The sequence below is a fragment of the Paenibacillus sp. SAFN-054 genome, assembly GCF_051966755.1.
Classification (GTDB): Bacteria; Bacillota; Bacilli; order Paenibacillales; family Paenibacillaceae; genus Paenibacillus_AQ.
On record NZ_JBQCKS010000005.1, the window covers coordinates 279355 to 337025 of the forward strand.

Genomic DNA, 57671 nt, shown 5'->3' on the forward strand with positions numbered 1-57671 from the left:
ATCCGGCATGATGCGCGTCAGCTGTACGCCAGCTTCATTCAAGCCGTAGCCTACGGCGGCGGTCAGGACCACCGTCAGCAGGAAGCCTGACCAGCGCTTGCCGAGAATCGAGAACGGCACGATTACCTTCAGCATTCTGAGGTTGAGCAGCGTAATCACCAGGAAACAGAGTCCTGTCGCCGCGATAATGCCGTAGATGCCGAATAAAGGAGCAAGCAGGTAGCTTCCCGCCAGCTTCACTACGATGCCGACCATGACGTTGACCATCGACACCTTGGCCTTGTTCACGCCTAAAAGGATGGAGTTCGTGGTCATCATCGTGATCTGGAAGATCGTGCCGAACGTCAGCAGCATAATGAGCCAGCTGCCGTCCAAACTGCTGAACAAAAGGCCGTTAATCGAATAGGCCGCTGTACAGAGCGCGATAACGATCGGCATTCCCGTAAGCACGGATATGCGCAATGCCAGCGTCATTTGCTGCTGCAGGTGCTCCTGATCCTTGCGCGCAAATGCTGCGGAGATGACAGGAATCAGCGAAGTGCTGAGAGCAATAGCCAGAATCGGCGGAATGCCTGCGATGCTTTGGGCCCGTTGTCCCAGGATACCGAGCAGTTCTGTCGCCTTCGCCTCCCCGATCTGGCCGATCAGGAGCGGGTTCACGATTGATGAGTCGATAAAGTTGACTGCCGGAACAGTCAGCGACGACAACACGATCGGAATGGAAAGCGTAAAAATGTCCTTATAGATTCTCATCAGGGGCAGCTGTGTTCCAGCCCCTTCACGGAGCATCTCCGCCTTATCCTGTTTACGGATTTTGATCGTATAATAAAGCATAATGGCAAAGGCGCCGATGCTGCCGAGCACGCCGCCGAAGGAAGCGCCCGCTGCAACCCAGCTGCCGTCATAACCGGATTTAAGTAAAATGTAAGCCAGAATGATCGCCGTGCCGACACGGGCAAACTGCTCGACGATTTGCGAAATGCCGCCTGCCGCCATGTTGTGTCTTCCCTGGAAGTAGCCGCGCATCATGGCGATGGCCGGAAACAGAAGGAGCGCCGGCGCCAATGCACGGATGGACAATGCGGCTTCAGGCACTTTGGACACATATGTTGCATAATACGGAGCCAAGACATAGAGCAGTACGGTGATGATGACGCCTGCAAATACGGCGAACAGCAGCGCGGCGCGATAAACCTGCCTTGCCTCATCCGGCCGTTTTAATGCATAGCGCTCCGACACCATTTTGCTGAGCGTGCTCGGAATGCCAGCCGTGGCGACCGTAAGCAGCATCAAATATACGTTGTTGGCAATCGAGAATGAAGCTTTGCCGACATCATCAAACAAATGATCCAGGGGTACCCTCTGCACAAGACCGAGTACCCGTGCCACCAGTGCGGCGGCGGCCAATATTAGCGTGCCTTTAATAAACGATTCTTTTTTAGCCAAACTTTATTCCCTTCTTTCCCCCACCGAGCACATCCCATGGAGCATATGACTTTAAAAAACGGCAATCCATATAAAGAATACGATGATCATCACGATTTGCAAAATGATTTTCATGACCATGCTGCTGAACAATCCCACAAGCGTTCCGTATCCGACTTTAGCGGCTTTCGACATCGAAGAGCCAACGATCAGTTCACCGACGAAAGCCCCCAGAAACGGACCGATAACAAGTCCAAACGCCGGGATGACGAACGGCCCGATAATGACGCCGATCGTGCTTAGGATCACGGACAGCCTGGAACCGCCGAACTTCTTGGTCCCCCAAGCGCCGACGGCATAATCCGCCACGAACAGCACAATGATGATCAGGGCCTGGATAATCCAGAACCATACATTAAAATGACCGAACGTAAAAAACCAGCCGTACACGAAAAAAGCAACAAAAATCGCCACCGCGCCCGGCAGCACGGGGAACACGGCCCCGGCCAATCCCACGGCGAACAGGGCTATGATCAATATCCAACCAAGTACAGCCATAGCTTCGATCCCTTCTCATCATACAGATTGAGCCGGGAGGAACTCATCCCGGGACAACGCTATATGCATATAAATTTTTCTATCACTTCCGCGATTCCATCCTCGTCGTTGCTCGCGGTAACGAAATCCGCGGATTCCCTGACGACCTCCTGTGCATTCCCCATGGCTACGCCGAGGCCTGCTGCTTGAATGGCGGCAAGATCGTTCATGCTGTCGCCAACGGCAATGACCTCGCTCATATCAAGCCCGAGCAGACCGCACACCTTCTGAATTCCGGCTGCCTTGTTAATGCCCAGCGGGTTCACTTCGAGATTATGAGGCGATGAGTTCGTAATTTCAAGCCCTCCCATATCCTGCAGCTGCATCAGGATGCGGTGTCTCGCCTCGTTGTCCTCAGTATGAAAGCCGAACTTGAGCCACTCCTTGTTCTCAATGGCGCCTTCGATCCAATGATCCTTATTATAGACGCGTTCGATGGAATACGCCCAGAACCAGCAGTCCTCCGCCAGGGCAATCTCATTCATGGCCGAAATAAGCTTCGGATCCATCAGGGACCGCTCATACAGGTCATGCGGAGCCCGCCACACTTCACTGCCATTCACCGTAATCATCGGTGTGAGCAGTCCCAGCTCCTCACCGTACGGCAGCGCGCTCTCAAAGCTTCTTCCCGTCGAGAGACATACATGGACGCCTTTATCCTTGGCCTTCTGAATGTATTCAGAGGTACGCGGTGAAATCGTCTGGCTGCTCGTCAAAAGCGTACCGTCCATATCCAGTGCAAGCAATTTATATTCGTTTCTCATGCTGCTTCCCCCCCATATGTTCTCTTTTTCACGTTTCGTGCACACATACGGTCATTTTACCATAAGCCGGGGACAGCCACAAAAAAGGTTTTGCGCAGCTCATAATAAAATTTCCGGGGGCGGCCTCGTGCGCATTCTGTCAGACAAAAAAAGACCAGGGAAGCCTTCGCGATCACACCGAAGCCTTATCCCTGGTCTTTTCAATCCATGATAAAAAGGATGTCATGATTTCCAGTCGTTTAATTATTCTTATCTGTTCCGTCGGCATCCGTGTCCTTGCTGCCTTTAGGAACGCCATCCAGCCCATATACCTTGTCATAAGCGTCAAAAATCTTCCGTGCGATCGGGGCAGCGCTCTGCGAACCGAATCCGCCTTCCGGAATCATGACCGCAACGGCCAGCACCGGATTATCGCGCGGCGCATAGGCGATGAATACGCCGTTATCGACCAGCTGATGTCCGACCTGCTGCTGCGATGTACCCGTTTTCCGGGCGAACGCGTAAGGGAAGTTCTCGAATGCGGAAACCTCGCTTCGCATGCCGCGTCTGACTTCATTCCAGTACGCTTTCGGCAGATCCACCGTATTGAGCACTTCCGGTTTGAAGGTTTTTACGGTGTTGCCCTTCTCGTCGGTAATCTTGCTGACAAGCTGCGGCTTCATCCGCTTGCCTTCATTCGCGAGCATTGATACGTACTGCGCAAGCTGAAGCGTCGTGTATTTGCCCTGCTGACCAAAGGAAGCATAGGCAATTTTGGCCTGCACGCTCTCGTTGTCGTTCATGTACTCCTTGCGTCCCTTCCATTCGCCCGGAAGTCCGCTTCCCGTTAACACGCCAAGACCAAACTGAGTCATATAGCTATCCCACTTATCAATGGTCTTGCTCTTGTATTTGCTGAACAGCCTGTTGGCGATCATATCGACCATAAAGGCGTTGGAGGACTTTTCAAGGGCCCGTGCCGGATCCATGCCTCCATATACGTGGCCCGAAGAGTTTCGTACGCGCGTCTGGTGACCTTCTTTACCGAAGTACGCTGCCCCCTTGTCCTCGTAGTAGCTGTTGGTCGTAATAATGCCTTCTTTCAATCCAAGCAGTACGCTGAGCGGCTTCTGGGTCGAGCCGAGCAGTACGACGGATTCCGGGTGATCGCCCGATTTCCCTGGACTGAAGGAGCGGATCGTACCGTTCATGTAGATATTCTGAATCTTCTTCCAGTTATCCGGCGTTACGCTGCCGGTCTGCCAGATATTCGGATCGTAGTCCGGCATGCTGGCCATCGCTACGACATTTCCTGTTTTGACTTCCATCGCAACGGCGAATCCGGTTGTTGCATCACGATGCGTTCTTCCCGACACCGGATGGGTATGCAGCCAGCTCAGCTGATCCATAATGGCCTGCTCGGTCGTCACCTGAATCTCCTTGTTGATCGTCGAGTAGATGTTGTTGCCTTTCACCGGCGGAACGATTTCATCCACGCCTTCCGGCATATTACGCGGATTGATCGGCACCTTCTTGTAACCGTTCTTCCCGCGAAGCTCGTCCTGGTACATCAGTTCCAGGCCGTCAAAGCCGACGAATTCCGGCTCCGTATACACGACGCCCGGATCGGCGGTCACATCGCCTGAGCGCTGGGTCTCGTCAATTCCCTTATATTTGGTTAAGGTTTTTGAGCCCTTGAACGTCCGGATATAACCGATGGTTTGCACCGCAACCGTATCCGGATCATAATGGCGGATGCTTTCCTCTTCAATCGAGATCCCTGGAAAATCAGATTTGTGCTCGCTGAAATACGCGATTTCCTTATCCGACAGATCCATTTTGATGCGGCGCGGCGAGTAGCCTTCATACTGCTTGTAATCCAGATCCATCGCGTCGATGATATCCTGCTTCGTCATTTTGGGAATGTTCGGATCTCCGTATTTATCGAACACCTCCAGAAGCCGCTGCGCGATTTCCTCGGCTTCAGGTCGGTTTTTGCTTCCGTTCAGTTTGCTGTAATCCTTCATTAATGTAATGTAAAGCGATTGCGTCGGTGTGGAATACGCCAGCTTGGCGCCGGTCGAATCGAATATGGTTCCCCGAATCGGAGGAAGCGGCACGTCCTTGACGATGTTGCTGGACTCCTTCTCGGTCAAGGTCGGGCCCTCGACAAACTGAAGGATCGCGAGTCTGATAATAATGACGCAGAAGATCATAAACGTGCTGAAAAAGAACAGGTTGATCCTTAGATTAAAGTTGCCCTTCTTCTTCGTCTCTTCCTGCTCCGGATGGTCCGGTGTATAGTCGCTCACCGGCTCCCCCCCTCTCTACTAAAATAACATTGACTATTTTAGCATACATAGAGGGTGCTCGGCATCTTTCGCCAAGCTTCGACCCCGGGGGTTCCAATAAAAAAGCGGCAGGCCAGGCTGTTCCCCCCTGATCTGCCGCTTAATCCAGCCGATTATTGCTGTTTATTGGAAGCTTCCTTCGCCTTCTCTTCCGCTGCCTTTTGGTCCTGCACCTGCTTTTTCGGAACGCCGTCCAATCCGTATACCCTGTCATAGGCATCGAATATTTTGCGGGCTACAGGTGCGGCGCTGTTCGAGCCGAATCCGCCCTCGGGAATGATGACGGCGACCGCCAGCTTCGGATTGTTGCGCGGGGCGTAAGCGATAAACACGCCGTTGTCCCGGTTAATTCCGTTAACCTCCTGCTGCGAGGTACCGGTTTTGCGGGCAAAGTCGTACGGGAAGCCGGCAAAAGCCTCACTGACGTTCGTATTCATGCCTTTGCGCACCAGCTTCCAATACGACTTATCGAATGGAGCCTTGTTCAGCACCTCGCGCTTGCTCTGCATCACGACCTTGCCGCTCGCATCGGTAATCTTGCCGACGATTTGCGGCTTGATGCGTTCCCCTTCATTGGCCAGGGTCGCCGTATACTGCGCCAGCTGCAGTACCGTATATTTGCCCATCTGGCCGAAGGAGCCATATACCAGGGCGGACTGGGCACTTCCCACTTCTGGGGGCACTTTATCCACGGTGCCGGGTACCTTGTACTCTTTTTTTCCCAAGTATTCATTCGGAAGATCGATCCCGGTCGCAACGCCCAGTCCAAACTCCTCCATATATTTATCCCAGACCGGAATGCCTTTTTTGCCGTATTTGTTATACAGGGCATTGCCGACCATATCGACCATAAACACGTTGGAAGAATGCTCAATCGCTTCCGCGGGTGTCCGGAAATAACCGTAGGCATGGTTCTGCGAGTTGCGGACGGGCTTTTGCTCCTTGCCAAAGTAGGTTATCCCCGTGTCATTGTAAGGCGTCGTCGTTGTAAACAGCTTCTCCTTCAGTCCGATCAACACGCTCAGCGGCTTGATCGTCGATCCCAGCAGAACGGCCGATTCCAGCCCATGCTTCGACTTGCCGGAGCTCAGCGGCGTGATGGCCCCGTTCTGGTAATTGCCGTTCAGCTTATTGAAGTCCTCATTGGAAACCGAGCCCGCTTTCCAAATGTTCGTGTCATAATCCGGAATGCTGGCCATCGCCACGATGTTGCCTGTGTCCACTTCCATCGCTACCGCATAACCCGTAACGGCCTCCGGATGGGTCTTGCCGGACACCGGATGGGTATGCAGCCAGGCCAGCTGATCCTTGATCGCCTGTTCGGTCTGCAGCTGGACCTCTTTATGGATCGTCAGCCAGACGTCGTTCCCCTTGACCGGTGGAACAATATCCACCACTTCCTCTGGAATGTTGGCGGAACTGACGGAGGTCACCTTGTAGCCGTTCTGGCCTCGCAGTTCCTTCTGGAAGGAGGCCTCCACGCCGTCGACACCGACCAGCTCATCCTTCGTATAGATTTGGCCCGGATTCTCGTCGCTCGCGGTGTTCTCCCTTGCTTCATCATAAGCTTTCAGGCTTTCCGTCCGCTTGAAGGTCTTAATATATCCGACCGTCTGCACGGCCACCGTGTCCGGATCGTACTGGCGGACGGTTTCTTCCAGAATCTCAATACCCGGAAAATCCGACTTATGCTCCATAAAATACTGAATCTCTTTTTGGTTCAGGTCTGACTTGATGCGCCTTGGAATATATCCGTTATCCCGCTTGGATTCCAGATCCATAGCTTCGATAATTTCTTCCTTTGTTAGAGGCTTCTTGGGATCGCTCCCGAGCTTCTTGAAGACACCCGCCATTTGCGCAGCCATTTTTTCAACCTCAGGCCGGTTCTTCTTCCCTTTTTCCGTTGTCTTGTTGTAATCCTTCATCAGTGTAATGTAAAGGGATTCCACAGGCTGGGAATAGGCCAGCTTGACGCCGGCCGCATCGCGGATGTTGCCGCGGTCAGGAGGAAGCGGAATGTTCTTCGTATTCTGGTTCTCCTCTTTTTGCGTCAGGCTCGGCGCCTCGACAAACTGAATGACGGCAAGGCGGACGATCACCACGCAAAAAATGATGAATGTGCTGAAGAAAAACAAATTAATTCTTAGAGTCAAGCTGCCTCGATCATCGGCTTCTGTTTCATCAGGCGACCTTCCAGACGCGAACAGGCTCACGTTCCACTCCCCGTTTCTTTTGAATATCCGAATTTCATATCCACTGAGCTTTCATATAAATTTTAACATATAAACCCATTATAAGGAAAATAATTTCCCGGGCTATAACTTAACTCATGAATAAATCCGGGCGGTGTTCAGGAATTCGGGAATGGGAAGGGTGAGGAGAATGCGAAGGAACAGGAGAGAAAGCAGTGGGGGCAAAATAGCGGCACAGGCAGCCAAAGATGGGGGCCGGCATTTCAGCTGTTAAGCGTGTGGTGCTGGCCTGTTCTCTGGTAAGTTGATGCGGTAAAGTACTCGATGCGCCGCTGGTCATCCATACACCTCAAGCCATTTCATCAAATGACGTTTCATCATGGCACGATACGGAGCAGGTTCCATAATTTCTGCGTCACAACCATACTGGGAGAGCCAGCTCATAAATGCCGGTACTTCCGAAACTACCAGATCAACAATAAGGCTCCCGTCCGCTTGAACCGTTTCTGCCAGCGGCGTAATCCATTCCTTTTCTTTATACTGAGGAATAACGGAAGAGGAAAGCCGAATCTTAAAAGCTACCGAATCTTCTTCATGGCCGCGAAAATGCTGCCGCCATTCCTGCTGCATGGGCGTATGTACTTTAATAAAGACATCATCGAGCACGACAACACGCTCAAAATGGTTCAAGCGGTAAGTATATAAATCCCCGGTATTGTGATTTCTTCCTACCAGGTAAAAGCTCCGCTGCCAAGGGACCAGAAGGTATGGATCTATTTTGCCGCACAGCAGTTCATTGCGTTCGGGGGCATAATACTCGGCTTGAATGATTTGCTGGGTCAAGGTCGCGAATAAAATCGGGAGCAGAAACCTTGACTCTTCGCCCAGGGACAGACCGCTCGAGGTTTGTTCGGGCTGCTCGCTTTCGTGAAGCTCCGTGTCCATTCGATAGATCCGCTGCTTATGATGGGCTGCCAAAGCCTTTTCATACGCCCCTTCAAACGCCGGCGGCACCAGAGGCTTAACCTGATCCATCACCCCGGCAAGCGAACTGAAGGCATGAACTTCATCCTCGGTCCAGTCGAACGGATATAAAGCAAATTCACCGATAAACTGATAGCCCTTTCCGTAGCCTAAATGGGTTATGGGAATATGCATGGCGCTCAGGGCTTCCATATCACGATAAATGGTGCGCTCGCTGGTGCTGCATCTTTCCGCCAGCTCCCTTGCCAGTATCCCGGGTTTTGCTTGAACAAGCGTGATAATGCGCATTAATCGAATCAGTCTGTCAGTCATGTGGATTCTCCTAGCTCATATAGTAAATTAGACTCATATATAATTGCTTGATATAGTCCATTCGACTTGTAGCGAAGTGAATCCTTCCTAAAAAAACCAATCTTAACTTATCATCAAGACTTTTGTACCAGGTTGGTTTCTTCGAAGTTACGAAAAGAAGGGAGCGTCAATGAACTGAACATCGTTCAATTCGAAAGTTAACCGTTTTTGGCTTTCAGAATTTTGCGGCTCCGGTAGGTGCTTACATAATGTTCGCTGAGCTGATACAGCATGTCCGCCTCTTCGAGCAGCCGCCCGTCCGTAAAACGCGCCGCTTCGATTAAGAGCTCATCCCCTTTTCGCCGCAGCAGCCATTCTCCGTGCTCGAGGTGCCCATATTCAAACAAATGTATCGCTTCCTTCAGAACGCTCTGGGTTTCCAGAAGCTTCACATGCTTGCGAACATGAAAGTTCTCCGGCTGCTGCAGAAGTCCCGTATGGTACGTATAGTTCATATATAATTCCTTGACAGGAAGTTCCTTAATGCGTTCCTTGTTCTTCTCCTTGAATTTCCACTGCGCAGACAAAACTCCATGCATGCCGGCATTTTGAGGCTGAAGAGCAAGCTCGATGGCGATGAATTGCTTCACCCCGTCATATTGATGACCAAGCGGAATCATGACGGACTGCCCCAGATTCTTCATCACCTTCGCTCCATGAACACGGATCAAAGAAACTTGCGGTTCAAACCATAAATGCAGCTGCACATCTTGGGCGATCAGCTTGGGAGTGCTTCTTTTTCTGGATTGACGTAAGGATCCCCCGTACCACTCAACCAATAAAATCACTTGATTGGAGCCGCTTGCAAAGATATGGCTGCGGTTCCACGTAAAATTATCCTGAATACCTGACTGCATGGATTTCACCCCTTTTCTTGTCATCTCTATATCGTACCAATATAGGCTGACAGCATAGTGTCACGGAACATATGTTCCCATTCATTATTTCTCACATCTTATCATATTTACTGCCAACTATGGTCTAAAGATTTTTTTCAGCCATCCTCCCATCCACCATAAAATGCGCACAAAGACCTAATCAAACCTCATTCTAGTATATAAGAACTACATAAAAAGATATGTCGAATTTTGTAATGCCCTATGAAAAAACGTTTTAATCGAGTTAGGCGATGAGTTCAGGCTGCATGTTTCTCCCTTACGACAAAAAAACCCGTAATCCTGACGGATTGCGGGTTTTTATCGCCTGGTTATGATATTATGGTACAAAATCAGCTCATCGCAGCCGTTTCGGTGTCGGAACCGGCTGCTTCTGCCGTCAAGTCACTCGCCAGTACGGGTGCATACGTAATTCTGTCGATCCAGATTTCTTTGCCTACGGGTTCTCCATTTACGGTAATCAGCATTTTTTTGTATTGTTGTTCTTTTTCCATATTCGAACGATCTCCTTTTAACAATGCATAGCATGTGCTGCAGTCCATACGGTCTGAAGCCTAATCTATGTTATTTGTTCTGTTTATTTTATTTTATTCAGAAGAATTCCTGTTTTGCTGTCACGGGCTTGGATTCTTTGCGATCCGGTACGAACGGCTACTTAGTACTTATACCCTTCGGGAGCATTTATTAAACGTTGAATCTTTGGCGGAGATGGTCCGTATACCAATCCATCACAAACATTTGGGTAATGAAAGTTACCAGGCTTGTTCCATTCTATGCGGCAGGTGGTGAATATATGAAAAAACATTCGAAGAAGCTTTATAACTTTGGTTCGCTGCTGAAAATCGGCATGCTCCTATGCATCGTTGCCGGAAGCCTGCTGGTATCCGGTACTCCGGCCAGCGCGAATTATTTTGAAGATTTTTATAACGGAGTCGAGAAATTTTCGGACCTGCCGGGCCAGGTCAACCAACTGAAGGACAGCTATCAGGAGACGCTGGATGAGCTGGAACGGACGAAGGAAAACGCAAAGGCATTCCGGGAGCAAAACGCGCAATTGGTGGAGCAAAACCGCCAGCTGGCCGAAACGGTGAATCAATTAAAGGAAGTCAACGAGGCAAAGGATGCCAAAGCCCAAAAATTCAAAATCATGCTCATTACCGTCATTGTTCTCATAGCCGGTTATTTTATCGGAATCCGTCTGCTGCGGTTCATGATGCGGCGTTCCAACCGTAAGACACGGATATAGCATCCATATTATGACAGAAGGAAGGGAAACGGCTTGAACATCAGAATCCGGGAATCCGGTGGGGGAAACGGACAAGCAGTCGATTTCTCGCTCGGCGGCGGGGAAACGATGCATATTCTGCATCCCGAGCAGATCATTGCCTACAGGGGTCCTTCCGACGGACGCAGCGACCGCCTGATGAACATGAAGGGGATGTACCGCAAAAAAAGGCTGATTCAGGCGGATATGAGCGGCCCGTGCCAGTTTACGGCAGCAGTCCCTCCTGGATTCGCGATTAAGACCGTCGAACTGGAAGCGCACAGCGACCTGTTATATGATTTTCGGAACCTCTTTTTCTACAGCGCGGGGATCGAGATGCACTCCCGAATATTGAAGGTAAAAAATATGCTGATCACCAAGGATGCCGTGAAGATGAAATTTTCCGGTACGGGTACGATCGGGCTGCTGACCGAAGGCGCGGTCTATGAAACCGAGCTTCATCCTTCGGAGCCGCTGTATGTCGATGCAGCATGCCTGGTCGCCTATCCCGAAAACGCCAAGCTCGACCTGACCGTCTACGGAAATACACTCGCCAGCCAGCATATGAACTATCACTGGAAAATTACCGGAAAGGGGACGGTGCTGTTTCATGCCGGGCAGCAGTCCAGCCGCTTGCAGCAGGAGATGAATCCGGACGGGTTGTTCAAAAGGATTTTACGTGAAGTGATTCCGTTTGGCGGGGTCATTATCAAGTAAAGGGTATACGCATCCCCTTTTACTGACATATAATCTCCTTATCTATAAATTGAACTAAAGAAAGCAAACTTAAACTTTAGTTCATTTTATCTATATAAATTGAACTAAAGAAAGAAGAATCAAACTTTAGTTCATTTTATCTATATAAATTGAACAGGAGGTTTATATGTCCTTCCCTACCGTGAACAGCGCCGCACCGCAAAAGGACCGGAAGCCGCTTGCCGGTTCCGACGCGAGCGCCACCGTCTTTCGCATCCTGATCGCCATCAGTCTCGTACATCTGTTCAACGACTCGATTCAATCGGTCATTCCGGCCATCTTTCCGATACTGAGGTCGTCCATGCATCTCAGCTATACGCAAATCGGCTGGATATCCTTTGCCATAAACTTTACCTCCTCGATCATGCAGCCTGTCGTCGGGTGGTTCGCTGACCGCAAGCCGACGCCAGCCCTGCTGCCGATCGGAATGGGCTTTACCTTTACCGGAATGCTCCTGCTCGCTTTCGCCGATACATACTCGGCCGTACTGCTGGCGGTCATATTCGTCGGCCTTGGCTCCGCTGCGTTCCATCCGGAAGGCTCCCGTGTATCCCATATGGCTTCCGGCACGCGCAGAGGCTTGGCGCAGTCCATCTTCCAGGTCGGCGGGAATGCCGGCCAATCGCTGGCACCGATGCTGACCATGTGGATATTCATTCCGCTGGGGCTGTTCGGTGCCATCTGGTTCACGCTTGTTGCCGGCGCAGGCATCGCGGTCCAGATTTATGTGGCAAGGTGGTACGGCCGCAAGCTGCAAAGCGGCGCCCAGGTCAAAAAGAAAAAAGCAGCGCGGCAGCTGAAGCCCGAGGTACGCTCCAAGATCCGCTTCGCCATCGTAATGCTGATCGTGCTCGTCTTCGTGCGGTCCTGGTATAGCTCCTCGATCAGCACCTTTTTCCCTTTTTACCTGATCGACCATTACGGATTAAGCGTGAACGATGCGCAAATTTTCATTTTTCTTTTCCTGGGTGCAGGGGCGGTCGGAACCTTCTTCGGCGGTCCGCTTGCCGACCGCTTCGGCAAACGGAACATCATCTTCGGATCGATGGCCCTCGCCGCTCCGCTCGCTCTGCTGCTGCCGCATGTGGGTTTGTGGGGTGCTGGCGTTCTGCTGGCCCTCATCGGCCTTATCGTCTTTTCGAGCTTTTCGGTGACCGTGGTCTACGCCCAAATGCTGTTCCCCGGCAAAATCGGAACGGTCTCCGGGCTCATTACCGGTCTCGCCTTCGGTCTGGGCGGTCTGGGAGCGCTCGTGCTGGGCAAATGGATCGATCTGGCGGGTGTAAATACCGTGATGACCCTCTGCAGCTTTCTGCCGCTGCTCGGCATCCTCACCTTCCTGCTGCCTTCGGATAAGCTTCTGAACCGCTGGGCGAGCGATAACGGGGAATAAACGCACTTCATATGCTTAAAAGCCCTCCGGCCGCCCGCCGCTTTCGAATAGCGGCGAACGAGCCCGGAGGGCTTTTCGTGTGAGAATCATTTCAGCCTGGCAACAATTCTCCGTTTCCTGTACAGCATTCTTCCGGCTTCGGCCACATCCTCGATGGTTCCTTTATTGCTGATGGAGCCGAAAAACATGCCTGCCACCGGTACGAGCTGGAACAGCTTCTTCCAGCCGAAACTGTCGCGGTAAGTCTGCACGACCTCGCGCCAGCCCTGAATCTGCGAAAATACCTGCAGCGACTTGCCGTCCTCCTCGAACGCGGCCAATTCCTCCAGCACCGCCTTTTTGCCGACGATATCCGCCGACGCGAACTGAAGGCATTTGACGATGAATACCCGCTCTTGCTCCGACCGCGGGTCGTATCCATAACACAAGGCCATTTCCTGCAGCACCTTCAGCGACATGCCGAGGACCATCGGAATGTCGACGGCCAGCGTGAATACCCCGCCTACGCCCGTCGTTGCGCCCTGCGCTGCCGCAAACTTGACGCGGCGGCCGATCAGTTCGTCCGCGGTCCGGTCCATGATGTACAGGGGCAGATCCGCAGCTTTTTCCAGCGTGAAATCCTCATCTAAGCTTCCGGATTCGGCATCCTCCTGGCGGGCGGTTTCAGCCTCCTGCCGATTCTGCGAAGCCGCCTGCAGCAGCTTCAGCACGCTTTTTTGCTGTACAAGGTATTGGCCTCCCGTTTGCAGAAACCGCCCCACTTCCCCAAGCGCATCCCCCAGCTTATCCCGAATCAGCTTTGGCGTCAGCCGATCCAGGAGCATGAATGGGAGGCGGCTGAGCCTTTCCCAGAACCATGCCTGCTTCTGATCCTTCTCCCAAGCCTCGATCTTCTTCAATTCCTCCACTAAATACGCGGTTTCCTCTTTGGCAGCCATCAGCATACTCCTTTCCGTTCCCCGTTATAACCAGCGGCTCTTGAATTCAAGCCTTCGCGGGTAATGATCATCAGGACGGGAAATACTTTTCACAAAAGCCCCGTTGTCCTGCGGTCAAATCAGCAGCCCTTCTCTTTCCTTGAAACGTTTGATCAAAAATTCGCTATGAACGTTCGTAATGCCATTCAGCGTCCGAAGCCGTTGAAGGTAGCGCTGGACATGCTCCTGGTCATCCATCAGCGCATGCACATGCAGATGGGGACCGCCGCTCATTTGATATACGCTCGTAATTTCCTCGTCGGCGAGAAGCTGCTCCGCCACGGCTTCAAGCAAGCTCCATTCAACGTCGATATCAAAATATACGGACATGCTCTTGCCTGCTTTCAGCGGGTTCACGCTCACCGTGAATTTATCGATAATTCCCTGTTCCATCAGATTGTTAACCCTTTCTCTGACAGCAGCTCTCGTTAAATGAACGAGCCGGCCGAGTTCAGCATGGCTGAGCCGCCCGTTATCCAGCAAATGCTTGAGAATCAATTCATCCTTTTCATCCAATTGGTTAAAACGCATAGGCTTCTCCCCTTTTCGCACAGCGCTTCTTAACGGGTGTTCAACTCTTTATTCTTTACATTGTAATTAAAATAACAGCATTTAATATCCGAATGTATATAATTTATTATACAATCGTTGTATAATAAACCGGTATTTCATCCGATTGTCAGATGTGTGCACTCATAGTTTACATGCACGCCGGAGTGTAATGCAATCGGTAACGCTGTTGAGAGGAAGGTGTATTGACTTGGTTATGTTTTCGCTTGAAATCCTTCTGATCGCCATATTGGCCGGGATCGTAGGCTCCGTTCTGGGGCTTGGAGGAGGGATTATCGTCACTCCTGCCTTGACGCTGCTGTTCGGTGTCAGCATCGAGCATGCCATCGGAGCCAGCATTATCTCGGTGATCGCGACTTCGAGCGGCTCGGCGATCGCCTACATCCGCGACCGGATCACCAATTTGCGCGTGGGCATGTTCCTGGAAATCGCCACGACCATTGGGGCCATCACCGGCGCTTTCATCGGCGGTCTGATCGCGCCTAACCTGCTGTATATCATCTTCGGGCTTCTGCTCGTCTATTCAGCAATCAATATGATCAAGAAAAAGAAAGGCGACCAGCAGGAGCTTGTCCAAATGCATCCGACCGCAGCCAAGCTGAAGCTTGGGGGAAGCTACTATGACAAAGCCATCCAGCAGCAGATCCCTTATCATGTCGGCAACGTCTATGGAGGCTTCAGCGTGATGTACGGAGCCGGGGTCATCTCGGGCCTGCTCGGCATCGGCAGCGGCAGCTTTAAGGTCATGGCCATGGACGTCTTCATGAAGCTGCCGCTGAAAGTATCCACCGCAACCAGCAACTTCATGATGGGCGTAACCGCTGCGGCGAGTGCGGGCGTATACCTGCTGCGGGGCGACATTGACCCGCATATTGCCGGTCCCGTCGCGCTTGGCGTACTGGCCGGAGCCACGATTGGTGCCCAGATTATGCAGCGCCTGAAGAGCAAGACGATCCGGATGCTGTTCATCCCCGTACTGCTGTACGTAGCGCTTCAAATGATTTATGAAGGGGTGGTAGGCAAATGACCGATAACAGCGAAATTCAGGATGTCGAGCTCGCTGTCAGCCGCTGGCTGCGGATCGGTGTGTTCATCAGTGCCGCCGTCATTATCCTGGGGCTGGTTCTTCTATTTATCCAGGGAGAAAGCGGATATCCGGGTAACGACTATCCCCACAGCCTGCCGGATATTTTTAACGGAACGGTACAGTTCAAGCCGTATGCCGTCATTACGACCGGATTAATCCTGCTGATTCTGACGCCGGTGCTTCGCGTCGCCATTTCCATCTGGGTTTTCATCCGGGAAGGCGACAAGCTGTATGTCATTATTACATCCATCGTGCTGGTCATTCTGATTATCAGCTTTATCCTCGGTAAAGCCTGAATTCCCTTGGCCAATCGAACCGCACTTAAACGAAAATAACCCGGGCCTCTCTTGAACTGGAGAGGACCCGGGCTTTTTCTATTCTTCGTTTTTCTCTTTTTCAAGAACGGCTTCCGTCGGGGGCAGCACATTGGTCGCTTTATCCAAGGGCTGCTTCTCCTCCGTCAAATGCACGACCGGGAGAGCCGGCGAAGTCAGGATCGCTTTGAGCTGCATCCGCTTGGATTTCGGACTCAGCATATACAGCGTATCTCCCACTTCTATCCGTGTGTTGCCGCGCGGGGCGATGATTTGCTCGTTGCGGATGATCGCAGTAAACAGGATGTCTTCAGGCAGATCCAATTCCGAGATTTCCTTGCCTGCAATCGCCATCGAGGTATTGACTTCGATATGGTTGATTTCCGATTTGGTCTTGCCGTGGGCGGTGAGCTCCAGCAGTGACGGATTCGACGGTTTAAGATCTCCCGCGAGTCCCAATTTTTCCGCAAAGGGGGATACAGTCGCACCCTGGATAATGGCCGAGGTCAACACAACGAAGAAAACGACGTTGAAGAAGAGGCGTCCATGCTCCATATGGGCCAGCAGCGGATAGGTCGCCAGCACGATCGGCACCGCACCGCGCAGTCCCGCCCAGGACAGGAGCGCTTTTTCACGGAAAGAGAACTTCATCGCGATCGTGCTGATGAAGACGCCGATCGGACGCGCCACCAGCATCAGGATCAGCGACAGCAAGAGGCCTGGGCCAATGATGGACGGAAGTTCGGATGGAAAGGCGAGCAGGCCAAGAAGGACGAACATGACGATCTGCATCATCCACCCGAACCCCTGATTAAAGTGCATGATGGACCTGCCGTAAGCGAGCTCGGAATTCCCCATGACGATCGCGGTCACATAGACGGCAAGCAGTCCGCTGCCGCCGATGACCGAGGTGCCGCTGTACGAAAGAACGGCAAAGCCAAGAGCCATGACCGGATAGAGGCCCGAGGAATCGAAATTGATTTTGTTGATGACATACACTGCCAGCCGGCCAATCAGCAGGCCGAGGACCAGGCCGATTCCCATCTCCCATATAAAAGAGAAGATCAATTTAAGAATGGACATGTCCGGATTCTCAAAAAACTCGATCAGGGATATGGTCAGAAACATCGCCATCGGATCATTGCTTCCCGACTCTGCCTCGAGGGTGGAGGTCAGGCGCTTCTTGATGTTCTTGCCGCCCAGGACCGAGAACACGGCAGCCGCATCCGTAGAGCCGACGATCGCGCCGACCAGAAATCCCTCCGTCCAGGATAAACCGAGCACGTATTTGGCTGCGATGCCGACGACGGCTGCGGTCAACAGGACGCCAACGGTCGCAAGCGAAAGAGCGGAGCCGATGACCGGCTTGATATGCTCGAATTTGGTCTGCATCCCGCCCTCGAACAGAATCACGATGAGCGCAAGAATGCCGACAATCTGTGTAATGAACGCATTATCGAAATAGACAAACCGGTTCAGCACCATCCCGACCACGATAAACAGTACAAGCGCGGGCATGCCGAACCGGGATGAGAATTTGGTGGTCAGCACGCCAACCAGCAGCAAGCCTGCCATAAGCAGGACCAGCGAATTAATGAGTGTCGTAGATTCCAAAAGCCTCGCCTCTTTAAAAATAGAATACATGCCATTTCATTTTGAACAATCCATTATATATATAACCATTCCGGTCCTCGTTACAAACCCGGACTGCATGCGGTAGCCCTCCCCTATCTGCCAAAACCGCGGCCACCTCAGTACATTTTCCTATCGGATTCCATTTTATTCCCGGCCTCCCGGCTTCACCTATCCTTGCATTGTCACCGCCTTTTGGGATGATATTCAAAATGCATGATGGCTTTTGCTTTCCCCTTCCCTTTATACTGAAAAAAAAGAATGTAAATAAGCATCTGGAGGCGAAACTGATGATCATCCGAAGCGTTGTACCCCATGAGCTTGAAGAGGCGCAAGCCTTGTCCGATTTTGTATTCCGTCAGCCCGAGCAGCAGTCCATGGGGGCCATATTTCCAGCTTTGTTTCAGCCGGGCATCAGCCAATCTTATGCGGCTTTTACGGAGGAGGGCCGAATGATCGCATTTATGGGCATGGTGCCGGAAGTGATTCGGGTAGGCAGCGCCTGCTTGAACGTATTCGGTCTAGGCTCCGTGTGCACCCATCCCGACTACCGCGGACAAAATATCGCAAGCAGCCTGCTGGAAGCATGCATGCAGCACGCCAAACGTGCCGGTGCTTCTCTTGTCTTCGTATCCGGGGACCGAACCCTTTACATGCGCGCAGGCTGTCAATATTTTGGCCGGATCCGGTACGCGTCCCTGACCCCTTCCATCGCCGCCTCCCTTCAAGACGGCATATCGGATCACGACTGGACTGTCAGAAGCATGCGGCCCGAGGATATTTTTGCCGTTCACGGCCTCCTTGCCTCATCCCAGGCCGGCTATGAGCAAAGCCCTGCGCAGCTCCTCACCCTGCTCGGCGCGGCAGCTATTCCGGATATTTACCGACTCGACTCCTGCTCCCTTGTCGCAATCAAGCACGGAAAAATCCAGGCTTTCGCCGCCGGAGCCGTGCATGGGGGAGAAAGAAGCACCGCTTCCGCGGACGAGCCTGCCCGCGCCGTGGAATGGGCCGGCGATGTTCATGGGTGCTTGCTGCTGTTTGCCGAGATGTTAAACCGTTTCCCGGCAAAGGAGATGATTCTACCGATCCCTTGGCAGCAGGAACGTCTGCTCAAACAGCTTCAGCAAGCAGGTGCAACAATCACGGAAGGACGGAACAGCGGAACGGTATGGATGGCCGATGCCGCCTCCCTGCTGTCACAGTGCACGCCTTTGCTTCCGCCGATCCTGGACAGCTATCTCAAGCTTCAGAGTGACGGCACCTATCTTATTACCGATGGAAGAAACGAGAAGCGGATCGATGATCACGGACTGCTATCGCTGCTCTTTGATCCGGATTCACCGCTCTTGCCTCTGGCGCCGAAATCATTCCGTACCCTTGCGCTTCCGTATATGTCCGGCCTGCATTTCGTTTAATGCCAGCAATGGAGAAGCCGGCATGTCCAGCAACACGCAGCAACAGCCCTTGCCGAATTTCCCGGCAGGGGCTGTTGTTGTTAGAAAATCTATCTTTTAAACCGAACTGCGAATTACAGGATGATAAAGTCCGTCATCGATTGTACGGTAACAGAACCGGGAACGGCAGGCGCGAACGCGGCGGCATCACCGGTTCGTGCCAAGAACTGCACCCTGCAGGGGACGCCCGGAACCAGATCAAAGAAGTTATCACTGAAGCACCCTTCCGTTTCCGTGGAAATCCATACCTGCTTGGCCAGCCTGTTCGCTTGAAGGATGAATGCCGTCCCGTCGCTTCCCTCCTCTTCCCGAATCTCGATGTCCGGCGCTTCCAATGCAAGCTCCTTCACCGGTACGAAATAGTGAAGCTTCGTGTCAACCATCTCACCGGCCGCTTCCAGCCGGGCAAGTACGAATGTATCCTGGGTGCTTGCGCCCTGCAGCAACTGCCCTACGGCTGCCGTGAATACCTTTGCCGACGTGTTCGGCTCCATGGCGAACGGTTCGCTCATTGCTTTCAGAACGGCCCCATTCATATTCAATACCTGAATGTGTACTATGCCGGATACCGGCTTAAGCACATCGGAAATGACGTAAAAATCCAATTTCCCTTCCTGCGTTCCGTCAATGGATAATGAAATGTCCCGGAAGCTGCGCTTGGCTGCATACTGCAGCGCCTTCCATCTTCCAAAGTAATCCATGCCCGCCCAGGACGCGACCGGCCAGCAGTCGTTCATCTGCCAATAGAGCGTGCCCATGCAGTACGGCTTCCGGCGGCGGTGTGCCTCGATCGCCGTCGTCATCGCATCCGCTTGAAGGACCTGGCTCATATACAAAAAGGAGGGGAAATCCTTGGGCTGGTTCATGTACATATCCATGTACTGCTTAATCAAGCGGTTGCCTTGGCCGTTCTTCTGGTGAGCCAGCATGACAGGCGATTCGAGCTGCAAGTCGCTTTCCTCCGCATAACGGCGCACGGAACGGTATTCGGGGAAGGACTGGAATCCGTATTCGCTCATGAAACGTCCGACATATATATTGTAATTCTCGAACGGCTCCACATTATGCCATACGCCCCAATAATGGATATCGCCGGCCGTGGAGTCGTTCGTCGCATGCTGACCACTGTCTCCCGTTTGATCGATCATAGGCGAAGAGGGCCAGTACGCGGCGCCCGGTGCAAATTCGGCAATGGCTCCCGGCAGGATATCGTGGAATATTTTTTCATAATCGCTCCACAATTTCTCGCGGATATCCTGCGTATAGTTCTGCTTCCAGCCCCAGCCTCCCTTTTCATTAAAGTGGGACCAGGCCGTGTCGATTTCGTTGTTGCCGCACCATAAAACGATCGATGGATGGTTGCGGAGACGCTTCACATTCTCCTCCGCTTCCGCGCGGACATTGTTCAGAAACGGCTCATCCCCCGGATACATGCTGCAGGCGAACATGAAATCCTGCCACACCATGAGCCCATATTCATCACACAGGTCATAGAACACGTCCTGCTCATAGATGCCTCCGCCCCAGACGCGGAGCATGTTCATGTTAGAAGCCGCGGCGGTCGCGATCTCGTGGCGGTAACGCTCTTCAGTAACCTCCGTAATGAAGCTGTCGTTCGGAATATGGTTAGCGCCTTTCGCAAAGACGGGGACACCGTTCAGCTCGACATAAAACGTCCTTCCTCTCACATCCTGCTCCCGGACCAGCTTGGCTGAACGCAGGCCCGTCTTCACCGCTTTGGCTGCGGTCACGGTTTCACCCCGGAGAAGTTCAGCCCCAAACTCGTACAGGTGGGCCTCCCCGAGCCCCCTGCACCACCACAGCTTGGGATTCGGAATGACAAACGGCAGCTCGGCAAGCTGGATCCCGCGCTGGAGCACTGTTTGTTGTTCCCAAACCATGTCGCCCGTCCGAAGACGGATCACGGCCTCCCCTTCCGCTTCGCTCTCGATTTCGATCACGGCTTTCAGCCTGGCCTCTTCCGCCGTAACCTCCAGCTGTTCGATGAACAGATTCTCAATCCGGCTGTCTTCCCAGCCTTCGATCCACACTTCCCGCCATATGCCGCTGGTAACGAACCGCGGCCCCCAGTCCCAACCGTAATGATACGGCGCTTTGCGGGCAAACACGCTGATCCGCTTCTCGTCAAGACCGCCCACATCCGACTGGTCATTGGCGGCAGGAAGCGGATAACCCAGCTCTTCAAGCTTGGGCAGGTCCTCCTTCACGGGGGAGCGGAAGCGGATATGGATATGGTTCCCTGCGCTTCTGAGCAGCGATTTCACGTCGGCTTTCCACGTACGGAACATATTATCGGTGCTTAAGATCTGATGACCGTTAACGGTTACATCCGCATACGTATCCAGCCCGCTGAAAACAAGCTCGAGCCGCGGAAGTCTCAGCAGTTCATCCGTCAGATCGAATCTGCTCTCGTATTCCCAGTCCTGTTTATCAACCCACTGAACCTCTTTTTCACTCGTTCCGTAAAAAGGATCGGGAATCTTTCCGTTTGCCAGCAGATCAGTATGTACGCATCCCGGAACCTTAGCCTTCATCCACTCTTCGTCCAGACAAGCCTTGAAGCTCCAATCGCTTACTTTCCATTTACTTTTGCGCATGATGTCCTCCTGTGGATATTAGTTCTTCATTAGTTATATTTGTTAGTATATATTTATATAACTAAAATAACAATTGAAATTCAATTTAAAAAGTCTGTCTATTTTTGTTTCTAAATCGGAACGGTAATCTGATAGCAGACATAACCTACAATGAGATCACAATACACCTTTCGTGAGTGAGTCAGGTTATCAATGCACAAGCCGCTGCATTCAAAGGAGTGTCTACATGTGAAGCCAGTTAAAACAAGAAGCATGAACCAGCAGAGGCAAAGTACAAGAAACCAAAGATTAAGCCCCAATCAAATGAAGCAGCTTGCCTTTCTTTCCGCATTTTTGTTTTTGGTTGCCGCCATGATCAGTCTTTACTTGGCCTGGAGGGATTTGCAGAACCAAGGCAATACCGAGGTACTGGTCTAGAGCACGCAAAAATGACGCCGCTGGGACAGCAGGCGCCATTTTGCGTATATTCTTATTCGATCATTGTTATTCATGTTCGCCGCTTGCGGCCGGGAATCGGACGATTACCTCCGTTCCGACCCCTTTCTCACTGTAAAACTTCATGTCCCCCTTCATCGCCTCGATGATCCGGAACGTCACCATAAGTCCAAGGCCTGTGCCCTTCGTTTTGTTGGAAAAATACGGTTCGCCAAGCCTCGCGATCTCCGCCGGCTCCATGCCCTCGCCGTTATCCTGCACATGAATGACGACATCGTCCTGCTCGGTGTACGCCCAAATATGGACCTGACCCGCCTCATGGAGCGCTTCGATGCTATTTTTGATGATGTTGATGAATGCCTGCTTCAATTTCGATGAGTTTCCCTCAATGTATAAATGCTTGGGGATTCTTGACGTCATTTTGCTGCCCTGGAAATTCGCAAGCGGGATGAGAATGCCCTCGATATGGCGGAATTCTTCCGAGAGCTCCAGCAGCTGCACCTGATCCATCTCCGGCTTGGCAAAGGTCAAAAAGTCGGTAATAATGCCCGAAGCCCGGTCCAGCTCTTTCAGCGCAAGCGTAAGATACTCCCGATCCTTGCGCTCCGATTTGCTGAGCAGAAGCTGCAGGAAGCCCCGGGTCACCTGCAGCGGATTGCGCACCTCATGCGCCACCGACGCGGCCAGCTCGCTGATGATTTCCATTTTCTCCGATCGCTGCAGCTCCATGTTGAACATTTCAAGCTCCTTGGAATACACGAGAATCTGACGGTGGTTCTCGGCGAATTTCTGTCCCAGGACGGCAATCAGCGCAATCGCAAAACCGAGGACCGCCCACTTCCACCAATACAGCTCATAATTCCCGCCGCTTGCCATGAAGTATATCATCTCAATGACAACAGTTAATCCGAATAAGGCGAACCCCAGGGTGAAAATAAGCGCATCCCTGCTGCCTTTGACGATGTATCCAATAGAGCTCGCGACGATCAGGAGGATCTGCGCAATGATGATAAAGCCGAGCACCCTGACCGAGAAAAAATAATACAACCGGAAGTAGCGGTCATCCATCAGCAGATTCACGATCATGAACAGGAGGCATAGCAGGGAATACAACGTCTGAAATCTGCGAAAGTGCCTGATCGACTGCCTGTAGCCCGCGCCGACGGATTTTTCGAAATAATAGCTCATGGACGGCAGCAGCGTAAACATAGCGGCGTCGTATAGGATCAGAAACGCCTGTCCGTTATCGTTATATAATCCGTATAATAGAGGCGAATAGGTCAGAATCAACGTACCGATCGACAATAGAACGAGCGTTAATGCCAGCCAGCTGCCAAGCTGGCTTTTTCGCATGAACAAAGCGGCTATGATCATGACCAGGCCGAGAAAAATCATCGAGCTCCCCAGCACAAGGTCATCCAAATGGGCACTCGCGTACCGTTTGAGCAGGGACTGGTAATCCCCCGCCAGCACCTTTCCCTCGATGCCGATCTGATCCTTGACGGTCTGCACTTGTATGCGCAGCGTTTTGCCTGCGTCTTCTTCGCGAAGCGGCAGCAATACCTCAGTCAGGTCGAACATATAGCCGCGCTGCTGTTCGAGCACCTTCTGGTCATCCAGGTAAATGGCGATGCGCTGTCCGTGAACCTTTTCAAGAAGCAGCCCGGACATGCCGCTGTTCAGCTTGGGCAGGACGGCTTTATACCATGCCTCCCTCGCTTTTCTATCGTTTAACGGCAGTTCGTCAAGGGACTTCAGCCTTCGCCATCCCGGGTCCTGAACCGGATCCGACGCTCGGGCCGGGCCTTGGCCGGGCTGCTGCCATGTAAATTCCCACCCCGTCGCGGGCTTGAAGTCCGTCACCGAAGAGGCAGAAGCCATGACAGAACCACACACCGTGAAAATAATCATGGCAAGCGATAGCATACAGGCCGTTTTGAATGCAACTCTCATAGAACACCCCAGGTAGTCTTTTGTCATCCGTTTCCATGCTTCTTGCTGCCTTACAATCTCTGGATTCATTATGTAATAAATCGACATTTTTCGCAATTTCTCTATTTTAAAAATCATCATCTCTAAATAGGATTCGTCGCTGTTTCAGCGATAAGTCCTTTGTTTATAAATGTACCAAGCGGAACAAATTTCCTGAAAATTGACGCGAAGGAGGAGAAACGACTATGCGTGATCGCGAACCCTATCAGCAAAACGTGGAAGTGGACCGGACAGAGGTTCATAAAAAGTCAGATTCCAGTCTCGTCGCCGCTACTTTTATCAAGTACGCTGCCTACATCATCATTTTTTTCGGTTTTCTCTACTTCCTGATCCGGTATGTATTCCCTAAATTTTAATGTACAACGAAGAGCAGCCATCTGTTTCCGGGGCCCAGAGCCTCGGTTTTTTATTCCTTTTTTATCCTGTTGGTCACCAGGTTTATTCTGGTCAGTTTAGGGTAAGGGTAAAGTATCATATCATAATCGAAGGAGCTGAAGAACCATGCCTGAACCTTATAAAACCGAAGCCGATCTGGCTTACGAACGGTACGAAAACGCCGGTGACCATGCACCAGAGGACGTGCTTCCGGAAGATGACTTTCGAGAAGTGAATACGCAGACGGTTCAAAGCATTTCCCGCGAACCTAGCGAAGCTGACGTGGAGTTCTACACCCGCTCCGAGATGAGCCCTCAGCTTGGAACCCGGACACCGGGAATGGACGAGGCTTCGATGGACCCGGCTTCAGCCGATGTCGCAAGCGATGAGGACGCTCCGCTCGAGGACGTTCCGGACGCCGACGAGATCCAGGAGGACAGTCCGGTCGACCCCTCGGCTGCGGTTGAAGATATGCACGGAACGGATTTGATCAATGGATATGACGGTGATGATTCGGAATAAAGGATCACAACACACAAAAACGGACACCGGGGACGGTGTCCGTTTTTGATTCTCAGGATGCGAACCCCAGCAAATGGATCAGGCCAAAACCCAGGAGAGCGAGGATGACCGAACCCAGCAGCCCGGCGGCAAATGGTTTCACCCCGTTCCGGCGGAAGAAAGCGAAATCGACGTTCAGTCCAAGCCCCGCCATCGCCATGGCAATCAAAATGTAGGCGAGATTGATGATCTGCGCGGTTACGGCGTGCGGAATGATCCCGAGCGAGTTGACCGCGCTCATGGCCAGAAAACCGAGAACGAACCAAGGAATTTGAATTTTGCTTTTCCCGTGCGTCTCTTCTTCCGCTCTGCGGCTTGCCCAGTATCCCACGCAGAGGGAAACGGGAACGAGCAGCGCTACCCGCGTCAGTTTGACGATCACAGACATATCCTCGGCTTCCTTGCCGCCCGGCGCGGCCGCAGCAATCGCATGGGCCACCTCGTGCAGCGTACCTCCGGCAAAAGCCCCATACCCCTTCGGTGTAAGCCCAAGAAAAGGATACAAACCCACATACACCAGGGTGAACAATGTTCCTAGAATAGCGACCGTGGCGGCGCTGACCGCCGTTTCACGATCCTTGGCCTTGATCAGCGGCGCAATGGCGACGACGGCCGCCGCACCGCAAATCGCTGTTCCGCATGCCGTCATCAGCGACATCGTGCGGTCTACTTTTAACAACCTTGCTAGCCCGTAAACGATAAAGATCGTCACCGTAATGTTGATCGCTGCCAGCAGAACGACCTTGGGTCCCGCATGAGCGATGTCCATCAGATTCAGGCGCATGCCGAGCAGGATAATCCCGAAACGGAGCAGCTTTTTGTTGGAGAACGAAACCCCGGGCATGATATATTCAGGCACGCCGACCGAAGCCTTATAAATCATCCCCAGAATGATGGCCAGAACCAGCTGGCCCATGATGCTGAGGAACGGAAACAGCGATAAGCCTTTGGCCAACAGCGATAAGATCAACGTAAGTCCAATCCCTAAAATGAACGCGTTAGTCTTTCTCTTTCTGCGCGGTACTGCAGATTCTCTTGATATCATGTAGCCATGCATCCCCTTTTGTCCAAGCTCAGTTGTCTTCCCTTCATAAGCTCACTATAGAATTGACAGCTCAGGAAGTGAAATACCGATTTGCTATGCCTAAGATGAGGATAACTTATGATTAAGAGGATTCCCGCGCCAGGCGCATCTTATTGAAGACAAAAGGATTTTGTTCATTTATATCGTCAGGCCATCTATGGTACAATGCCTGCGTAAGGGGTACCCATAACAATACGGGTTGTCCCGGGAAGCTGCAGCGGAGGTAGCTCATCATGATCACGGATACATTAAAAGTGTTTGTCACCGTTGCCGAGCAGCGGAATTTCTCCCAGGCTGCGAAGCTGCTGAACCTGTCGCAGCCTGGCGTAAGCCTCCATATTCGCAATCTGGAGAATGAGCTGGGCACCAAGCTGATGCATCGTTCGCCCAAGCTCGTGAAGCTGACCGAGGCCGGAGAAATCCTCTTCGGCAAGGCCCAGCAGATTCTCGCCATGTATGATGAAGCCAAACAGGATATACATATGCTGAGGGATGAGGTCACCGGATCTTTGTACATGGGGGCAAGCTTCACCATCGGGGAATATATCCTGCCGAGGGTGCTTGCGGAATTTGCCCAGCAGTACCCGCTCGTGGACGTGCAGGTGCATATCAGCAATTCGGACAATATTTTGCAGGATATCCGGGCCGGACGTTTCCATATCGGTCTGGTCGAAGGCCGGGTGGATGCCAAAGACCTTCAGGTCACCGCTTTCATGAAGGATGAAATGGTCCTGATCGCCTCCCCGGATCATCCCCTTGCTTCGGACAAAAGCGTGGACCTGAGTCAGCTTCAGAACCGGGTATGGGTGACGCGGGAAACCGGTTCAGGCACCCGCGCCTACAGCGACCGGCTGATCCAGGACGGAGCACTGACGGTCACGCGCAGCTTTGTGTTCAACAGCAGTCAGGGCGTGAAGGAAGCCGTGGCTTGCGGCCTCGGCATCGCCCTGCTATCGCGCTGGGTCGTCCGCAAGGAGCTGGAGAGCGGCGAGCTGCGCGAAATCCCGATCCGCGGAATGAAAATCAGCCGGGATCTGTCCCTGCTGCAGAGCAAGGACGAACCGGCTGTCATGGCGGTGTTGAAGTTTATACAGGCGTTGATTCAAAACGTGCAATCCCTTTAAGCTGATTTATGGCTTTCCTGATGCTTCAGAAGGGCAGCCGAGCCAGCAGGCTGGCGGTAAGCGACAAAGTAGGCGCCGGCAACGAACAACGCTCCGCCGACCAGGTTGCCGAGGAATACGGCGCTGAAGTTCGGGAAGTATTGTCCCCAAGTCATTTCTCCGGCGAAAATCGCGGCCGGAATGACGAACATATTCGCGACAACGTGCTGGAAGCCGATGGCCACGAAAGCCATAACCGGGAACCAGATGCCGGCGATTTTACCGGAAAAGTCCTTCGCGCCGTAAGCGAGCCATACGGCAAGACATACGAGCCAGTTGCAGCCGATCGCGGACACGAAGGCCTGTCCGAACGAATCGCCGATCTTGGCGTTCGCAATGGCTGCTGTTTTGGCCAGGAAGGCTCCCTCGGTCAAGCCCACGATATGCCCGAAGAAATAAGCCACGAACACGGCACCCACAAAGTTGGCAATGGTCACGATAATCCAGTTTTTGAGTACGGAGCCGAAGCCGATTTTACGCGCAAACCAAGCCATGGGGAGAGTCATCATGTTGCCTGTCAGAAGTTCGCCGCCGGCAAGCACGGTGAGGATGAGTCCCACAGGGAACACGGCTGCGCCAAGGAAGCCCGCCACGGAGCCCCATTCCTTCGGCGCGGTGCCGATGACACGGATATCGAGCAAAAAGCCGAGAGCGATGAACGCCCCTGCCAGGAAGCCCAGCACCAATAGGGCGGACAGAGACAATTTAGCTTTCTTTTCTCCGGTTTCAACAGCAATGTCTTTGATTTGCTGCGGTGAGTAAAACGATGACATATTCATTCCTCCAAAAAAAATTTCACATGTTCAAGCACAAAAACATAACAAAAAAACCGCCACCAAACCTTCTCTTCGCCAGAATACGAAAAAGAATGATTTGTGCCGGTTAATTCTCCTACCCGTTTCCTATAGGAGCATCGAACTCAATCACACGTTCATGTTAATCAATAGAGCAGCTGCAACACCTACAGCCCCTCCATTGCTATGACATTTCATACACATGATAACACAGGATCAATTTTTGTCAACAATGTGAACACAAACACAAAGTTTGGGGTTGCCACTACAGTCAGGCGCCATAAACTACCCGCCGATCCGAGACATTTCCACCTTGGCTCCCCCGGTGCGATTCCCGTTTTCCGTTCCGCGCTCCAAGGAGTATTGGTCATGACGTCCTTCCCATATGGACACAATTTCCTTCATAATCGCTTCATCATCCGCTTCTGAACGCAGCAGTTTGCGCAGATCATGCCCTTTGGTAGCGAAGAGGCAGGTATAAAACATCCCATCCGCGGACAGTCTGCCCCGCGTGCAGGTCGAACAAAAGGCGTCGCTCACGGAGGAAATGACGCCGATTTCGCCTTGGCCATCCTTGAACCGGAAGCGCGAAGCCACCTCGCCCGAATAATTGGGATCCACGGGCTCGAGCGGGAATTGTTCCCCGATGCGTTCCACGATCTCCTTCTTGCTGACGACCTGCTTCCAGTCCCAGCCATTCGTATTGCCGACGTCCATATATTCGATCATGCGCAGGATGTGGCCTTTTTCGCGAAAATAGCGGACCATCGGCAGCAGGGCATGCTCATTTACACCCTTTTGCACCACCATGTTGATCTTCACGAGCAGCCCGGCTTCCGCAGCCGCATCAATGCCTTCGAGCACCTGCTGCACGCTGGCCTTGCCGCCGTTCATCTTCATGAACGTCTCGTCATCCAAAGCGTCCAGACTGACCGCCACGCGCATCAATCCCGCGGCTTTCAGCTTGCCCGCCTGTTTGGCGAGCAGGCTTCCATTGGTCGTCAGGGCAATATCCTTAATTCCTTCGATTTGCGAAATGCCGGCGATAATTTCAGGCAGTTCCTTGCGCAGTATGGGCTCCCCGCCTGTTATCCGCATTTTCTGTACGCCAAGACGCGCGAAAATCCGCGCGATTCGCACCGTTTCGTCGACAGAAAGAATATGGTCGCGGGACAGGAAAGCATAATCTTTATTAAAAATTTCCTCCGGCATGCAGTACCGGCACCGGAAATTACAGCGGTCCGTCACAGAAATCCGCAGGTCCCGAAGTACACGCTTGTAATAATCATTGGTTTCCATGATGCTCACTCCATTTCTGTGCGCAAAATTAGTCCCATAAGGCCCAGCCTATGCGGAAGAATTCTCAATTGCTTGCTTTTGCGGGAACTTCCCCTAAGGAAGAGCAGCCGGATGCCTTCAGCACCCGGCTACTCCGCATTGGCCGTATCGTAACTCAGCTGGTCCCGGCATTCTATGATGCGCTGAGGATGCGTATAAACATTGCAGGCGTTTCCGCGTACGAAACCGACCGTCGTAATGCCCAGATTTTCCGCCAGTTCCAGGGCCAGCTCCGTCGGAGCCGACTTGGAAAGAATGACGCCGCAGCCTATTTTTGCGACCTTGAGCAGAATTTCGGAAGAAATTCTGCCGCTGAAGACGATGATCTTATCGTTCATGGGTATGCTCTGTTTCAGACAGTGGCCATAAATTTTGTCGAGTGCATTGTGACGCCCGATATCCATCCGCTCCAGCAAGATTCCGCTGCGGTCGCATAAAGCAGCGTTGTGAACCCCGCCCGTCTGGATGAACGTTTCCGCGTTATCCTGCATGTCATGGACAAGTCGGAAAATATCGCCGAAGGACAGCTCCACCGGCACGTCATGCAGCTGCTTTGCCGTTTTGGCGTCATTGAAGAACACGAATCCCTGGCGGCTTGCGCCGCAGCAGGAGGTCACGTACCGCTTGCTGTACAGCTGGCGGTGAAGCGGGCTCCACCGGCTGACCGTGGCGTGGACGAAGCCTTCATCCTCCTGCACCCACAGCTTCTCGATTTCATCAATCCCCGATATGACTCCCTCAGAAGCCAGATAGCCCACGGCCATCTCCTCAATGTACTCGGGCGTGCAGACCAGGGTGGCGAATTCCTCGCCGTTGATTTTGATCGTCACGGGATGCTCGGTCACGACGAGATCCGTTTTTTCCATGACTTTGCCTTGCTCGTAGCGGAGAACATTCCCCTTTTCCCTCGTCACAGATTTCATTGGTTCTCATCCCTGCTCTATATTTTTTTCAAACATGAATACGGATATGGCAATGTCCTCATCGACCTTGATATCCGAAAACAAATGAACCAGCTTCGATCCGCAAAGTTCTTCCAATCCTTCCGGAACCTGGTTTTTATATATTTCCTGAATCATGTACGTTCTGGCATTGTGCACCATTTTTTTGCCGTCCGGCGTTTGTGCGATAAACTTTTCCGTAGGGGTAAAATTCCCGTACATCCGGGTGATCGCCATGTTCTCGACGAAGGTCGTGTGAATGCGCTCCGGACCCTTGCCGAACGTGTCTTTCCTGACTTTTCGGATGATATCGTTAAACGCAACTTCCTTTTTCATCCCTCAATCACCTCATTACAAGTTTAACACTATACTAAATCCTAGTTACAATGTACAGGACGATTTCTTAAAAATCCAGAACGATGGAACGATCCCGTTTTTACGCCTGACATATAATTCAATCTTGTTTTTTCAAACGGAAGTAGTATAATCATGGCGAGACACAGTTTTGACAAAATAACGGGAATGATCTGTTTAGTAGGCCATTGCTAATCGGTTACTCCACTACAACCTGCCGCACCAGAACTAGCGGTCCGGGTTTAGTGGAGTTTTTTTGTTTGTGGACTTTTTAACAGACAAACCGCCGATGCTTGGTCCTCCTGCCCGTTATCGTGAAAAAATTGGGGAAATGAGGTTATTTCGTGAGTAAGGAAACTGTAAGTATAGCTTTGAACGGACAAAAGGTTGAAGTCAAAGAGGGCATGACGGTCCTCGAGGCGATCAACCTTGCAGGATTAGAGCATCCTCAAATTTGTTATGTACCCGAAGTGGATCCGATTCAAACATGCGATACCTGCATCGTTGAAATCAACGGACAATTGAAACGGGCCTGCTCCACCAAAGCCGAGGGCGGCATGGACATCAAGCTGTCCTCGGACCGTGCCAAGGAAGCCCAGACGGAAGCCATGGACCGGATTCTGGAGAACCACCTGTTGTACTGCACCGTCTGCGATAACAATAACGGCAACTGCAAAGTGCATAACACTGCGGAACTGATGGAAATCGAGCATCAAAAATATCCGTACCGCCCGAAAGTCGACTCTTCCGAGGTCGATATGTCCCATCCGTTTTACCGTTATGATCCGAACCAGTGCATCGCCTGCGGCCAATGCGTAGAGGTCTGCCAAAGCCTGCAGGTCAACGAAACGCTGTCGATCGACTGGGAAGCGGACATTCCGCGCGTCAAATGGGACGACGGCGTGTCCATCAACGATTCCTCCTGCGTCAGCTGCGGACAATGCGTCACGATTTGTCCTTGCAACGCGCTGATGGAGAAATCGATGCTTGGCGAAGCTGGCTTCATGACCGCAATCGACAAACCGATCCTCGATCCGATGATCGATCTTGTCAAAGAGGTTGAGCCAGGCTACAGCGGTATCTTTGCCATTTCCGAAATTGAAGCCGCCATGCGCGATACCAGAACACGCAAGACCAAGACAGTCTGCACCTTCTGCGGCGTCGGCTGCTCGTTCGAAGTCTGGACCAAAGGCCGCAAGATCCTGAAAGTTCAGCCTTCTCACGATGCACCGGTCAATGCGATTTCGACCTGCGTGAAAGGTAAGTTCGGCTGGGACTTCGTGAACAGCGAAGAACGCATCACGACGCCTTTGATCCGTCAAGGCGACGCATTCGTGGAAGCGACCTGGGATGAGGCCCTCTCGCTCGTTGCCGAACGTCTTGGTGGTATTAAGAAAGAATACGGCTCGAACGCTCTTGGATTCATTTCTTCCTCCAAAATTACCAACGAAGAAAACTATGTTATTCAGAAGCTTGCCCGCCAGGCATTTGAAACCAACAATATTGATAACTGCTCCCGCTACTGCCAGTCTCCTGCGTCTGACGGCCTGATGTCCACCGTAGGTATTGGCGGCGATGCCGGCTCGATCAAGGATATTGCCGCAGCAGGTCTCGTCATTCTGATCGGCTGCGCACCTGCGGAAGGTCATCCGGTTCTCGCTACGCGCATCAAGCGTGCCCACAAGCTGCATGGACAAAAGCTGATCGTAGCCGACCTGCGCAAGCACGAAATGGCAGAGCGCTCGGACCTCTTTATTCGTCCGAAGCAAGGTACCGATTTCGTATGGCTCAGCGCCGTAACGAAGTACATGATCGACCAAGGCTGGCATGACGAAGCATTCGTACAGCAGCATGTCAACCAGTACGGTGAATACGCACAGCTGCTTGAGAAGTTCACGCTCGACTTTGCGGAAGCCGAAACCGGTATTTCCAAGGAAACGCTCATTTCGATCGCCACCATGATTCATGAGGCTGACGGAACCGCAATCTGCTGGGGCATGGGTGTCACACAGAACGTGGCCGGTTCCCACACCTCCGCCGCCATCTCGAACCTGCTGCTCGCAACAGGCAACTACATGCGTCCAGGCGCTGGAGCTTATCCGCTCCGCGGTCACAACAATGTGCAGGGCGCCTGCGATATGGGAACCCTGCCGCCATGGCTGCCAGGCTACCAGCATGTATCGAACGACGAGGCCCGCACCCGCTTCGAGCAGGCTTATGGCGTAAGCATTTCGCCTAAACCGGGCATGGATAACATCCAAATGCTGGATGCCGTGGAACGCGGTGAACTGAAAGGCATGTATCTGGTCGGCGAGGACATGGCTTGGGTGGACGCGAACGCCAACCACGTGCATGAACTGCTCAGCAAGTTGGACTTCTTCGTCGTGCAGGACGTCTTCCTGTCGCAAACCGCGCAGTTTGCCGACGTGATTCTGCCTGCCGCCCCTTCCCTTGAGAAGGACGGAACGTTCACCAATACCGAACGCCGCGTACAGCGTTTGTACCAGGTCATGGAACCGATGGGCGATTCCAAACCGGACTGGTGGATTACGACGCAGATTGCCAAGCATCTCGGATTCGATTGGAACTACAGCCATCCAAGTGAAATCTTCGCGGAAATGGCCAGCTTGACGCCGTTCTTCGGCAAAGCCAGCTATGAAGTGCTTGAAGGCTGGGGCAGCTTTACCTGGGGATCTCCGACAGGCGAAAGCACGCCGCTTCTGTACACGGAAGGATTCCACTTCCCGGACAAGAAAGCCCGCTTCTCGCTGGTTGACTACGTGCCTCCGGTGGAATTCCCTGCAGAATACGACCTCGTGCTGAACAACGGCCGTCTTCTGGAGCAGTTCCATGAAGGCAACTTGACCAACAAGTCGCATGGCATCAATCTTAAGCTGCCTGAAGTCTTCGTCGAAGTTTCGCCGGAGCTTGCTGCAGAGCGCGGACTCGAGAGCGGATCTCTCGTTCGCCTTGAGTCGCCGTACGGTGCCATCAAGCTGAAGGCGCTGGTAACGGATCGGGTACACCGCAACGAAGTGTATGTTCCGATGCACTCCACCAGCCATGAAACAGCCGTCAACCTTTTGACCGGCGGCGCCGTGGACGTACGTACGCATACCCCTGCCTATAAACAGACGAAAGTCCGGATGCAGACCTTGAACATCAAGGGAGCGAACCCGCTTCCGCTCAGCAATCCCCGCAACAAAAAGCGGCATCCGCAAAACGGGGTCGAGGTTCAGCGCAAATGGAACCGTCCTGGTTATGTATCCCTGGTGGACTAAAGGAAAGGTGGTATAACGATGGCTGAGCCCATTTCTTTCATTAAAAAACGCGAACTTAGCGAAGAAGAATTAAAACAGCAGTCGCTGGACCAGCTTAAGGATTCCATTGCCGAGCATGAGCTTGCGCTTGAAAAAGCGATGGCTGTCCTAAGCGAACTCTACGGCAGCGGCATCCTCGAGGCAGCCGAATCCATGCTGAAGGCTAAAGCAAAAATTGCTGAAATCGCCCTGCATCAGGTGAAGCGCCCTGAAATGACGAACATGATCAATAACGGCCTTGCTGCCGCAGGTGCCTTGTCTGCCATTAATCCGGACCAGACCTCCAAGCTGCTCAGCAGCGTTGCCAAAGGTCTGGAGGAAGCAAGCGAGCCGCAGGATAAGAAACTCAGCGTGTTCTCCCTGATGAGCGCCCTGAAGGACCCGGACGTGAACCGAGCCATTGGCTTTGGTCTCCGCTTCCTTAAAGGAATGGGCAAAGGGCTCGGCGAATAAGCCTGGCTCCCTGCTCCGTTTGTCAATATCCCGATCAAAACAAAGAAAGCAGATTCCCGTGACGGGAATCTGCTTTCTTTTATATTCTAGGAATACTCACTCCGAAATGTCCTGTCATAAAAACAGACCCCGGAGCATCGGGCTCCGGGGCATCAAGCAAATATATTATAAAAGGGGTATGAGTACATTATAAAGCGCCTATCTTAAAATTAGATGAAAATAACCTTGAAGGCAGCTTAAAATTTGTTGGCTATTACGTGGAGAATGCCTGCTTCCCCCATTTTTCCAGCACACGCGCAAGTTCCGGAACAAGTACCGGTTTACTGATAAAATCGTCCATGCCCGCTTCCAGGCACATTCTGCGGTGCTGGTCGTCAGCAAATGCGGTAACGGCAACCACGGCAGGCCGACGCTTCGAAGCCAAATGCCGCCGAATGGACTGCACGGCTTCAATCCCATCCATTACGGGCATCTGCACATCCATAAGAATCAGGTCGTATTGCTGCTTCATTGCAGTCCGGAGGGCCTCCAGCCCGTTCACGGCCACATCCGGACGATAGCCCATCTTGTTCAGGATCGTCACCAGCAGCTGCCGGTTAACCGGGTGATCATCCACCACCAGAATCTTCAGCTGCCCGAAGCGCGGCAGCGTCGCTTCCGGCAGCTCCGGATAGCTTGCAGCCGTAGCTTCAGGTTCTGCCGTATTCCCGGCTTCCTCTATCGATACAGGCTCGGGAGCTGGCTTCAATGCGCCTTCCTCGGAGTCCGTCTGTGACCAAGCTTTGGTTTTGATGGTGAAATAGAACGTGGTCCCTTGTTCGCCGTCCGCATTTTGGATGACTCCGATCGTCCCTCCCATGAGCTCGACGAGCTTCTTGCAGATGGAAAGGCCCAGGCCCGTGCCTCCGTACTTGCGGTTAATAGCCGGATGCAGCTGGGAAAAGGATTGGAACAGCAGGTCCAGCTTGTCCGATGGGATGCCGATTCCCGTATCCTTAACGAAAAACTCCAAATATAAATCTTCTTTGGTAGAGTCGTCAGAGACACGGGCCGAAACAGATACATGGCCCGAATCGGTAAACTTGATCGCATTGCCGATGAGATTGATCAATACCTGCCGCAGCCTGCCTTCATCACCCTGGATCATGGCAGGAATATCCGGAGACAGCTCCATGCTGAGCACCAGATTTTTCTCGGATGCTTTGGCGGTGAACAGCTCGGTAACTCCCTGCAAAGTCGAACTGAGCTCGATTGGATCTTCGCTGAGCACCATTTTGCCGGCCTCAATCTTGCTGAAATCCAGAATCTCGTTCAGAATTTGGAGCAGTGCGTCGCTGCTTTGACGGATAATATCCGTATAGCTTTGCTGTTCTTCGTTCAGCGGGGAATCCGCAAGCAGCTCGATCATGCCGATAATGCCGTTCATCGGCGTCCTCAGCTCGTGGCTCATGATGGCCATGAACTCGGATTTGGCTTTGTCGGCGCGTTCGGCCGATTCCTTGGCCCGGAGAATTTGTTTCTCGTTCGTAATGTCATTGAAGACAATGACAGCCCCCATGCGGACTCCCTTATCAAACAGCGGCGTAACGCGGTACGATGCCAGAAAGCTCGAGCCGTCCTTCCGCCAGAAGATCGATTCTTCCTTGTACAGGGCAATCCCTTCGCGAACCGCATTCATCACAGGGGATTCGCCGGGAAGATAGTGCGTTCCATCCGCCCGGGTCTGCTGCAGCATGTCCAGAAATGATTGTCCGATCCATTCTCCGTCGCTAAAGCCCAGCATTCTGGCACCGGCCGGATTCATGAAGCCCGCCTTTCCTTCCAAATCGACGCCAAAGATCCCCTCGGACACGGAGTTCAGAATCAGCGCGTGTTCATAGCTCAGCTTCTCGATTTGCTCCAGATGCTGCTTGCTCTCCGTGATATCGCTCGTGATGCCGAAGACGCCGACGATTTTGCCATGTAAAATAATCGGCACGTTAATGACACTCACTTCGATGCGGTGGCCGTTGCGGTGCCGCAGTCCGATTTCATAGGTCTGCGGCTCGCCTTTTGCGGCAAGGTTGAAATGATAAGCCGTCTTGTCCACATCGACGGGATCGATTAGTGGTGTAAAGTGGTTATGCACCATTTCATGCTCCGTATAACCGGTCAGGAGCTCTTGACCGCGGTTGGCCGTCAGCAGGTTGCCTTCGAGATCAAGCGATGCAACCCCTGCGGGATTATACTCAAACAGGGACTTGTATTCTTCCAGCTGCAGATCGATCTGCTTGCGCTCCGTTATATCGCGGGAAACAGAAATGACCTCTTCCAATTCCCCATGGATGTTGTACGTGTACCGGCTGTTGGTCTCGAACCAAATGTAGGTGCCATCTTTGCGCCGGAAGCGGAATGTAAAAGCATCCGGCGAGTCGATATCCAGGGCGGAAATCAGATGATGCCTAACCATCTTAACGTCATCCGGGTGAATGTAGCTCTTGCTCGATGTCCCGACCATCTCCTCCGGCTCATATCCGAGCAGGGATCGGCATACCGGGGATACATAAATGAACGTGAGTTCATCATCGACCTTGTGCCTCGAAATGAAATCCAGCGAATAATCCATGATAAGCTTATAGTCCTGCTCGCTCTGCTTCAGCTTCTGTGCCATCTCGATCCGCTCGTTCACATCGCGTCCAATGGTCAGGATGCGTTTGATGTTCCCTCCATGGTCCTGAATGATCTGGAAGGATGTCTCGATCCATACGTAATGCCCGTCCTTGTGTCTGACCCGCCGGGTAAACACGCTGTCGAAGGAGTAGAGGGCGCTTCCGCTCAGCATATCGGCGGCATCGTCCGGATGATAAAACTCGGCGCGGTGGCGACCGATCATCTCTTCCGGTTCATATCCCAGAATGTGATACATGGATGGAGAGACATGCTCCAGAATCCCGTCCGCACTGCTGGAGGAAAAGAGAATATCCGAATTTTTCTCGAATAATACACGTATATCCTGGTCCAGCTCGTCATTTTCGGGTTCGGTGGTCCCGGTCTCCCGCAGAACTGTGGCCTCCTGAACAAGGACATGTCCCTCCATGGAATCGCCGGCTCCGATGAGCGAAACCCTCAGCCTTACCCGGACATCCGTTCCGTCTTTATGTATATATCTTTTCTCCAGGCATGTGCTTTCGGCAGCAGAATTCTGCAAAAGCTTAAGCAAGCATGCCGCGGAAGTTCTTGTTCGATCATGGGGATGAGTCAATTCATCCTCCCTCATGCCTAATAGTTCGGCCTCCGTATATCCCAGCATTCGCGCGTAGACGCCGCTGACCGCAATCCATGTCCCGGTATCCACGGCAACGGCAGCCATCGGAATCGACGCATGCTTATACATCTGTTGAATGAAATCATGATTCAGCGAGTAATTCACCGCCTGTCCTCCTTGCTACATCATTGGAATGCCTTCGCCAGCTCCGTATCTCTATCATTAGACAAGGCGAAAACGCATATTTTCATATTTTCATCTATTATATCAATAAACCCGGTGAACGGGCTTTGTACCAATTGATTTACATTATTCTTGTGACAGACAGCAGAAAGAGCAGTCCGGGACCTTCACCGGACTGCTCTTCGATTAGAATTTACGTTATGCTTGGCGCAACAACGTTAGCCAAGGACGACCTCGACCTGGTGGATCTGCCCGTCGCCTTGAACAGGAACCGTATTCCCCTCAAACCGGCTGCCGTCCACGCTTAATGAAGCGACGCCTTTGCTAACCCGGTTCGGGTTGGTTACATGAATGACGTAGGTATCGCCACGGAATACCCGCGTGATGGTGAATTCGTCCCACCCTGTCGGGATGCACGGATCAATCTGCAGACCATCGTATCCAGGCTTAATGCCAAGGATAGACTGCGTGATAGCCACGAAGTTCCATGCAGCCGTGCCGGTTAACCAGGAATTCTTCGCCTCGCCTTGACGGACGGCATCTTTGCCGGCGATCATCTGCGAGTACACGTAAGGTTCCGTACGGTGAATCTCGCTGATATCTTCCAAATAAGCCGGAGCGATTTTCCGGTAAAGCTCGAAAGCCCGGTCTCCCCGTCCGATCACCGTTTCCGCCATCATGACCCAGGGATTGTTATGGCAGAAAATGCCGGCATTTTCCTTATAACCCGGCGGGTAAGAGGAAATCTCGCCAAGATTGATATAATATTTGGAATATGGCGGATTCTGAAGCACGATACCATACGGTGTTTCCAGTCTTTCCGCTACCGAATCGAGCGCCTTTTCGGCGAGCCCTTCCTCCACACCGATACCGGCCATGACGCAAAAGCCCTGCGGCTCGATAAAGATTTGGCCTTCTTCGCATTCCTTGCTTCCGACCTTTTGCCCGTAATGATCATAGGCACGCAGGAACCAATCGCCGTCAAAGCCGTGTTCCAGCGTCGTCTTACGCATCTCCTCAATATGCTGCTCAGCAGCGGCTGCCTCTTCCGACAGCCCCCGCCGTCTGCACAGCTCTGCAAACTCCGGTCCGGCAAAAACGAACAGACCCGCGATGAACACCGACTCCGCCGTCCGCCCTTCGATATGCTGCGTAGTCTGGAACGACTCGTCCGGCACGTCGGAGAAACAGTTCAGGTTCAGGCAGTCATTCCAGTCCGCACGGCCGATAAGCGGCAGTCCGTGTGGACCGAGGTTCTCGATTACGTGATAGAAGGAGCGCTTCAGATGCTCGAACAAGGTCGCCGTATTGCCCGGATTGCAGTCGAACGGAACCTGCTCATCCAGAATGGCGAAATCGCCGGTCTCTTTGATGTAGGCAGCCGTTCCGACAATCAGCCAAAGCGGATCATCGTTAAACCCGCCTCCAACCTCGTTGTTCCCCTGTTTGGTCAGAGGTTGGTATTGGTGGTATGCGCCTCCGTTCTCAAACTGCGTCGATGCGATATCAATGATGCGCTCTCTGGCCCGTTCCGGAATCTGATGCACGAAGCCGAGCAGATCCTGGTTCGAATCGCGGAAGCCCATGCCTCTGCCGATGCCGGATTCGAAATAAGATGCCGACCGCGACATATTGAATGTCACCATGCACTGATACGGATTCCAAATGTTCACCATGCGGTTCAGCTTGTCATCGCCGCTTTGAATCGTATATTTTGAGAGGAGATTGCTCCAATATTCCTGAAGCTCATCCATTGCGTTCCGCACACCCGCATCATCGGCAAAACGGCTTATCATAGCCTCAGCGCGGGTCTTATTAATGATGCTTGGCGCTTCCCATTTCTCTTCCTCAGGGTTCTCCACATAGCCAAGCACGAAATTCAGGGATGTGGATTCACCTGGCGCGAGCGCAAGCTCAACGCAGTGTGAAGCCACCGGGGACCAGCCGCTCGCAACCGAATTCGCGGATTGGCCGGAAGCCACGGTCTGCGGAGCCTCCAGGCCATTGTACAGCCCCAGGAACGACTCCCGGTCCGTATCGAAGCCGTCAATTTCGCGATTGACCGAGAAAAAGGCATAATGATCGCGGCGCTCCCGATATTCCGTTTTGTGATAAATGACGGAGCCCTTCACTTCCACTTCTCCCGTGCTCAGATTGCGCTGGAAGTTGGTCATGTCATCATAGGCATTCCACAAACAAAATTCGATAAATGAAAACAGCTTTACCTTTTTCGGTGCCCCGGAGGTGTTTGTTAGGGTCAGCTGATGCACCTCGCCGTTATATTCGAGCGGTACGAAAGCCAATTGTTCAGCACGGATTCCGTTTCTTTCCCCCGTAATGCGCGTGTATCCAAGTCCGTGGCGGCATTCATAAAAGTCCAAATCCTTCTTGACCGGCATCCAGCCCGGCGTCCAGAAATCCCCTTCGTCATACACATAAAAATAACGGCCCCCGTTATCTACAGGGATGCTGTTATAACGGTAACGGGTCAACCGCCGCAGCCGCGCATCGCGATAAAACGCATAACCCCCGCCCGTGTTCGACATCAAGCCGAAAAAGTCCTTATTGCCGAGGTAATTGATCCAGGGATAAGGTGTTTTAGGCGTCTGGATGACATATTCCTTGCTTGCATCATCAAAATAACCGTACTTCATTGGCTGTTTCCCCTCTCGAATACGTTTTTGTGAACGCGCGTTTATTTTGCGCTATGATGAAGCCCGTCACCGGGCGCATCTTCAAGCTCCTATCATTTCATCTCATTTCAACGGCATGCAGGTATCCCTTACCATCAGGCGGGTTGGAAAGCTCATCGTGCTGAAGGAGCTGCTGCCTTGCTCACACATGTCCACGATATGCTCGGCAGCGGCCTGCGACATCTCATAAATCGGAAGGCGAACCGTAGTGAGAGCAGGCAGAAGCTGTGAAGCGACGGGAATGTCATCAAAGCCGGCGATGGAAATATCATCAGGGATACGAAGCTGAAGGTCCCTGCAAGCATCCATCGCTCCCAGCGCCATGGTGTCATTCGCCGAAAATATAGCGGTCGGCCGCTGTCCCTCCGCGAGTAATCGCTTAACTTCATCGTATGCCTTCTGCCTGATGAATTCACCCTTCATGACTAACTCACCCGGCACTTCGAGTCCGTGTTCCCGCATCGTATCCAAAAAAGCCTGGTGGCGCTCACGGCCCGATTGCGTGTTCATTCTTCCGCTAATGAACCCGATCTTTTTGTGACCGAGCTCGATCAGATACCGTACAGCCATGGCAGCCCCTTCATAATCCTTCGAGTTCACGACGGCAGCATAGTCTTTGTCCAGACGTTGTTCCAATAGCTCGGCGATGTCATAATCGATAAGCACGAAAGGCAGCGCAAGCTTGGCTATCGCGCGGACCATGCCGTCATTTCTCTCCGTGCCGACGATGATGCCCCCATCAATCCTTTTTTGCAGAAAAGCCTGCTTGACCTTAAGGAAATCATCCTCTGAATACACCGTATGAATCAGCACATAGTAACCGAGACGGTTCACCGTATCGACGATCGTCTCCACGAACGGCGCGAAATAGCTGTTCTGATAGATCCGGTTCGGATTCTGCTTCTCGGCGGTACTGACCACGAACAGACCGATGGTATTCATGCCTTTGCCGGCAAGAACGCGCGCAGAGGTGTTAGGCTCGTAATGGTTCTCTTCAATCACCCTCATCACCTTGGCACGCGTCTTCTCCGGCACGTTGGAGTAGTTGTTGATCACGCGCGAAACGGTGCTGCGGGACACGCCCGCCAGTTTCGCAATATCTTCGCTGCGCATGGCATCCCCTCTTTTTGTGAAAGCGCGTTTATTTCGTTCATTGTAACCTCATTCGCGGGCAAAACACAATAACCAGTTTCATTGTAAAAGGGATTATCCGGTGTGCTGCATGCAAAAAAGCCTGAAGCAAAATGACACGCTCCAGGCTTGTATCCGAAACACCCCGATATTTATTTACAGCAGCGCTTCAATGGCTGATTCCAAATCCAGGGGACTCACCGGCGATTCAAACCGCTCCACCACGTTTCCTTGGCGATCGATCAGGAATTTCGTGAAGTTCCATTTGATATCGTTGCCTTCCAGCAGCTCCGGCTGCTCCTTCTCGATGTACGCCGACAGCATCTTGGCTTCGGAATTATTCTTGTCAAAGCCCTTGAATGGCGCCTGCTCGGCCAGATAAGCGAACAACGGATGCTTGCCCGCGCCGCGGACCTCCACTTTCTCGAACAGCGGGAAGCTCACGCCGTAATTGATTTGGCAGAACGTGTTAACCTGCTCATTGCTGCCAGGCTCCTGGCCTCCGAATTGATTGGAAGGAAAGCCGAGGATTACAAGACCGCGCTCTTTGTACTTCTCGTAAAGTTTCTGCAGATCGGCATACTGGACGGTAAATCCGCATTCGCTTGCCGTGTTGACGACCAGAAGCACGCTGCCCTCGTACTGCGACAGTTCCTTTTCTTCGCCGCGTATACTGCTTGCCTTAAATGAATAAACACTCATTTCCCAAACCTCCGTCTGATGATTATTGTCGTATTTGTTTTATAATTAATAACAATTTAATTGTGTGCAATCAAAATTTATCATAACGCCAATCCACTGTCAAATGCGTTCCCCGGCCGGATTCAGGATTATTTTAGAAAAATGGGTAATATATAAACGATGCATCGTCCGGAAACTGCCGGCTTTGATGTGAAACTATGGATCGAAGCATGAATCATACCCAGCAAAGGAGCGTTGAACCATGAAATTATCCGGCAAAACAGCGATTATTACAGGCGGAGCGAGCGGAATCGGGCAAGCGACGGCGCGGCTATTCGCGCAAGAAGGCGCCAACGTGGTCATAGCCGATTTTTCCGAAGCGGGCCAAGAGGTTGCGGACCGGCTTCAGGAAGACGGACACCGCGCCATTTACGTAAAGGTAGACGTGATGGAGGAAAAGGATATTGAAGCGCTGATCGAGCGCACCGTGCACACGTACGGGCAGCTCGATATCATGTTCGCCAATGCGGGCGTGGCTAACGACGAGCCTGCCGATTCGCTTTCGCTCGAGAAATGGCAGCGTACGCTTGACGTGAATCTGACAGGGGTGTTCTTGTCCGACAAATATGCCCTGCTCCAAATGCTGAAGCAGGGGACAGGCGGAGCCATTATCAATAGTGCCTCCATCCACGGACATGCGGCTATGCCCGGCGTTACGGCCTACGGGGCCTCCAAGGGCGGCGTCGTTATGCTAACAAAGACGCTGGGCATTCAGTACGCCAGCAGGGGCATTCGCGTGAATGCGGTGTGCCCGGGCTACATCGATACCCCGCTCTTAAAGGCGCTGCCGCCGGAGGCGAAGCAGAAGCTCGTTGACCTGCATCCGATCGGACGGCTGGGCAGCGCCGAGGAAGTCGCCAAAGCTGTGCTGTTCCTTGCCAGCGACGACTCCTCCTTCATCGTCGGAAGCAGCCTGATGGTGGATGGAGGATATACGGCGCAATAATACGAAACAATGCTAAAAGCGTCCGGCATTCAGCTTAGGCTGAGGCGGACGCTTTTTGGCATTTTAGCTTTTGTTAGCTTTTGTTAGCTTTTGTTAGTTTTATATTAACCTTTTTTGGCTTTCAGGACCTGTCACTTTCAGCCGGAGCCCTGGCGCAATCTTTATGTTTCGTCTACGCTGATCCAGGTGCCGTCCGGTATTTCATTCGTCCGTTTGCCTTTGACATGCCATAGCGCAGGCACGTCCTTCACATGACGGAGTTCGACGTGAAACGGCCGCCTATCAGGCAGTCGGTTGAAACGAAGCCTTAGACGGTTGCCGTCCACCACACGTTCCTCGAGTCGGATCTCCTCCTCATCTTCGGCATGGCCGCCGCAATCGCTCTCGGGCACGATTCTTCCGCTTGAATCCGGGTCGATCCGCTTGTTAAAAGAAATAACCACTTCCGAATCCCCCCGGGTGCCCGCGGTCAGCGGAACCGGAGGATCATCGTACATATACCCGCCCAAATGGTACTCGTAGGCAGTCCAGGTATGATACCCCAAATCGTATACCGTATTCTGAAACTGATTCAGCCAGGCGCGGTCCTTCACCATATTCGTTCTGGACCCGATATCAGCCTGAATGCCGAGCGGCAGCTCGGGGAAGGCTGCGCGGATCGGAGCAGCGAAGCCCTCGTAGCTGCGCGGATAATCCGGCTTCAAATTCCGCTTCATCCAATCGGGCCAATGGGTCTGCAGCATATGCAAATCCGGTTTTACCCTGCCGATCATGGAGATGGAGTCGAGGCCTTGCCATTCCTTCAGCCGGAGGGTCGATACCGCCCCTCCGTCCACGGCGAGCGACCAGGTGGCAACCAGGATATCCGGCCTCACTGCACGGGCGCCACCGCTGCCATTAATGATTTCATCGATGAGTCCGTTCACGGCCTCTACGCGAAAATCAATCCATTTCGCGTAAGTTTCCGGCGTTTTTTTATAATAATTCGCTGCGAAACGGTTCACGAATTCCGGAACAGCAAGCCCGTGCTTTTCATCGAACGCCTGCTGCGCAGCGGGACCGATGTCACCGTATACGCCGCGGCGGATGCCGTCCCATTCGGGAAAATAAGGCTCGGCGATTTCAATCCCGTCAAAAGGATGCTCAAGGAGCATCCGGGCAACGGCTTCCTTCTTCCACTGTACGTACGCGCTCGAAAATGGAGAAAACCGTTCAAATCCGTCATTCAGCTCCTTTAACAGTCCCATTCTCCATTCGCGCCATTCCGGAGGCAGATGGGAGGTTGAGAAGGTTCCGTTGCCGATGACCATAGCCCAAACGGCGATGTCCCGTCGATGAAAGGCTTCAATGAGTTCGCCGTTGACCTCGTGCTCGTTTACCACGAAATAATGGACGATCCGGTAGCCCGCCAGCTGTATTTCTTCGGCAATGCTGTCCGCGGAACGGTTAAGATAATAAGGAAACAGGGGATCGATTTGAATGCTCGGCCCATCCATGGCTCCTTGTTTAAAATTCGCTAGCTCACTTCTCACGTCGGTCTCCTTCCTGTGAATTTCCGGGCATGAGCCCTGCACAAGCAACATATGCGCTTGTTGTTGTAGCATTGCCGAAAATGGAAATTTTCACCCTTAGCTGATTTTATGTAATAACGTCCGCAATCCCCGCACCTGCCCATACTGCGCATCATACAATAGAGCAAATGATGCAGAGGCGGAGGGTGCTCCATGTCTATTTTGAAGCTCAGGAATCAAATCACGCTGCAGCAGCGGCTGGCACAGCTGACAGGCCATCTTGTCGAAATCAACGGCGAAGGGCTGGGTCTGGAGCCGGGAAGGCTGCAGCGCGTTTTCAAAAGCGATTTCATTCAAGTTCAAGGGGAATTGTTCGTTCCCCTGAGTCTGCAAACCATCCGGGTGTTCGACATCAAGCCTGCGGCCTCCACGGTACGCGTCGGCCTGCGCACAACGTTCAGTACCGGTTCGGCCTTTTCCAGCATCCGGCTGGTTCGCATCGGAACCGATTTTATCGAAGTGGAATCCAAGGGAAAGTTTCCTTCCCGCATTCTGTTTCCCCTGAACAAGATCGAGGGGATATTCCCCGTCCGCCTGAAAACGAAGCGCTAAGCGCGGCATCACCATTCCGTCCATCTCCATACCGCCAGCGCGGTCAAATGCAAGGGATAAAACAGGCGCCACATCCACTTCCGGACCCTGGCCTGCTCCAGCCTCCTCCAAAGCGCCGGGCCGTATACCACCAGCAGCGTCGGAACGATGCTCAGCATTTGCAGGAGGCCGCCGGGACCGTATGCCAGCATATACAGCAGATTAAGCAGCAAATGCGCGAATAGAAGGCGCTCGCCCGCAAACCAGCGGAATATCAAGACCATCAGCAATCCATAGGCTCCATAATCAAAAGGAAACAGCTGCATCACCATGCCTGCCGCAAGGACAATTCCTCCCTTAATCCACGGCGAGACCGCCTGATCCATCATCTGCATGACGGCTGCGGCCATGAACAGGGTCGCTATCACGTTCAAGCCGTCGGGGTTCAGGGCGAGCTGATAAGGGATTTGCGACAGAAGCGCGAGGAAGAACAGCCTCGCCAAATATCGGGGTCTCGACCGGGTATGCAAATGCCCCTGCACCACAGCGTACGCATAGATCGGAAAAGCAATCCTGCCGATCATGCGGAGCCAAATCAGGTTTTCAAACACAACAATGCCCATATGATCCACCAGCATGGTGATCATGGCGATCAGCTGCATAAGCCTCGTCCCTCCTTCCGCTTGGCCGAGCGGTGCCTTTATTCCATTTTACTTCGCTTCAGCTCTTTCTCCAAGTTCCTCTCCGGGTGTGATATATTCATAAAAGAAATAATACCATCTCGCCTCAAGGAGGGTCACTACTTTGAATTTTGACAAATCCATCACCAGAAATCTCACCGGCTCCGAAAAGTGGGACGGTATGCAGCGTATCTTCGGCACAGCAGATGCCCTGCCCATGTGGGTCGCTGATATGGACTTCGAATCCCCGCCAGCGGTGATTGAAGCCATGAAAAAGCGCGTCGAGCACGGGGTATTCGGCTACACCATGCAAACGGATGAATATAAGAAGTCCATCGTAAACTGGATGAAGGAGCGCCATGACTGGGCCATTGATCCGGAGTGGCTCGTATTCTGCCCGGGTGTCGTGCCCGCACTCAGCTTTGCCGTACAGGCTTTCACCGAGCCCGGAGACCAGATCGTGATCCAGCCGCCGGTGTATCCCCCTTTTCACAGCGTCGTCCAGAATCACGGCCGGGAGCTTGTCCTGAATCCGCTGAAGCTTGAAGACGGACATTATTCCATGGATCTTGAAGGCTTGGAGCAAATTCTGACAAGCGGGAAGATCAAAATGCTTATTCTCTGCAGTCCGCATAATCCGGTGGGACGGGTATGGACCCCCGCAGAGCTGGATGAGCTGATCCGCCTTTGCTCGCAGCACGACGTCCTGGTCGTGTCCGACGAAATTCATGCGGACCTCGTATACGAAGGAACCAAGCATACGCCTCTTGCCAAGCTGCCTTCGGCGGACCGGATCCGCTCCATCATCTGCACCTCGCCGAGCAAGACGTTCAATATTGCCGGACTCAACACATCCAATATCATCATTCCGGATCCGGATACGCGCAGCACCTTCATGAAGGCGCTCCAGCTCTATCATGTCGGGTCGATCAGCGCCATCGGAAGCACGGCCGCGGAAGCCGCGTATACCGGCGGCGGCGAATGGCTGGATCATGTGCTCGCTTATCTCCAGCACAACATCGATTACGTCATCGGCTTTCTGCGTGACCGGATACCCGAGATCAAAGCCGAGCGTCCGGAGGCGACCTACCTGTTATGGCTCGATTTCCGCAGCCTTGGCATGACCCCGGAAGAGACAGCAGATTTCCTCCTGAGCAAGGCCAAGCTTGCCTTAAATCAAGGAGCTGCATTCGGGCAAGACGGAGAAGGGTTCATGCGCATGAATATCGCTTGTCCGAAAGCCACCGTGGTCGAGGCAATGGATCGGCTTGATGCGGCTATGGCCCAGTGGCGGCAGGAGCAGAATCGTTAATCCGCCCTTAGGGCGACGTTTCGTGGGATGGAATCTGCCTGGTCTGCTTGGTTGAAATTCATGCTGACAGGGTACTTAACTACTGACATGTCCAAGACATTTAAGGAGGTTTTTTACCATGGCAGAACAACGGCTTGCAGGAAAAACGGCAGTAGTTACAGGAGGCGGTTCGGGGATCGGCGAGGCTGCGGCCATCCGCTTCGGGCAGCATGGAGCCAAAGTCTATCTGCTGGACCGGACACCGGAGCATGCGGAAAAAACCAAACGCCGGATCGAGGAAGCGGGGGGCGAAGCGATCGTGATCGAGTGCGATATTTCGAAGCCCGAGAACGTGAAGGCAGCTTATGGCCAAATTGCCGGGAAGGAAGCCCAAATCGATGTCGTATTTGCCAATGCGGGCATTAACGGCACGATGGCTCCCATTGAAACGATGGAAATCGACGAATGGGACCAGACGATCAATACAAATTTGCGCGGTACCTTCGCGACGGTGAAGTATGCGATTCCTCTGCTGAAGGATAAAGGCGGCAGCGTCATCATCACGAGCTCCATCAACGGCAACCGGGTCTTCTCGGGCATTGGCTTCTCGGCTTATTCCTCCACGAAGGCCGGGCAGGTGGCCTTCATGAAAATGGCTGCCCTGGAGCTTGCCCGCTACAAAATCCGGGTCAATGCCATCTGTCCGGGTGCGATCGACACGAATATCGGCGAGAATACATTTCCTTCCGACGATCTCGAAAAGGTGAAAATCCCGGTCGAGTTCCCGGAAGGCGATCATCCGCTCGAACAAAAGCCGGGCGAACCCGACCAGGTCGCGAATCTGGTCCTCTTTCTCGCGTCGGATGAATCTTCGCATGTGACGGGTACCGAGATTTTCGTGGATGGGGCCGAATCCCTGCTGCGCGGCTGATTTCATTGTTGATACCCCCAAAGAGTCCGAGATGATCGGGCTCTTTTTTATTTATATATTTATTTATGAACATTTCGCTAACACTATGAAAATATTGCCTCATTTTGTCGAAATATAGAAGGTAATCTCCAATTTAAACCAATTGCAGATTATACACATACATATATTTGGGGGAATTATTTTGAAAGCACAGCGAAACGGAGTTCTGCAGAGATTCAAAATCAAAAGGCTCCGAAGCAGGCTCATGCTCATCATCTGTCTCATGGTCATCCTACCTAATATCGTCATCGTGCTGTTTGCTTCAGGCAGCGCGCAGGATCAGCTTAAGGATAAAATGGAGGATACAACACAATCAAGCGTCACGCTTCTCAACAAGCTCATAGATACAATGGTTCAAATGCAGGTGTCCAATATCAATCAGCTTGCGAATCAAATCACGTCGGCGGACATCGACCAACGTTCCATTCAGGCACGGAAGCTGATCAACGATTACAAGGCTCAGCATCCGGAGGTCGAGCTGGTGCTGCTTGGCAATGACCACGGAGCCTGGATGGAGTCGCCCGATCCCGGGAAGCAGGACTTCGATCCGCGTACAGGCGCGTGGTACACGCTTGCGAAGAAGTATCCCAGCCAGGCAATGGTTGGGGATCCCTCCGTCTCATTCACGACCCAAAATTACGTGCTGACCGTGTCCAAAGCGCTTCCCGATGGACAAGGCGTCATTAACATCAGTGTCAGCATCGCCGAAATCGATAAAATCGTCAAAAATATCCATCTCGGCAACAACGGGTACATTTATCTGATGGACCGCAACAATCTTATGATGTCCCACCCGCTGTTTAAAACCGGGGAAAAAGCCAAAGGCGATCAGCTCAATGCGATGAAAAGCCAGCGGGAAGGATTCATCTCTTATATGAATACAGACACAGACGTGCTTCAGCATGGTTACTATGCAACGAACAGCATAACCTCGTTCAAAATCGTAGGCGTGCTCCCCGACAGTGAGTACAAAGAGGCTACGGCACCTATTTTCTATACGGCCCTCGCGGTGCTGGTTATTTCCGTAGCGATCGTGCTCGTACTCCTGTTCTTTATCATCCGCGGCATGACCAGGCCGATCGAGCAAATGAACCGGTCCGCCATCCGTGTCAGTGAAGGATACCTGGATGAACAAGTCTGGACAAAGCGTTCCGACGAAATCGGTACGCTGGCTTCCAATTACAACGGCATGGTTGCCTCTCTGCGGCGCATGGTTCTGGAAATGGGCGACACATCGAGCCAGCTTGCGGCTTCCAGCGAGGAGCTGACGGCCAGCACCGAAATGAATGCCAAATCGGTGGAACAGGTATCCAATCTGGTCTCGAATTCATCCGAAGGCGCCCAAATTCAAGCGCTCGCAACCGAAGAAACGGCCCGAACGATCGAGGAAATGACGCGCGGCATTCAGAAAATCGCCGAATCTGCGGGAACCATCGTGGATTCCTCAAGCCGCACCGAAGGGGATGTACAGGCAGGCAGCCAGAAAATCCGCCAGGTCAGCGCGCAAATGGACACCATCCTGAACTCCACGAAGGAATCCGCAGAGCTCATGGAGCAGCTGCATGACCATAGCGCCAACATAGCTGCCATGAGCACGGCCATCTCGGAAATATCCAAGCAGACGAACCTGCTGTCGCTTAACGCAGCCATTGAAGCGGCGCGCGCCGGCGAGCATGGACGCGGCTTCGCCGTGGTGGCCGACGAGGTCCGCAAGCTTGCCGACCAGTCGAACACAACCGCCGATGACATCCAGCAAACCATCGTCAAAATGACGGAGCTGATCTCAAGCGCATTCGACGTGATGAGAAACAAGGTCCAAACCGACGTCAACCAGGGACTCGATGTAACAAACGAAGCGCTGGAGGCCTTCGTGAACATCGAGCAGTCGGCCAAACAAATCTCCGACCAGGTGCAGGACATTTCCGCGGTAACCGAGCAGATGTCGGCAAGCAGCCAGGAAGTCTCCGCGGCCATGCATGAGGTGGCAGGCATATCCCGCCAAACGATGGAATCCTTCGGGAGCGTCAACGCGGCCAGCCAGGAGCAGCTGGCATCCATGCAGGAAATCACGTCTTCCGCGGCCGGACTCTCCCGGATGGCGGCAGACATGCAGCTTATTATCGACCGTTTCAAGCTGGATAAACAGTAACGGCTTAAGCTCTCAAGCAACAACAAGAGGCCAACCGCGAAGTCCATAAGGACTTTCGTGGTTGGCCTCTTCTTCCTGGGCGTATTTCGCTCCAGCAGGCTTGTTACTTTTTCATCCGCTCATGCAGGAAGTCCACGATATGAACCGCCTTCATCTGACCGCTCAGCCCCTGCTCATCAATGCCATGCTTCATCTGCAGCAGGCAGCCCGGATTGCTGGTCAGCAAGTAGCTGGCTCCTGTAGCCTCCACATGCTCCATCTTATGATCGAGAATCTGTCCGGCCATGACCGGCTGCGTAATATTGTATATCCCGGCCGAACCGCAGCAGCGGTCGGCGTTCTTCATTTCCACGAAGCAAGCTCCCTCAACCTGTCGCATCAGTTTGCGAGGCGCATCGGCCGAGCGCATGACGTTGCGAAGGTGGCACGAGTCCTGATATGTGATCGTGACGGGCTCCGTGCCTTCCGGCGCTTTATCCTGGCTGAAATCCAGGCTTCTTCCGGCACGAACGAGCAGATCGCTGATGTCGATGACCCGATCGGCGAACCATACGGCATCGTCACGCCACTGCGGATCTTCATGCAGCAGATGGTCATATTCCGTCAGGATCGCCCCGCAGCCGCCGGCATTCGATACGATGTAATCCACCCCTGCCGCCTTGAAGGTCTTGATGTTGCGTCTTGCCAGATCCCTGGCTCCCTCCGCTTCCCCGCTGTGCGCATGCAGGGCTCCGCAGCAGTTCTGCTCGGGCGGAATGACTACTTCGAAGCCTGCTGCCGTCAGCAGCTCCACCGTGTGAACGTTGGTTTCGGTGAATAAAACGTCCATGATGCAGCCGCGGAACAAGGCCACTGTCGCAACCATCTCACCCTTGGCCGGATGACGCTCGCCGATCTGCTCCACAACGCCGCGGCCGGAAGCGTCCGGCAAAATCTTCTCCATATCCCGCATATGCTTAGGGAAAAGCTTCATCGCTCCCGAAGCATGCGCGACGGTACGAAGCCCTGATTTCTGGTAGAACTGCAGCCCGCGGCCGACCCATTTCATCCGCTTCTGATGCGGAAATACGGTCTTGAACGCGGCTTTGCGCGTCACCTTGATCCACGTTTTATGCTCTTTGTGATCTTCAATCGCATCCCGTGCTTGTTCGATGAGCTGGCCGTACTGGACGCCTGCCGGACAAGCCGGCTCGCATGCGCGGCAGCCAAGGCAGTGATTCATCTGGTCCTCGAACGCCTGATCGGGCACCATGATGCCGTCCGTTACGGCCTTCATCAGCGCGATGCGCCCCCGCGGGGATTCCGCCTCAAGGCCGGTCTCCGCGAAGGTCGGGCATGCCGGGAGGCAAAAGCCGCAGCGCATGCAATTGGTCAGCTGATCTTCATCGAGGCGAAGCCGCAGCTTCTCGGTCAGCGCGTTCGCTTGCTGTGTCTGTCCCTTAGCCACGCTGAATCACCACCCGTTTGCGCGTTTCCTTCGCGAATACCTTGCCCGGATTCAGCAGGTTATGCGGATCGAAGGAGCTCTTGATGGCCTTCATGACGTCCATTCCCGCAGGTCCGACCTTCCACTCCAGGAAGGGAGATTTCACCATGCCGACACCGTGCTCGCCGGTAATGGTTCCGCCCAAACGGATGGCTGCCTCGAAAATTTCCTCGAACGCTTCATCGACGCGCTGAATTTCTTCCTTGTCGCGCGCATCGGTCGTCGCCGTCGGATGCAGGTTTCCGTCGCCCGCATGCCCGAACGTGCTGATCTGCACTTGATGCTTCTTCGCGATTCGGTTGATCTCGATCACCATCTCGGCAATTTTGGATCGGGGTACGGTCGCATCCTCCAGAATCGTCGTCGGACGCAGTCTCGCCAGCGCCGTAAAGGCGCTGCGGCGCGCGGTAAGCAGCTTCTCGGCTTCTTCCAGGCTGGCCGCAATGCTCACCTGATCAGCATTCTCGCTCTTGCATACCTCGGTAATGATCGCGATATCCCGTTCAACCGCTTCTTCGTCGCCGTCCTGCTCGATAAGCAGGATCGCCTCCATGTCGAGCGGCAGGCCCAGCTTCGCGAAGTCGTCCACGACGCGGATCGTGGCATTGTCGAGAATCTCAAGCGTCGCCGGAATGATCCGGTTCTCAATGATTTTGGATACCGTCCGCGCCGCGCCGTACAAATCCTTGTACATGGCGAGCATGGTCTTCTTATATCTTGGAGGCGGAACCAGCTTAAGGATGGCCTCCGTGATGATGGCCAGCGTCCCTTCCGAGCCGACCAGCAGCTTGGTCAGGTCATAACCCGCCACATCCTTCATCAGCTTGCCCCCGGTCCGGATAATATCTCCGTTTGCCAGCACCGCTTCGAGTCCAATAACGTAATCCTTCGTCGTGCCGTACTTCAAACCGCGCAGCCCTCCGGAGCATTCCGCGATATTCCCCCCGATGGTGGAGATGGACATGCTGCTCGGATCCGGCGGGTAGAACAGCCCCAGGCTCTCCACATGAGTGCTGAACTGCTTCGTATTCAGGCCGGGCTGAACCGTGGCCGTCAAGTTTTCAAGGTCGATTTCGAGGATTTGATTCATACGATGCATGACCATGACGACACCGCCCTGCACGGGCACGGTGCCCCCGCACAAATTGGTGCCGGAACCGCGGCCGACAACAGGAATTTGATGGCGGCTCAGCACCTTCATAATTTGCGATACCTGCTCTGTGCTTGACGGATACACAACGGCATCCGGAAGAGACTGCAGCATCGGCGTCCCGTCATAGGAATGGGTAACAAGGGACTGCGGATCGTCTTTAAAATGATCGCCGCCCACGATGGAGATAAGCTCGCGTTTGACTTCTTCTTGCAGCAAGGAAAGCACCCCTTTGATCGCTTTAAATAAATTAGTCAGGTCATCTGATGACTTTTCATGTGATCAAGTATACACTAGAATATATGAATCGAAAATAGACCTTGAATCGAAAAATTAAAATTTTAACTTGTCCGCGCTTGCGGTAGAATAAGGTAAATGATGGCATTTCAGGAAGGACGTTGAGTAGCTTTGACCAGCCAGCAAAGGCCGCTTAAGCAATATGAGTGGGTTATGAACGATTTGAAAAAACAGATGGACGAGGGGCAGCTGCTGCCCGGGGACCGTCTTTCTTCCGTAGTCGATCTGGCTGCGCAGTATAACGTAGGCAGATCGACGATACGGGAAGCGCTCAGCGCGCTCAAAGCGATGGGGCTGCTGAATATCAAACAGGGCGGAGGCACGTTCGTCAAGGCACTGCCCGCGGATTCCGAACCGGTTCACCCCATGCAGCAGTATGCGGATCTCTGGGAGGGCAGAGCCGCGTCGCTTCGGCATGTGCTCGAGGTTCGGCGCGTGCTGGAGACGGGCTGCGCCGCCCTTGCGGCGCAGCATCGGACGGAAGAGGACCTTGCCGTGTTCAAACGGCTGCTGGAGGATATGGAGCATTCGGACGACGAGCATTTTATCGAACAAGCCGACGTCCAGTTCCATCAGGGCATCGCGGCCGCAACCCATAATCCCCTGCTGAATGACCTGATGGAGTCTTTATCCCACAAGCTTCATGAAAGCATGAAGGACATGCGCGCGCTGTGGTTTTATGCCGAGCGTTCTTCCGCCGAGCGCCTTCTTCAGGAGCACCTGCGTATTTATGAAGCCATTGCACAGCAGGATGCCAAGGAGGCCATGGCGCGTATGGAGCTCCATATTTCCAAAGTGGAGCAGGTTCTGGATCAAAAAAGGGCCGGAGACCATCATCTTCAGGGCCTTTAATCCGTTAGCTAATTTTCGAGGCGGACGACGACCGTTTTGCTGAACAAGTGAACATCGAGGCAGGACAGCACGCCTTTGACGCGCGCAATCATTTTCTCCAGATGCCCGTTCTCGATCCGCGGCAAAAAAGCGGCGTTTTCCGTCTCGGCTATAAATTGGAGCGTATTTAAAAACAGCTCTGTATCCAAGTCAATCTCCGCAAAGCTGCGCATCCGGTTGATCAGCTCGTCCAGGCACAGCTGCTCGGGGGGAAGCTCGCCCTGCGTCTGAAGGTACACCTGTTTCAGCTTAGCTTTGACGGCCATATGCGCAACGATCAGCGAAGCCTTGCATAGACCCTCTTCCATTAGAAGATGGGCTAAATCAATATGGGTCCGTGACAGATCATTCCAGCTGCGGGCTTTGGAATACATTTCGTAAATGTCCGGTTTAGGGTGAGCGTACCGGTCGCTGTTCGGAAGATAATCCGCCTTCGGCAACATACAAACAACCTCCTCTATCCAAGTATCGATGCCAAACAAAGTCCCAGGTTTTATTTCTCTCTCTCCCCTTCGCACTTTGCGTAAAACTCACCATTCCCGCTCTCCAGTTAGGAACAAAGTCCTTTCATTTTTGCGCTTCTATATCGATACAGCGGTTGGGCTTATGGTATATTCTTCGGTCTTTCCTCCTAAAAAATGAAGATAATTCCAATAAAAAGGCGTGAGGTTTTACACCCCTGCCAGCTTCCAAAGGGTGCTATAATGGATAGGTTCCAAAGACATCATGATGATTAAAGGAAGCTGAGCTAATGATTGCTACGATTTTACTTGAAGTGGTGCTGCCCGTGTTCGTGTTAATCGGATTCGGTTCCCTGATGCAGCGGGTTTTCCGTCTGGACTTATATACCCTTGCCAAAATCAATTTCTATTGTATTACGCCTGCGGCCGTTTTCATGAGTATGTATCATTCGGATATGTCCGGCAGCCTGCTTGGCACCGTCGTTATGTTTTATGCGCTGTATGTGCTTATTCTCTACCTCTTGGGTTCGGGTATAGCCCGCTCCCTTAAATTCCCCCCCAGCATGAAGGCGGCTTTCAACAACAGCATTATGCTCGACAATTCCGGCAATTACGGGATGCCGATCAACTCCCTGGTGTTCAAGGGAGACCCGCTGGCCGCCTCCATGCAGGCATTGATCATGTCGCTGCAGAGTCTCCTGACCTTCACCTATGGCGTCATCGCGATTCAAGGGGCGAAGATGAAGGGAAACTACCGGAGCATGATCATCGGATTTCTGAAGATGCCCGTTCCCTACGCGTTGGTACTGGGTCTGCTGCTGCACGCGCTGCATGCTCCGCTCCCCGTCTTCGTGTCACAGCCTTTAACATACGCCCAGCAATCCATGGTTGCCGTGGCATTGCTCACACTCGGGGCTCAAATTGTCAAATATCCGCTCCGGCTGTACCGGCTGGATATCTATATCAGCTTAATCGTCCGTCTTCTCATCGGGCCCGCGATCGGCTGCGGGCTTGTGTTTGCCTTGGGTCTGAAAGGGATTCCCGCGCAGGCGCTCCTCATCGCATCCGGCATGCCAACAGGCGTCAACACCTCCATCCTTGCCGAGGAATATGCAAGCGAGCCTGATTTCGCCGCGCAGACCGTGCTTCTCTCCACCCTGCTCAACGTCGTGACCATCACCGGGCTGATTTCGCTCGCGAAAATGTTTTAAGGCGTTCTAAGATTCATTACCGGGCCTCCTATGGTATATTATGTACAGCAGACAGAAGTACATAAATTTGGATTGCCAGGGGTGAATATCCATTGGATTTACTGGAAAAAAGGATCGAACAGCTCGAGGCAGCGATGCAGGAAATGCAGCGCGAGCTTGCCGAGCTGCGTCAAGTCAGGCGAGGCGTAGAGCGTCCTGCCGAAGCACCAACCGGAGAGGGGGCGTATCACACCGTCTCTCCAGGAAACGCGGGGATGCCTCCAGGCTACGCCGCTTATGGCCCGCAAGGCATGCCAAGGCAGCCCTATCCTCCGCAGCAGCCGGCTCCGGAATATGGACAGCAGCAAGGCATGCCGGGATATCCTCCGCCCGGAAGCGCAGGCCATCCGAATCAAGGCCAGCCCTATCAGAGCCATCCGCCTTACGGTTACCAGCAAGCGCAAGGAGCCGGGCCGGGGCAGCCAAGCGGAGCGCCGGGGGATTCGAAGTTTCCTCCGTACGATTTTATCCGGCAGCGGCCCCTTCCTCCTCAGGAGCCCAAAGCGCCTAAGGATTGGGAGCATCTGATCGCCCGCGTCTGGCTGCCGCGCATTTTTATCGTGGTGCTCCTGCTGGGCGTGCTGTGGGGCTTCACGGCCGCCGTCAGCGCGGGTTATTTGACCGAACCCGTACGCTGCCTTCTCGGAATTCTGGTCGCCGCAGCGATGTACTGGCTCGGAGAAAGGCAAATCCGCCGGGGGCGCGAGGCGCTGGGGCAGGTCCTTCTCGGCGGTTCGGTCGGAATTTTGATTTTATCGGTGTTCGCTGCCCATGAGCTATACGAGCTGATTCCTTCGTGGCTGGCTTTTGCACTCTATATTTTGTCCATCGCATTATGCGTCTTCACGGCCTTGCGCCACCGGTCCCAGACGCTGATCATTATCGCGACGGTCGCCGGGTACCTGATTCCCTTTCTTGTGCATTCCGCCGATCCAAACGTCTGGGTTTTCACAGGCTACGAGGCGTTGTTCTCGCTGGCGATGATTGCCGTCGCTCTGAAGTTCGACTTCCGCGCCGCCTACTTCGTGGCGGTGGGGGTACTGCATCTGCCGCTTCTGATCGGCTTTGCGGCAGACGATTTCGGCGAAAGCCGCCATATCTTCATTGCAGCCGTGTTCATTCAGCATGCCGTGCTGCTGGCCTATGCCTATTTCGGGCCCAGCCGCCGCAAGCTGGATGAAGCCTTGTCGCTGTTTCCGGGATATGGGCTTCTGGCGCTGTGGATTTATGCCCTGTATCCATTTACGGAAGATTCCATTCATTGGCGTCCGCTGATGCTGATTGCCTGGGCGCTCCTATACAGCCTTGCCGCCTTGGGTAAACACTTAAAGGGTGAGCGTCCTCCCGTGTTCATTTCCATCGCGACGGCTGCCTGGTTCCTGTGGGCGCTGGATATATTGAACCAAAGCTACTCTCCTGCGGCTGCCACCGTCATTGGCACGGCCGGATTGATCGTAGGCTTTAAACTGAAAAATCTTGTGCAGCAAATTACGTCAGCCGTGGTGTTTTTATATGGCCTGTTTGGAACGCTCTTCCTGGTCATCGAAGACGTTATTTCAGCACCGACCGTGTCCTGGCTCATTTTGCTG

At 53.0% G+C, this 57671-nt stretch carries 47 protein-coding genes (2 of these 47 only partly in view); 20 read left to right on the forward strand and 27 right to left on the reverse strand.

The window, feature by feature from the left end; translation table 11 throughout:
- The 8 genes from ACTHPM_RS22500 to ACTHPM_RS22535 all read right to left on the reverse strand — a co-directional run.
- Positions 1–1446: the 5' portion of a putative polysaccharide biosynthesis protein gene (locus ACTHPM_RS22500; protein ID WP_440397694.1), read on the reverse strand. Its footprint begins 198 nt before the window's first position; only the first 1446 of its 1644 coding nucleotides appear in the window; the start codon lies at positions 1444–1446; the stop codon falls past the left edge of the window.
- Positions 1447–1497: 51 nt separating this feature from the next.
- The gene (locus ACTHPM_RS22505) at positions 1498–1983 is read right to left on the reverse strand and encodes a DUF456 domain-containing protein (protein ID WP_440397695.1); all 486 of its coding nucleotides are present in this window, start codon (positions 1981–1983) and stop codon (positions 1498–1500) included.
- A gap of 59 nt (positions 1984–2042) precedes the next feature.
- Positions 2043–2786, reverse strand: a complete 744-nt coding sequence (locus ACTHPM_RS22510) for a Cof-type HAD-IIB family hydrolase (RefSeq protein ID WP_440397696.1) — start codon at positions 2784–2786, stop codon at positions 2043–2045.
- A 239-nt stretch (positions 2787–3025) separates the two neighbouring features.
- Complete coding sequence (locus ACTHPM_RS22515) at positions 3026–5077, reverse strand: peptidoglycan D,D-transpeptidase FtsI family protein (protein ID WP_440397697.1); 2052 nt, start codon at positions 5075–5077, stop codon at positions 3026–3028.
- Positions 5078–5229: 152 nt separating this feature from the next.
- Positions 5230–7269: a peptidoglycan D,D-transpeptidase FtsI family protein gene (locus ACTHPM_RS22520; RefSeq protein WP_440397698.1), complete on the reverse strand. Its 2040-nt coding sequence runs from the start codon at positions 7267–7269 to the stop codon at positions 5230–5232.
- A 375-nt stretch (positions 7270–7644) separates the two neighbouring features.
- Entirely contained in the window at positions 7645–8604 is a 960-nt protein-coding gene (locus ACTHPM_RS22525; protein ID WP_440397699.1) for a helix-turn-helix transcriptional regulator, read from the reverse strand.
- Between the two features lie 197 nt (positions 8605–8801).
- Positions 8802–9500, reverse strand: a complete 699-nt coding sequence (locus tag ACTHPM_RS22530) for a hypothetical protein (RefSeq protein WP_440397700.1) — start codon at positions 9498–9500, stop codon at positions 8802–8804.
- Between the two features lie 371 nt (positions 9501–9871).
- Complete coding sequence (locus ACTHPM_RS22535) at positions 9872–10033, reverse strand: hypothetical protein (RefSeq protein WP_440397701.1); 162 nt, start codon at positions 10031–10033, stop codon at positions 9872–9874.
- A gap of 299 nt (positions 10034–10332) precedes the next feature.
- On the opposite strand from ACTHPM_RS22535, the gene ACTHPM_RS22540 reads away from it, so the two are divergent.
- The 3 genes from ACTHPM_RS22540 to ACTHPM_RS22550 all read left to right on the forward strand — a co-directional run bounded on the left by ACTHPM_RS22540 (position 10333) and on the right by ACTHPM_RS22550 (position 12952).
- Complete coding sequence (locus ACTHPM_RS22540) at positions 10333–10785, forward strand: hypothetical protein (RefSeq protein ID WP_440397702.1); 453 nt, start codon at positions 10333–10335, stop codon at positions 10783–10785.
- Positions 10786–10818: 33 nt separating this feature from the next.
- On the forward strand, positions 10819–11520 hold the full coding sequence (locus ACTHPM_RS22545; RefSeq protein ID WP_440397703.1) for an AIM24 family protein: 702 nt from the start codon (positions 10819–10821) through the stop codon (positions 11518–11520).
- 166 nt (positions 11521–11686) lie between these two features.
- Entirely contained in the window at positions 11687–12952 is a 1266-nt protein-coding gene (locus ACTHPM_RS22550; RefSeq protein WP_440397704.1) for an MFS transporter, read from the forward strand.
- Between the two features lie 86 nt (positions 12953–13038).
- Here ACTHPM_RS22550 and ACTHPM_RS22555 read toward each other — a convergent pair whose 3' ends face one another.
- Together ACTHPM_RS22555 and ACTHPM_RS22560 are read right to left on the reverse strand one after the other, a co-directional pair.
- A complete protein-coding gene (locus tag ACTHPM_RS22555; RefSeq protein ID WP_440397705.1) occupies positions 13039–13890 on the reverse strand; it encodes an EcsC family protein in 852 nt (283 codons plus the stop codon).
- Positions 13891–14004: 114 nt separating this feature from the next.
- On the reverse strand, positions 14005–14460 hold the full coding sequence (locus ACTHPM_RS22560) for an Lrp/AsnC family transcriptional regulator (RefSeq protein WP_440397706.1): 456 nt from the start codon (positions 14458–14460) through the stop codon (positions 14005–14007).
- 235 nt (positions 14461–14695) lie between these two features.
- On the opposite strand from ACTHPM_RS22560, the gene ACTHPM_RS22565 reads away from it, so the two are divergent.
- Together ACTHPM_RS22565 and ACTHPM_RS22570 are read left to right on the forward strand one after the other, a co-directional pair.
- Positions 14696–15526 (forward strand): sulfite exporter TauE/SafE family protein, encoded by an 831-nt coding sequence (locus ACTHPM_RS22565; protein WP_440397806.1) that lies wholly within the window; start codon positions 14696–14698, stop codon positions 15524–15526.
- A complete protein-coding gene (locus ACTHPM_RS22570) occupies positions 15523–15882 on the forward strand; it encodes a DUF1634 domain-containing protein (RefSeq protein ID WP_440397707.1) in 360 nt (119 codons plus the stop codon). Before ACTHPM_RS22565 ends, ACTHPM_RS22570 begins: the two co-directional genes overlap by 4 nt.
- Positions 15883–15960: 78 nt before the next feature.
- On the opposite strand, the gene ACTHPM_RS22575 is transcribed toward ACTHPM_RS22570, so the two are convergent.
- Complete coding sequence (locus ACTHPM_RS22575) at positions 15961–17514, reverse strand: potassium/proton antiporter (RefSeq protein ID WP_440397708.1); 1554 nt, start codon at positions 17512–17514, stop codon at positions 15961–15963.
- A gap of 308 nt (positions 17515–17822) precedes the next feature.
- Between ACTHPM_RS22575 and ACTHPM_RS22580 the strand changes: the two genes are divergently transcribed.
- A complete protein-coding gene (locus ACTHPM_RS22580; RefSeq protein WP_440397709.1) occupies positions 17823–18950 on the forward strand; it encodes a GNAT family N-acetyltransferase in 1128 nt (375 codons plus the stop codon).
- Between the two features lie 113 nt (positions 18951–19063).
- Here ACTHPM_RS22580 and ACTHPM_RS22585 read toward each other — a convergent pair whose 3' ends face one another.
- The gene (locus ACTHPM_RS22585; RefSeq protein WP_440397710.1) at positions 19064–21607 is read right to left on the reverse strand and encodes a beta-mannosidase; all 2544 of its coding nucleotides are present in this window, start codon (positions 21605–21607) and stop codon (positions 19064–19066) included.
- Between the two features lie 228 nt (positions 21608–21835).
- Between ACTHPM_RS22585 and ACTHPM_RS22590 the strand changes: the two genes are divergently transcribed.
- Entirely contained in the window at positions 21836–22024 is a 189-nt protein-coding gene (locus tag ACTHPM_RS22590) for a hypothetical protein (protein ID WP_440397711.1), read from the forward strand.
- Between the two features lie 66 nt (positions 22025–22090).
- Here ACTHPM_RS22590 and ACTHPM_RS22595 read toward each other — a convergent pair whose 3' ends face one another.
- Complete coding sequence (locus ACTHPM_RS22595) at positions 22091–23995, reverse strand: ATP-binding protein (RefSeq protein WP_440397712.1); 1905 nt, start codon at positions 23993–23995, stop codon at positions 22091–22093.
- A 224-nt stretch (positions 23996–24219) separates the two neighbouring features.
- On the opposite strand from ACTHPM_RS22595, the gene ACTHPM_RS22600 reads away from it, so the two are divergent.
- A complete protein-coding gene (locus ACTHPM_RS22600) occupies positions 24220–24390 on the forward strand; it encodes a hypothetical protein (protein WP_440397713.1) in 171 nt (56 codons plus the stop codon).
- A 145-nt stretch (positions 24391–24535) separates the two neighbouring features.
- Positions 24536–24931: a hypothetical protein gene (locus tag ACTHPM_RS22605; protein WP_440397714.1), complete on the forward strand. Its 396-nt coding sequence runs from the start codon at positions 24536–24538 to the stop codon at positions 24929–24931.
- A 52-nt stretch (positions 24932–24983) separates the two neighbouring features.
- On the opposite strand, the gene ACTHPM_RS22610 is transcribed toward ACTHPM_RS22605, so the two are convergent.
- Complete coding sequence (locus ACTHPM_RS22610) at positions 24984–26015, reverse strand: YeiH family protein (RefSeq protein ID WP_440397715.1); 1032 nt, start codon at positions 26013–26015, stop codon at positions 24984–24986.
- A 272-nt stretch (positions 26016–26287) separates the two neighbouring features.
- Between ACTHPM_RS22610 and ACTHPM_RS22615 the strand changes: the two genes are divergently transcribed.
- Positions 26288–27178, forward strand: coding sequence for a LysR family transcriptional regulator (locus tag ACTHPM_RS22615; protein ID WP_440397716.1), 891 nt, complete (start codon positions 26288–26290; stop codon positions 27176–27178).
- Here the strand turns inward: ACTHPM_RS22615 and ACTHPM_RS22620 are convergent.
- The 4 genes from ACTHPM_RS22620 to ACTHPM_RS22635 form a co-directional block, all read right to left on the reverse strand.
- Positions 27175–27990, reverse strand: a complete 816-nt coding sequence (locus ACTHPM_RS22620) for a formate/nitrite transporter family protein (RefSeq protein WP_440397717.1) — start codon at positions 27988–27990, stop codon at positions 27175–27177. The two genes, ACTHPM_RS22615 and ACTHPM_RS22620, sit on opposite strands and share 4 nt — an antisense overlap.
- 306 nt (positions 27991–28296) lie before the next feature.
- On the reverse strand, positions 28297–29310 hold the full coding sequence (gene moaA / locus ACTHPM_RS22625) for a GTP 3',8-cyclase MoaA (protein WP_440397718.1): 1014 nt from the start codon (positions 29308–29310) through the stop codon (positions 28297–28299).
- 128 nt (positions 29311–29438) lie between these two features.
- Entirely contained in the window at positions 29439–30272 is an 834-nt protein-coding gene (gene fdhD / locus ACTHPM_RS22630; RefSeq protein WP_440397719.1) for a formate dehydrogenase accessory sulfurtransferase FdhD, read from the reverse strand.
- 6 nt (positions 30273–30278) lie between these two features.
- Positions 30279–30626: a DUF2294 domain-containing protein gene (locus ACTHPM_RS22635; RefSeq protein WP_440397720.1), complete on the reverse strand. Its 348-nt coding sequence runs from the start codon at positions 30624–30626 to the stop codon at positions 30279–30281.
- Positions 30627–31009: 383 nt separating this feature from the next.
- Here ACTHPM_RS22635 and fdhF point away from each other — a divergent pair, with 383 nt between their 5' ends.
- A complete protein-coding gene (gene fdhF / locus ACTHPM_RS22640; RefSeq protein ID WP_440397807.1) occupies positions 31010–33925 on the forward strand; it encodes a formate dehydrogenase subunit alpha in 2916 nt (971 codons plus the stop codon).
- 18 nt (positions 33926–33943) lie between these two features.
- Positions 33944–34417 carry a DUF1641 domain-containing protein gene (locus tag ACTHPM_RS22645; RefSeq protein WP_440397721.1) on the forward strand — a complete coding sequence of 158 codons (474 nt, stop codon included), beginning with the start codon at positions 33944–33946 and terminating at the stop codon, positions 34415–34417.
- Between the two features lie 253 nt (positions 34418–34670).
- Here ACTHPM_RS22645 and ACTHPM_RS22650 read toward each other — a convergent pair whose 3' ends face one another.
- The 4 genes from ACTHPM_RS22650 to ACTHPM_RS22665 all read right to left on the reverse strand — a co-directional run bounded on the left by ACTHPM_RS22650 (position 34671) and on the right by ACTHPM_RS22665 (position 42370).
- Positions 34671–37826, reverse strand: coding sequence for a PAS domain S-box protein (locus ACTHPM_RS22650; protein WP_440397722.1), 3156 nt, complete (start codon positions 37824–37826; stop codon positions 34671–34673).
- Between the two features lie 236 nt (positions 37827–38062).
- Positions 38063–40498 carry a GH36-type glycosyl hydrolase domain-containing protein gene (locus ACTHPM_RS22655; RefSeq protein WP_440397723.1) on the reverse strand — a complete coding sequence of 812 codons (2436 nt, stop codon included), beginning with the start codon at positions 40496–40498 and terminating at the stop codon, positions 38063–38065.
- A 102-nt stretch (positions 40499–40600) separates the two neighbouring features.
- Entirely contained in the window at positions 40601–41650 is a 1050-nt protein-coding gene (locus ACTHPM_RS22660; protein WP_440397724.1) for a LacI family DNA-binding transcriptional regulator, read from the reverse strand.
- 174 nt (positions 41651–41824) lie between these two features.
- Positions 41825–42370, reverse strand: a complete 546-nt coding sequence (locus ACTHPM_RS22665; protein WP_440397725.1) for a glutathione peroxidase — start codon at positions 42368–42370, stop codon at positions 41825–41827.
- A 241-nt stretch (positions 42371–42611) separates the two neighbouring features.
- On the opposite strand from ACTHPM_RS22665, the gene ACTHPM_RS22670 reads away from it, so the two are divergent.
- Positions 42612–43355, forward strand: coding sequence for an SDR family NAD(P)-dependent oxidoreductase (locus tag ACTHPM_RS22670; protein WP_440397726.1), 744 nt, complete (start codon positions 42612–42614; stop codon positions 43353–43355).
- 161 nt (positions 43356–43516) lie between these two features.
- Here ACTHPM_RS22670 and ACTHPM_RS22675 read toward each other — a convergent pair whose 3' ends face one another.
- Positions 43517–44887 carry an N-acyl-D-glucosamine 2-epimerase gene (locus ACTHPM_RS22675; protein WP_440397727.1) on the reverse strand — a complete coding sequence of 457 codons (1371 nt, stop codon included), beginning with the start codon at positions 44885–44887 and terminating at the stop codon, positions 43517–43519.
- A 192-nt stretch (positions 44888–45079) separates the two neighbouring features.
- Between ACTHPM_RS22675 and ACTHPM_RS22680 the strand changes: the two genes are divergently transcribed.
- Positions 45080–45478: a hypothetical protein gene (locus tag ACTHPM_RS22680; protein ID WP_440397728.1), complete on the forward strand. Its 399-nt coding sequence runs from the start codon at positions 45080–45082 to the stop codon at positions 45476–45478.
- Positions 45479–45486: 8 nt separating this feature from the next.
- On the opposite strand, the gene ACTHPM_RS22685 is transcribed toward ACTHPM_RS22680, so the two are convergent.
- Positions 45487–46119 carry a TraX family protein gene (locus ACTHPM_RS22685; RefSeq protein ID WP_440397729.1) on the reverse strand — a complete coding sequence of 211 codons (633 nt, stop codon included), beginning with the start codon at positions 46117–46119 and terminating at the stop codon, positions 45487–45489.
- Positions 46120–46261: 142 nt separating this feature from the next.
- On the opposite strand from ACTHPM_RS22685, the gene ACTHPM_RS22690 reads away from it, so the two are divergent.
- From ACTHPM_RS22690 to ACTHPM_RS22700, 3 genes are all read left to right on the forward strand, one after another.
- The gene (locus tag ACTHPM_RS22690; RefSeq protein ID WP_440397730.1) at positions 46262–47449 is read left to right on the forward strand and encodes a MalY/PatB family protein; all 1188 of its coding nucleotides are present in this window, start codon (positions 46262–46264) and stop codon (positions 47447–47449) included.
- 118 nt (positions 47450–47567) lie between these two features.
- Positions 47568–48359, forward strand: coding sequence for an SDR family oxidoreductase (locus tag ACTHPM_RS22695; protein WP_440397731.1), 792 nt, complete (start codon positions 47568–47570; stop codon positions 48357–48359).
- A gap of 262 nt (positions 48360–48621) precedes the next feature.
- Positions 48622–50547: a methyl-accepting chemotaxis protein gene (locus tag ACTHPM_RS22700; RefSeq protein ID WP_440397732.1), complete on the forward strand. Its 1926-nt coding sequence runs from the start codon at positions 48622–48624 to the stop codon at positions 50545–50547.
- A 103-nt stretch (positions 50548–50650) separates the two neighbouring features.
- Here the strand turns inward: ACTHPM_RS22700 and ACTHPM_RS22705 are convergent, their stop codons facing one another.
- Positions 50651–51994 carry a (Fe-S)-binding protein gene (locus ACTHPM_RS22705; protein WP_440397733.1) on the reverse strand — a complete coding sequence of 448 codons (1344 nt, stop codon included), beginning with the start codon at positions 51992–51994 and terminating at the stop codon, positions 50651–50653.
- Complete coding sequence (locus ACTHPM_RS22710) at positions 51987–53402, reverse strand: FAD-binding oxidoreductase (RefSeq protein WP_440397734.1); 1416 nt, start codon at positions 53400–53402, stop codon at positions 51987–51989. The genes ACTHPM_RS22705 and ACTHPM_RS22710 overlap by 8 nt, the downstream gene beginning before the upstream one ends.
- Positions 53403–53633: 231 nt before the next feature.
- Here ACTHPM_RS22710 and ACTHPM_RS22715 point away from each other — a divergent pair, with 231 nt between their 5' ends.
- Positions 53634–54332 (forward strand): FadR/GntR family transcriptional regulator, encoded by a 699-nt coding sequence (locus tag ACTHPM_RS22715; RefSeq protein WP_440397735.1) that lies wholly within the window; start codon positions 53634–53636, stop codon positions 54330–54332.
- An 8-nt stretch (positions 54333–54340) separates the two neighbouring features.
- Here ACTHPM_RS22715 and ACTHPM_RS22720 read toward each other — a convergent pair whose 3' ends face one another.
- Complete coding sequence (locus ACTHPM_RS22720) at positions 54341–54814, reverse strand: hypothetical protein (RefSeq protein WP_440421685.1); 474 nt, start codon at positions 54812–54814, stop codon at positions 54341–54343.
- Positions 54815–55122: 308 nt separating this feature from the next.
- On the opposite strand from ACTHPM_RS22720, the gene ACTHPM_RS22725 reads away from it, so the two are divergent.
- Positions 55123–56043, forward strand: coding sequence for an AEC family transporter (locus ACTHPM_RS22725; RefSeq protein ID WP_440397737.1), 921 nt, complete (start codon positions 55123–55125; stop codon positions 56041–56043).
- Between the two features lie 92 nt (positions 56044–56135).
- A protein-coding gene (locus ACTHPM_RS22730) for a DUF2339 domain-containing protein (protein ID WP_440397738.1) crosses the window boundary here: on the forward strand, positions 56136–57671 show its 5' portion. It continues 444 nt past the right edge of the window; only the first 1536 of its 1980 coding nucleotides appear in the window; it begins with the start codon at positions 56136–56138; its stop codon lies beyond the right edge, outside the window.

Excerpts from the sequence above, each read along its gene's own strand:
- ACTHPM_RS22580 (WP_440397709.1), top strand. The coding sequence starts at position 17,823 with ATGATCATCCGAAGCGTTGTACCCCATGAGCTTGAAGAGGCGCAAGCC.
- ACTHPM_RS22680 (WP_440397728.1), top strand. The coding sequence starts at position 45,080 with ATGTCTATTTTGAAGCTCAGGAATCAAATCACGCTGCAGCAGCGGCTG.
- ACTHPM_RS22505 (WP_440397695.1), bottom strand. The coding sequence starts at position 1,983 with ATGGCTGTACTTGGTTGGATATTGATCATAGCCCTGTTCGCCGTGGGA.
- ACTHPM_RS22560 (WP_440397706.1), bottom strand. The coding sequence starts at position 14,460 with ATGCGTTTTAACCAATTGGATGAAAAGGATGAATTGATTCTCAAGCAT.
- ACTHPM_RS22540 (WP_440397702.1), top strand. The coding sequence starts at position 10,333 with ATGAAAAAACATTCGAAGAAGCTTTATAACTTTGGTTCGCTGCTGAAA.
- moaA (WP_440397718.1), bottom strand. The coding sequence starts at position 29,310 with ATGGAAACCAATGATTATTACAAGCGTGTACTTCGGGACCTGCGGATT.
- ACTHPM_RS22660 (WP_440397724.1), bottom strand. The coding sequence starts at position 41,650 with ATGCGCAGCGAAGATATTGCGAAACTGGCGGGCGTGTCCCGCAGCACC.
- ACTHPM_RS22700 (WP_440397732.1), top strand. The coding sequence starts at position 48,622 with ATGGTCATCCTACCTAATATCGTCATCGTGCTGTTTGCTTCAGGCAGC.
- ACTHPM_RS22685 (WP_440397729.1), bottom strand. The coding sequence starts at position 46,119 with ATGCAGCTGATCGCCATGATCACCATGCTGGTGGATCATATGGGCATT.
- ACTHPM_RS22725 (WP_440397737.1), top strand. The coding sequence starts at position 55,123 with ATGATTGCTACGATTTTACTTGAAGTGGTGCTGCCCGTGTTCGTGTTA.
- ACTHPM_RS22720 (WP_440421685.1), bottom strand. The coding sequence starts at position 54,814 with ATGTTGCCGAAGGCGGATTATCTTCCGAACAGCGACCGGTACGCTCAC.
- ACTHPM_RS22565 (WP_440397806.1), top strand. The coding sequence starts at position 14,696 with ATGTTTTCGCTTGAAATCCTTCTGATCGCCATATTGGCCGGGATCGTA.
- ACTHPM_RS22550 (WP_440397704.1), top strand. The coding sequence starts at position 11,687 with ATGTCCTTCCCTACCGTGAACAGCGCCGCACCGCAAAAGGACCGGAAG.
- ACTHPM_RS22585 (WP_440397710.1), bottom strand. The coding sequence starts at position 21,607 with ATGCGCAAAAGTAAATGGAAAGTAAGCGATTGGAGCTTCAAGGCTTGT.
- ACTHPM_RS22610 (WP_440397715.1), bottom strand. The coding sequence starts at position 26,015 with ATGATATCAAGAGAATCTGCAGTACCGCGCAGAAAGAGAAAGACTAAC.
- fdhD (WP_440397719.1), bottom strand. The coding sequence starts at position 30,272 with ATGAAATCTGTGACGAGGGAAAAGGGGAATGTTCTCCGCTACGAGCAA.
- ACTHPM_RS22655 (WP_440397723.1), bottom strand. The coding sequence starts at position 40,498 with ATGAAGTACGGTTATTTTGATGATGCAAGCAAGGAATATGTCATCCAG.
- ACTHPM_RS22605 (WP_440397714.1), top strand. The coding sequence starts at position 24,536 with ATGCCTGAACCTTATAAAACCGAAGCCGATCTGGCTTACGAACGGTAC.
- ACTHPM_RS22670 (WP_440397726.1), top strand. The coding sequence starts at position 42,612 with ATGAAATTATCCGGCAAAACAGCGATTATTACAGGCGGAGCGAGCGGA.
- ACTHPM_RS22510 (WP_440397696.1), bottom strand. The coding sequence starts at position 2,786 with ATGAGAAACGAATATAAATTGCTTGCACTGGATATGGACGGTACGCTT.
- ACTHPM_RS22600 (WP_440397713.1), top strand. The coding sequence starts at position 24,220 with ATGCGTGATCGCGAACCCTATCAGCAAAACGTGGAAGTGGACCGGACA.
- ACTHPM_RS22620 (WP_440397717.1), bottom strand. The coding sequence starts at position 27,990 with ATGTCATCGTTTTACTCACCGCAGCAAATCAAAGACATTGCTGTTGAA.
- ACTHPM_RS22635 (WP_440397720.1), bottom strand. The coding sequence starts at position 30,626 with ATGAAAAAGGAAGTTGCGTTTAACGATATCATCCGAAAAGTCAGGAAA.
- ACTHPM_RS22525 (WP_440397699.1), bottom strand. The coding sequence starts at position 8,604 with ATGACTGACAGACTGATTCGATTAATGCGCATTATCACGCTTGTTCAA.
- ACTHPM_RS22570 (WP_440397707.1), top strand. The coding sequence starts at position 15,523 with ATGACCGATAACAGCGAAATTCAGGATGTCGAGCTCGCTGTCAGCCGC.
- ACTHPM_RS22595 (WP_440397712.1), bottom strand. The coding sequence starts at position 23,995 with ATGAGAGTTGCATTCAAAACGGCCTGTATGCTATCGCTTGCCATGATT.
- ACTHPM_RS22645 (WP_440397721.1), top strand. The coding sequence starts at position 33,944 with ATGGCTGAGCCCATTTCTTTCATTAAAAAACGCGAACTTAGCGAAGAA.
- ACTHPM_RS22665 (WP_440397725.1), bottom strand. The coding sequence starts at position 42,370 with ATGAGTGTTTATTCATTTAAGGCAAGCAGTATACGCGGCGAAGAAAAG.
- ACTHPM_RS22530 (WP_440397700.1), bottom strand. The coding sequence starts at position 9,500 with ATGCAGTCAGGTATTCAGGATAATTTTACGTGGAACCGCAGCCATATC.
- ACTHPM_RS22535 (WP_440397701.1), bottom strand. The coding sequence starts at position 10,033 with ATGGAAAAAGAACAACAATACAAAAAAATGCTGATTACCGTAAATGGA.
- ACTHPM_RS22615 (WP_440397716.1), top strand. The coding sequence starts at position 26,288 with ATGATCACGGATACATTAAAAGTGTTTGTCACCGTTGCCGAGCAGCGG.
- ACTHPM_RS22555 (WP_440397705.1), bottom strand. The coding sequence starts at position 13,890 with ATGGCTGCCAAAGAGGAAACCGCGTATTTAGTGGAGGAATTGAAGAAG.
- ACTHPM_RS22715 (WP_440397735.1), top strand. The coding sequence starts at position 53,634 with ATGAACGATTTGAAAAAACAGATGGACGAGGGGCAGCTGCTGCCCGGG.
- ACTHPM_RS22695 (WP_440397731.1), top strand. The coding sequence starts at position 47,568 with ATGGCAGAACAACGGCTTGCAGGAAAAACGGCAGTAGTTACAGGAGGC.